Source organism: Xanthomonas hortorum (assembly GCF_040279205.1).
Classification (GTDB): domain Bacteria; phylum Pseudomonadota; class Gammaproteobacteria; order Xanthomonadales; family Xanthomonadaceae; genus Xanthomonas; species Xanthomonas hortorum_F.
Genome location: NZ_JBEOLS010000033.1, coordinates 1 through 54,427, shown reverse-complemented (window position 1 = coordinate 54,427; position 54,427 = coordinate 1). Strand labels below are relative to the sequence as shown.

Sequence of the window (54,427 nt, the reverse complement as noted above, 5' to 3'; positions counted from 1 at the left end):
GCCGCCATGCAGCCCGCCTGAGCGCATTTGACGGCCATGCGCAAACGCAAAAAAGCGTGCCGGCCAGCGGCCGGCACCTACCGATGAACGCGCCTGAAGGAAACCGCTCAAAGGTCGCGGGTTGAGGTCCTGATCAACACAGTTGCTACACGGATGTACTTGCGGCGTGTCCCGTGATGGTGGGCGGGCAAGGGCCCTGCAGCAAACCCACAGATCACCCGCTCTGCAACTGAGCAGCTTCCAACCTCATGCCCCCTGCAACAACCCCACTATCCGCCGCACACGTGCCACATCGGTACGCTGGTAATCGCCGCCCAGATCGGTGATATACACATGCCGCGCATGCACCTGCGCCGCAACCGGCCCACGTGAAGAGGCATGAAACTCGCGCGCACCGGTATTGGCACGCAGCGTAAGTACATTGGTTTCGGACACACCAGCGCCCGGCATCACGCTGATCCGATCGCCGGCCTGACGCACCAGTGCCGCAATGGTGTCCACACCTTCAAGCGCGCTCGCACGCCCACCCGACGTCAGCACTCGCTCGCAACCCAGCGTGATCGCATCTTCCAGCGCGCGCCCCGGATCGGCACTGACATCGATCGCACGATGGAAGGTCACACCCAGCGATCCCGCTGCCGCGATCAACACCCGCATTGTGGCCATATCGACCTGCCCATGCGGATCCAGCGCGCCCAACACCACGCCATCGCAGCCCAGCCGCACGCATTGCTCCACATCGCGCCGCATCACCTCGACCTCTGCCGCATCGAAGACGAAATCCCCCACACGCGGACGGATCAACACATACAGCGGAATCTGTAAACGCTCACGCACTACCGCCAGCGTGCCGAATGATGGCGTCAACCCGCCGCCATCCAGCCCCCCGCAGAGCTCGACCCGCATCGCACCGCCCTCCTGTGCAGCCAATGCCGAACCCACCGAATCGGCAGCCACTTCCAGCCCCAACGCACTCATGCCGCAGGCTCGGTGGTGTAGTGGCTTTCACCGGGCACCAGCAGATCCTGCCGTTGCGCATCGCAGACCGCGTAGCTGAAACCCTTCTGGATCGCGAATGCACCCACCTCGCCCCGCTTGTTCATTGCCAAAAACCCCACCTGCAGCGTGCGAGTGAGCTCGGGCTTGCGCCGTATCAGCCGCATGACGACCTCGCGGCAGGCATCGGCCGGCGACTTGCCTTGGCGCATCATTTCCACCACCGCGAAACTACCGACATTGCGGATCACTTCTTCGCCAACGCCGGTCGAGGTCGCACCGCCCACCTCGTTGTCCACATACAGGCCCGCACCGATGATGGGGCTGTCGCCGACCCGGCCGTGCATCTTCCACGCCATGCCGCTGGTGGTGCACGCACCGGACAGATTGCCGTGCGCATCCAGCGCCAGCATGCCGATAGTGTCGTGATTGTCCTTGCCGCCCGGCAATTTGGCATCGCGCCAGGCGCGGTTTTCGATATTGGCTTCCGGCGAATATTTCGACGTCTTCAACCACTCCTTCCACGCCGCCTCCGAGCTAGGCGTGAGCAGCTTGGTCTTCGGAAAGCCCTGCTCCAACGCGAACTGACGCGCACCATCGCCGACCAGCATCACATGCGGGGTTTTCTCCATCACCGCGCGCGCCACCGATATCGCATGCACCACATCTTCCAGTGCCGCCACCGAACCGCAATTGCCCAGGTGATCCATGATGCAGGCATCCAGCGTCACCCGCCCATCGCGATCCGGGTAACCGCCCAGCCCCACGGTGGGATTGCTCGGGTCCGCTTCGGGTACGCGCACGCCGGCTTCCACCGCATCCAGCGCGATGCCGCTGGTACTGAGAATTTTCCAGGCCTCCTGGTTGGCAGCAATGCCGAAATCCCAGGTGGAAATTACCCGCGCCTGGCCGCGCGGCAACACCGCAACGCGGCCAGGCGTGCTGGCACCGACCGCCGCCTGCGCACGCGCGCCCCACCCGGCCAGGCCGGAAGCGATCGCACCAAGCGTGGCGCTCTTGAGGAAGTGACGACGTTGGATCATCCGGGAACTCCATGAAGGAAACGGGCAGCCGCACAGCGCGGCGGCAGCCTTCCATGATGCGGTAGCGCCGCGTACGGATAAACCGTATTGCGGCGCCCAGCAATGCGGATCCGCGCATAACGCACGGTAATGGCTGCAAAGCCCCTCTTCAGCGGGGCGAGAATGCACGGCTTGCGCGCCACTGGCGCGCGTGCCTTGGAGCGCCCGCGCTGCTGGCACGGGCCGGGGCGCGGAGCGGGGGTTGGGGTGAGGGTACGGGGCGACCGACAGCGCCCTGCCCAGCCGTACCCTTATCCGGCGCTACGCGCCACCTTCTCCCGATGGGAGAAGGGAAGAATCCCCCCTCCGCTGGCACTGCACACGGCAGCACGCACCAGCGACCAAAAAATCTTCAACCCACTTAACCCCATTTGCCGCACTGGCCCGTTTACTCAACAGAGGCGCAGTGCACGGCGACCTCGGGCTGTCCGGTTGTTCACCCATCCCTCTTCGCCACGCAAAGGATTCCCATGCCACGTCATAGCCTTCTTGCGCTCGCCCTGCTGCTGAGCGCCTGCTCGCACGAACCGACCGAGCCGAACAACGACAGCTCGCGCACCGCCACGCTGCCTGCAACCGCGCAGCCGTCGCACCCCACCGCTTCGACAACGCCGCAGATCGAGGGCAATCTCGCAGAGCCTGTCCACGCATACCCCATGCAGCAGCCGCCTGTGCCGAGCCCACCACCGATATTGTCATTACCATCGGTATCGCCATCAGCGCTGCCATCGCCGATGCCGATGCCAGCGGCACCCATCGCACTTGAAGCCTCCGCTACACAACACGCACCGGCCGCCAAGTTGGTCGCGCGTCGCCCAATACTCGACAACCTCATGCCGATGCCGCCGATCCTCCCGGCACCCGCCGAGAACCGCGAAACCTACCAAACGCTGAGCGACAACCCGATCGTGCAGACCGCAGCGAATCCGGTGTCCACCTTCAGCATCGACGTGGACACCGGCAGCTACAGCAATGTGCGTCGATTCCTGAGTGCGGGCACGCTGCCGCCGGTCGACGCAGTGCGCGTGGAAGAACTGATCAACTACTTCCACTACGACGATCCCGCACCGACCGACGGCAAACCCTTCGCGGTGCGCACCGAACTGGCGCCCCCCCCCTGGAACAACGACAGCCTGCTGCTGCGCGTCGGCATCGCCGGTCGCGCTATCGCCACTGCCGATTTGCCGCCGGCCAACCTGGTGTTTCTGGTCGATGTCTCCGGCTCGATGGAATCGCCCGACAAACTGCCGCTGCTGCAGTCCTCGCTCAAGCTGCTGGTGCGCCAGTTGCGTGCGAAAGATCGCATCACCCTGGTGACCTACGCCGGTAACACCGCGGTCGTACTGCCGCCCACGCCCGGCGACCAGCAAGGCCGCATCATCGAAGCGATCGACGCCCTGCAGTCGGGCGGTTCCACTGCCGGTGCCAGCGGTATCGAACTGGCCTACAAGGCGGCGCAGCAAGGCTATCTGCGCGGCGGCATCAACCGCATCCTGCTCGCCACCGACGGCGACTTCAATGTCGGCGTCACCGACTTCGATCAGCTCAAAGGCATGGTCGCGGAGAAACGCCGCTCCGGTGTAGCGTTGTCCACGCTTGGCTTCGGCACCGGCAACTACAACGACACGCTGATGGAACAGCTGGCCGACGCGGGCGACGGTGCCTACGCCTATATCGACTCGCCACTGGAAGCGCGCAAGGTGCTGACCCACGAGCTTGGCGCGACGCTGGCCACGATCGCCCGCGACGTCAAGATCCAGGTCGAATTCAATCCCGACACGGTCAAGGAGTATCGCCTGATCGGCTACGAAAATCGTGCCTTGCAACGCGAGGATTTCAACAACGACCAGGTCGATGCAGGCGAGATCGGCGCAGGCCACACTGTCACCGCGTTGTATGAAATCACCCCGACCGACGGTCACGCATCGGTGGATCCGTTGCGCTATGCCAACACCGCCACACCTCGAAAAGTGCGTGCAATCGACAGCGAACTGGCGCACGTCAAACTGCGCTACAAACTGCCCGATGCACAACGCAGCCAGTTGCTCGACACGGTGGTCCGCAACGATCAGCGCCGCGCCTTGAACGCCACCAGCGATGCCTTCCGCTTTTCTGCCGCAGTGGCCGGGTTTGGCCAGCGCCTGCGTGGCGGCACTCAGCTGCACGGCTGGGATTATCCGCAGGTGCGTGCCCTGGCCGCGGCCAGCCTGGGTAGCGACCGCTTCGGCTACCGCGCCGATTTCCTGCAGATGGTGCAGCAGGCCGACGCACTGAGTAGCCGGCCAATTGCCGGCACCGACTGATGCGCGCGGCACCTGCCTATACTGCGCGCATGCAACCTGCCGACCTTGCGCATCTTCCCGACGAGGAGCTCATGCTCCTCGTCGCCAATGGGTTTGTCGAACAGCCGGCCACCGAGTTGTTCACGCGCCACAACCGCGCTCTGTTCAATTTTCTGGCCTGGTTGTGCGAAGGCAACCTGAGCGAAGCCGAAGACCTCGCGCAGAAGACCTGGGTCAAGCTGATGACCCGCTGCAGCGACTACCGCCCCGGGCAGGCCGCCTTCACCAGTTTTCTGTTCCAGATCGCGCGCAATGGCTGGATCGACACCCGTCGCAGCGCCTATCACAGCACCTCGGTGGCGCTGGAAGACGCCCATCTGCAGCTGCCCGATGACGACCTGTCCACCGAGCAGCTGGCCATGCTCGGCCAGCAACATCATCGCGTGCGCGCCGCGGTGATGGCATTGCCCGACGCACAACGCGAAGTGGTGGTGCTGCGCTTTTTTGCCGAGCTTGGCGTCGAAGAAATCGCCCAGGTAATCGGCGAAGGTTTCGAGACCGTCAAGAGCCGGCTGCGCTATGCGTTCGCAAAACTGCGCCTGAGCCTGGATGCGACGCAATGAGTAGCGCATTCGACCGCTTTCTCGCGGGCAGCGATGGCCTTGCCGCACTGCTGCGTGCCCTTCCGTCGCATGCACCGCCTGCGTCCATGGATGCATGGTTTGCGCAAGCCGCGCGCACTGCCGATGCCGAACGCAATGCAGCGACTCCCGCACAGGACGGATTGCAATTCGAAGCACCCTCCACGATGGCAGCCGTGTTTGCCGCCGCCGCAGCGCAAGCCGAACAAGCGCAGGCAGCACAGCGCGCTGCCGTACAGGCGCGTCTTGCACAGGGCGAACGTGCCGATCAGGCATTGGGGACGGCGTTGAGTGCATCTGCGCGTGCGTGGATCGAGCAGCAAGCGCACACAGACAAGGCAGCTATGCAGCCGAGTGTGGATGTGCCCTCCGCTGCAGATGTGTCGATGGCTGCAGAGGTATTGCTAGCTAAAGATACTTCGATGGCTGCGGATTTATCTCTAGCTAAAGATGCGTCGATAACTGCTGATATGTCGGCTTCTTCGAATGAAGCGGCAGATACCTCTGGAGCTGCATCGCGCGCTCCATCTGCGCCTGAAATTGCGTTTTCATCTGCATCTGCGCCTGCTGCTCAGGCTCAGGCTCAGGCTCAGGCTCAGGCATCAACACTGCCAGCACTCCAATCAAGCACAACCTCTACTCAAACCAGCCACGCAGCCGCCTCCCGGCGCAGCAGCCGGCGCCCCCGCTGGATGCCGACGCTCGCCTTTGCTGCATCGATCACTCTGGCCGTTGGCATTGGTCTGCAGTGGCAGGCCAGCCAACCCACGCTGGAGCTGCCGACGGCTACGACGCCTGATACGGCATTGGCAGAACCGAAAAAGACTCAACAGGCAACGCGCGACGCCCACCAGGTGGATCGCATAGCAGACAGCACATCCGACCTGCCTGCACTGCCGGCACCGGCGTATGCCGAGGCACCCAATGCGGCGGCAGCGCCACGACCATCGCAGTCGTCATTGCCGCCTGCGCTGCCATCGCCAGCCCGGGCCGTCGCTCCGGAACCGGTCAGTGCGCCATCGCCAACTCTTGCTGCCGCACCCGCACCTGCACCTCCTGCTGCGGCACCTGCTGCTGCGCCTGCACTTGCAGCCATGAGCGTCGCCGAACCCGCGCCAGATGTTGATGCGCAATCCATCAACGCGCAGGCACCAGCAGCGCCCCCGCCGCCGCCTGCTCCCATCGTCGCAAGCCCGGCCGATGCGTTCGTCAGTGGCTCGCTTGCCGCAACCGCAGATCGCAGCGCACCCGCACCAGTCTCACCAGGCCCGGCATCGGCACCTGCATCGCCGTCAGAGCAAACCTCACTGGTCGAGCGAACACAGACCAACGCGTATGCAGCAGAAAAACCGCTCATCTCCCGCGCTGCGCCTGTCGCAGGCCAGGCTGCTCCGCTGCGCGTGCGCAATGCACCCACACTGCACCTCGATGCCTATCGCGATGCATCTCCATCATCCAAACCAGCCGCTAGCGCAGCCGCGCCGGACGCAACGGTCTACCAGGCAAAAGGCAACATGGCCCGCAAGCCCGGTCCGCTACCGCTTTCCACTTCGCCACGCGACTGGCTTGCGCGTTACGCACTGTCTGCCGATCAAGTTCCTGCCCAGATCCGCCTCCGGGCCGCCACAGCGGATGCGCCTGAGGTGCAGAGCTGGGCCACTCAACTGCGCGATCAACTCAAGCAACGCGGCTGGTCGACGCAGGTGGATATCGTGCAAGACACGCATCTGGCCGCTGACCAGCTACGCCTCGAACCATTCGACACTGCGCAATAAGGGCGCCCCCTTTCAGCACAACGCTGCGATCAACGCAGATATCAACGCAAGGTAGCGTTACTGGGCAACGCGCGCAGTTGTGTAAGCCCTGACCTTTTGGTGGATCAGTCGCCTCTCAAACGTCAGGCACTGCACAGCACATCGCGAATAAACGCTCAGCAAATCGACCGCGCGCATCAGCAACTCAACGCGTACACCACAGGCACTAAGCGCCAACAGGCGGGTCATCGTCGCGCAACCTGCTGGTCAACACATGGTCGCGCCAGACGCCGTTCAATTGCAGATAACGCCGCGCATAACCTTCGATCTGGAAACCCAGCCGCTGCAGCACGCGTGCACTGCGAAGATTCTCGGGGACGTATTGCGCCATCACCCGATGCAGGCCGAGCGGGCCGAATGCGAAGGCGATGCCCTGCGTGGCCGCCCACTGGATCAATCCGCGTCCCTGCTGCTGCGCATCCAGTCCGTAGCCCAGATGGCAGCCCTGGAAGGCGCCACGCTGGATCTGGGTGAAGCCGACCGTGCCGATCACCTGTGCCTCGCGCAGCAACACCAGTTGCAACTCGCGCTCGCCGGGCACCGCAGTGCGATAGGCGATACCCAGCCGCCGCCAGCCGTCGGTGGTGTAGAACGCAGGCGGCCGCAGTGGCATCGCACCGGCGAGATGTTCGCGGTTACGGGTGTGGTATTCGGCCATCGCCGCTGGATCGACCACCGCCAGATCGCACAGCACCACACCGTCTGCATGATGCACTGGCGCGAAAACGGGAAGGCTCATGACAGTGCGCGTAGTACAGATGCCGCCGCGTCGTCGTCTTGCCAGCCGCGCTTAGGCAGCAACCGCCGCAAGCGCCTGCGCAACCTGCGCTTCGATCGCATCCAGGTTCGGCAGCAGTGCGCTCTGCTCGCCCAGCAGCACACGCATGTGCACGCCGTCGGGCAATGCGTCTTCGGAGGCATCGGCCAGCAGGCCGTCGCGCGGCACCGAGATCAGCTGCGGGAATGAAGCGGTGAGCAGCGCGAAATATGGCAGCGCCGGATCGCCACCCAGCGCCTTCAGCACGATCACCTTGTTGTTGACTGCGGCGGGCTCTTCGCCCATGCCGCTGAGGCGCGCGAACGACAGCAACGGCACTTTCCAGCCGTACCAGTCGATGCGCCCGACCACCCAGCGCGGCATGTCGGCCATCGGCTCGACCGCTACCCGCGACATCACCTCTGCCACGGTGGCATTCGGCAGCAGCACGCGCTCCTGTCCGGCCTGGATCAGGACGCCGCGGATTTCGTCATTGTTGGCGTAGCTCATCGCACTTGTTCCGATCTGAGAGGAAGCGCCCGGCTTACGCCGGCCAGCGCTGTGCCAACGCCTGCGCCAACTGCGCAGGGTCGCCGGTCAAAATGCCTTGGCGTGCCAGACGCGCTGCCGCGGCCGGGTCGTAGCAACCGTCGGCGGACTGACCCGCCAACCAACCGCCCTGTTCCGCCAGTGCCAGCGACGCATCCACCAGCGCCTCGTTGGCGCCGCTGAGCATCAGCACCGCACTGTCGGCCGGCGGCAACGCGGCCACCAGCGCGGCAGGATCGGTGTGCGCGATAAAGGCCAGGGCGCCCGCATGCTGCTGCACACCGACTTCTTCGGGCAGTACATACACCTTGCCGGCCACGATCACCTGGCCGACTTCAGCCAGCTCGACCGGCAGCGCAGACACACGCCCCATCTGCCGCACCAGGTTGCCGTACTGGCCACCATCCAGCGTCATGCGCACCAGCACGGGGCGCGGAAACTGCGGCGGCAACGCGCCCAGCAGCCGACGGATCGCATCCGGGCCACCGATACCGGCCATCACCAGCACCGCGCCGGCGGCCTCGCCCGTGTGGTCCAGCTCCACCAGCGACAAACCGCCGGTCGACAGCGCCGCCACGTCCAGCTCGGCACGCGGGCGCACCACCACGGCGACCTCATCGACCAGGCCCCAGGTGCTGGAATCGCCCAGCGACAGGCCAGGTTTGTCGTCAACAACCGCAGCGGCATCAGTGCCGCCGGCACGCGTGAAAAATCCATCGCCAGGAATGCGTTCGAAGATCTGCGCGGCCGCTTCCAGATGTTGATCGAGCTGCAGATCCGAATGCTGCCGCGGTGCCAGTTCCAGGCCCGGCTCGGGCTGCAGCGAGGGCTCGCTCTCGGTGCCAGGCGGCAAGACGTCGGCATGGCCGTGCAGCTTGGCGGCCAGATGGCGTACCCAGCGCTGCGCTTCCCAGCCCTCGCGGCGCACGGTCAGCTCGGCCTCGTCGAAGATCACCGTGACGCCAGGCATGTTGAAGGCCGGTTCCAGCGCCTCAAGCGCGTCTTCGATCGACGGCTCCAGCGAGACCAGCACCGCCACCGGCTCGGCATCGCGCAGCATCTGCACATCCACCGCTGAGGGATCGTCTTCCAGCACCACCTGCGCGCCGGCCAGACCGAGCGCTTCACGCAGGCGCTCGCGCGCCGGACCGGGCCGGCCCAGCAGGGCGACCGGCGTTCCCATTGCGCCATTATTCTCGGACACGGGCGATCCCCAGCAGGTCATACACGTTTCGCATCAGATCCAACTCTTGGTAGGGCTTGCCCAGATAACGTTGCACGCCGATCTCGAACGCACGCTGGCGATGCTTCTCGCCACTGCGCGAGGTGATCATCACGATCGGCACCGCCTTGAAGCGCGGATCGGCACGCATCGCAGTGGCCAGCTCGTAGCCGTCCATGCGCGGCATTTCGATATCCAGCAGCATCAGGTCGGGCACGCGCTCTTCGAGCAGTTCCAATGCCTCGACACCGTCGCGTGCGGTGGTCACGTCCAGATTGTGGCGTTCCAGCACGCGGCTGGTGACTTTGCGCATGGTCAGCGAATCGTCCACCACCATCACCAACGGCACCTGGCGCTGCGCTTCGGTCGGCGTTTCCAGCGCCGGACGCGCCGGCTGGCTGAGGTAACGACGTACCAGCGGCGCCACGTCCAGAATCACCACCACGCGGCCATCGCCGGTGATGGTGGCGCCGTAGATACCCGGCACCGAGGCGATCTGCAGACCCACCGGCTTGACCACGATTTCGCGGTTGCCCAGCACCTGGTCGATCGCCACTGCCGCGCGCAGTTCGCCCGCACGCACCAGCAGCAACGGCACCTGCGCCTGGCCATCGGCACGCGCAACCGGCTGGCCGACCAGCGAGCCCAGGTCGTGCAGCACGTACTCCTCGCCAGCGTAGTGGTAGCCGCCCTCGCCCGATTCGTAACGGCTACGCGAGATGCGGCCGATACCGCTGACCGAACCCACCGGCACCGCGAAGGTGGTCTCGCCGATCCGCACGAATACGGCCTGGGTGACCGCCAGCGTCTGCGGCAGGCGCAGGGTGAAGGTGACGCCCTGGCCGCGCACCGAGTGGATATCCACCGAGCCGCCGAGCTGACGTACTTCGTTGCGCACCACATCCATGCCCACGCCACGGCCGGCCAGCTGACTGACCTGCTCGGAGGTGCTGAACCCGGAGGCGAAGATCAGGCCATCCAGTTCGGCCTCGCTGAGCTCCTGGCCGGGTTCGATCAGGCCACGCTGCTCGCCGCGGCGACGGATCGCCTCGCGGTCCAGCCCGGCGCCGTCGTCGGCCACTTCCAGCACGATTTCCGAGCCTTCGCGGCGCAGACGGATCGCGATGCTGCCCTCTTCCGGCTTGCCCGCCTCGCGCCGTTGTTCCGGCGTTTCCAGACCATGCGCCACCGAGTTGCGCAGCATGTGTTCCAACGGCGCGACCATGCGATCGAGCACATTGCGATCCAGTTCGCCCTGGGTGCCTTCCAGCAGCAGATGCACCTGTTTGCCGGTGTCGATGGCCGCCTGGCGCACCACACGGCGCAGACGCGGCACAAGCCCGTCGAACGGCACCATGCGCGCACGCATCAGGCCGTCCTGCAGCTCGGAGCTGACGCGCGACTGCTGTTGCAGCAGGCCGTCGTACTGCCGCGAGAGATCTTCCAGCACGCCCTGCAAACCGCCCAAGTCGGCGGCCGATTCGTTCAGCGCGCGGCTGAGCTGCTGCAGGGTGGAGAAGCGGTCCAGTTCCAGCGGATCGAAGGTGCGATCGCCCTGGTCCTGTTCGCGCTGATAACGCGCCACGATCTGCGCTTCGGTTTCCAGGTCCAGACGCCGCAACTGGTCGCGCAAACGGGCGTTGGTGCGATCCAGTTCGCCCATGGCGCCACGGAAGGCGCCCATCTGCTGTTCCAGCCGCGAGCGGTAGATCGCCACTTCGCCGGCGTGATTGACCAAGCGGTCGAGCAGGTCGGCACGCACGCGCACCTGTTCCTGCTGCGCGCGCGGCATCAGTTCTTCCTCGACCTGGCCCTCGACCGGGATCGGCGCCGACAACGGTGCCGGTTCCACCGACGCCTTGGCGATCGCGCGGACATCGGCGTCGCTGGGCGGGGCGGCATTGCGGCCGCGGGTACGGGTTTCGAAGGCTTCCACCAGGTCGGTCGGCATCGCCACGGCGCGGTGCATGCCGGTGCGGGTCAACAACTGGTGCAACCGGTCGAAGCCGCGTTCGAACAGGCGCACGTCGTCGCGATCAATATCGGTGCGGTTGGCCGCCACCGCTTCGAGCAGCGATTCGATCGCATGACCGAGATCGCCGATGGCGTTGATGCCGGCCATGCGCGCGCCGCCCTTGAGCGTGTGCAGATCGCGCTGCAGTCCGTTGAGGACATCGCGGTCTTCCGGCACTTCGCGCATGCGGGCGATCAGACCATCGCAATGGTCCAGCAGGTCGCGGCCTTCCTCGACGAAGATGTCGACCAATTCGCCATCGAGCTGATCGAAATTGAGCTGGCCGATATCGAAGGCAGCGCCGGCATCGTTGACAGTGGCGTCGGCAGGTGCGGCCTCTTCCACCGGCGCGCTGAAGGCTGCAGCTGTGGGGTCTTCCTGCTCGCTGGCGTCTGGTTCGCTGGCCGATTCTTCGCTAGCCGGTTCGATGTGCTCGATGTGTTCGGCTTGTTGAGTGTGATCCACGTACTCAGTGGGTTCGACATGATCCGTTGCCACGGTCGTGTCGTGCGTTGCGTGTTCGTCGCTGTGTCGAGCGTCGGCATCGGTGTTGCCGTCCTTGTCGGCATCCGCATCGACATCTGCAGCCGCGTCGGCATGCAGCTCCGGTGCGATCTCGGACTGCGGATCGCCGGTCTCTTCGACCTGATCGGCCACCTGCGCCATCTCGAAGGCCTGCACCGACTCGATGGTGTGCTCGGGTAAGGCTTCGGCAGCTTGCTCGGCTTCTCCAGCATGTTCTTCGGCAGCATGCTCGTGCGCTTGTGCATCCGACAGCACTTGTTCGTTCGAGTGGGCGTGTTCTTCCGAACGCGCCTGATCGTCCGTCTGCGCGTCGGAGTGAACATGCGTTTCAGCTTCCGCATGCTCATACGAAGGCGCGGGCTCTTCCGAATGCACCTGTTCGCCATCTTGCGCGGCAGCGTCGTGCGGCAGCGCTGCATCGCTCTGCTGCACTCGCTCGTCAGCAGGCTGCTCCGCGCTGTCTTCCGTGGCCACGGCAGCGTGGTCGTGCGCTGCGGAAACCTGTTCGTCCTGATCGGTCGATACGCTGTCCAGCGCTACGGTTTCCGGCGTCCAGTCTTCGGCCGTCGATGCAGACGTCTCATCGGCCACCGGGGCCTCATCGTGTACCGCTTGCAACGCTTCGATGGTCTCGACAGGCGTTTCGTCAACAGACGGCGTGCCGTCGACCAAGTGCGCGCCGGCATCCTGCGCCCGTGCGTCGCCATCGATCTGGGCGCGCTGATCGTGCTGGTCCTGCACGGCCGCGTGCTCGGTCAGCGCCTGCTGCTCGCCGCCTGCATGTTCGGCCTCTGCATGCTCGGCATCTGCCAGCTCAGCGTCCGGCGCAACAAGCGTCTGCGCATCACCCAACGCGGCTTCTGCGTCGGCCAACTCGTCCACCGCAACGTGCTCGGTCGCTTCCGGCACGTCGCGTGTTTCGTCGTTATGCGACGTCGTGTCGGCAATCGGTGCGTGCTGCAGTTCGGTCGCATCCCAGGCGTCGGCTTCGACCACCGGCTCATCGGCCGGGGTGTCGTGCGCGTCGACAGTGTGCGATGCGCTTTCGTCTGCGCGCTCGTGCTGCGCAACATCGCCCTGCAGCGCGTCAACGACCTGCTCCGACTCGGCGGCAGATGCGAACGCATCACCGCTCGCTGCATGCGCGGTCTCGGCCACATCGCCACTCTGCTCTGCCGATGCAACACCCTGCTCTGCCGACACAACATCGGCGGTCTCGTGTGCTTCGCTTGGTGCCGGCGCTTCCAACGCGAGCGCCGAGGTGTCTTCGGCTTCCGCTTCGGCCAGCTCGTCCACCGCGATCGGTGCATCGGCATCGGCATCCGCGTCGGCATCGACGCTGGCCTGCGCATCGGCATCCTGCGTCGCCTCATCGGCAACAGGGGTCGGCGCGGCGGTATCGGCCGGATGCGACGACAATGCGCTCGCATCCAGATACTGCGACAGATCCTGCATGCCGGTCAGCTCGACCGCCGTGTCGTTGCTGATTGCCTCGTCGCTCGTCGCTTCGAGATCGTCCAACTCCTCCAGGAACACCTGCGGTGGCCACTGCGCTTCCGGCAGCGTATCCGCCAGCGCGCGCAGGCGCTCGGTCAATGGCGCAAACGATGGAATCAGCGGCGCATCGGCGCGCAACGCAGTGACGGTGGTGGCGATCGCGGCGGCGGTCGCCTTGATGGCATCGATGCCGTCGGCCGATGGCGTCACCGAGGCGGCGAGCAGACGCTTGACGTAACTTTCGGCCGGCGTGGTCACCAAGGTGATTTCCGGCACGTCGGTCATCGCGAACGCGCCACTCATCGTGTGCACGGCACGCAGCACTTCTTCGCTGACAAGCTGCGGCTCGACCTGCGTGGCCTGCAGCCAGGCGTTGACGGTTTCCAGGTGGGTGGCGACTTCTGCTTCCAGAATCTCGCGCAGCACGCTGTCTACCGACGCGGGTGTGCCGCCGGTTGCGGGCAGCACGCCTGCAATGGCCGGAATGTCTGGAATGACTGCGACATCTGCAACACCAGCCGTCGCTGGCGTCGCCGGCGCAGGCACGTAATAGAGTTCTTCGCCGGCGGCAACGCGCTCGGCAACGGCCTGGATTTCAGGCAGATCTGCACTGATGCGGCCCTGGTCGCGCAGCGCCGCATTGAATTGCGGCAACACGTCATACGCAAGTTGCACCATCGCCACGACCGCCGGGCTGGCCGGCCGCGAGTTGTCGAGCACGCGGTTGAGCATGCTCTCGATCTTCCAGCTGAATTCGCCCAGCACATGCGCGCCGACCAGCCGACCACTGCCCTTCAAGGTGTGGAAGACGCGGCGGATCGGACGCATGGTCTCGGGGCTGTTCGGGGCGGCACGCCACACCGGCAACAGTTGGCCCAGATTGACCAGTTCTTCGTCGAATTCTTCCAGGAACACGTCGCGGATATCGTCATCGATATCGCTGTCGCCGAAGCCGCCAAAGATGCCGGCGTCCGCAGTGCCCTGCACGGGTTCGCTCGGCGTCTGCACCGGCGCTGTTTGCGCAGTGTCTGGCTCTGCGTGGGTGTCTACCGCGGCAGTGTAGGAAGTGGTGTTGGTCGTCAACGGCGCCTGCGGACGATTCACGTCGAACTGCGCAGCGGCAGCGTCGAGCTGGGCCAGGAACGCGGCCGATGCGTCGTCCAGTTCGAACTCGCTGACCACCGCCTGCTGCACGCGCGGCGGGCCCGACTCTGCGGTGTCTTCCACCGGCGGAGCCTGCGGCTCTGGCTCGGCGTCGACGAACGGGTTGTTTGGCTCCTGCGGCGGCAGTGGCGGCAGTGGCGGCAGTGGCGGCAGTGGCGGCAACGGCGGCGGCGAGAACGCATCGTCGATGCTGGTCTGCGCGCGGCGGGTGTTGGCCTCGGCCTCGGCGATGAAGTCCAAAGGTACTTCGGTCTGATCCGCATCGCCCGGCAGATCGATCTGCTCGATCTGCAGCGGCCCCTGCTCGGCAACCACCGGCGTTGCGATGTCGTCCTGCTCCAGCGCGCTCAGATCCACCGTGTAACTGACCTGCGCAAGCTCGGCCGGCACCGTGCCGTCCTGCTCGGCCGATACCGGGTCGAACGCGGAGGTGGCGATGGGCGCGGTTTGCTCGGTGGTTTCCAACTGCCAGTCGCCGGGCGCCTGCGCGCCATCGTCGGACAGGTCCAGCGGCGCGACCGTAAACGGCACATGCGCCTGACCGGACACGGTTTCTTCGGCAGCGACCGGGTCGAACGAGAACACCGTATCGGTGGCGGCAGCGCCGGTGTCGTGCATCACGCTGGCCGCGAACGGCGCCTCGGTCACGGTTTCGTTGGCCCATTCCAGCGAAGGCGTAGGCGCAATATCGTTGGCGGCCGCAACATCCGGCGCAGCGGCAAGCGGTGCGAACGCGGCGGCGGCTGGCTGCGGCTCGACCACGTCGCCCGGCTGGTCGGCACCCACCGGCAATTCGGACGGCAGGCCTGACGGCAGCGGCCAATAGCGCAGCGTTTCCAGGCTGTTGCGGGTGATGTCCAGAATCTCTTCGCGGCCGGGACGGCGCTCGCGCAGGGCTTCCAGGTAGTACTCCAGGCTGGCCATCGCATCGGCCAAGGTATCGAGCTGACGCCCGCTGGGCACGCGCTGCTTGCCGATCAATTCCAGATCGACGTAACGCCGCACACCTTCCAGATAATCGGCCGCCTGCGGCAATTCGAGAATGCGCAAGGCACCGCCGACTTCGCCCAGCAGATGCGGCACATTGCTCAGACGCGCGTGGTCCCAATTGGTTTCGATGAAGGCGACGAAATGCTCGCGCGCCGCACCGAAATTGGCAATTGCTTCCTGTGCCAGCACGTCCACCGTGCGCCGCACTTCCGCGGAGGTGGCGCCGCTGCTGCCGTCTTCGTTTTCGCTGAAGTCGGCGCCCAGACTGGCGACCTGGTCGTCCAGCGAAGCATCCACATAGAGCAGCGCGCCGGCGATATCCAGCAGTACGCCTTCGTCCATCTGCACATGGCCATCGACCACGCGTGCCAGCGCATCGCGCTGCTGCACGACCACGTTGCGTGCCACGCCCAGGCCCATCATGCCCAGGGTGTCGGCAACGCTACCGAGATCCTTGACCTGGGTCTGCAGCTCGGCAATGTCGCCGCCGGTCCGCAGGTGCAGATCCAGCGCGTCCTTGACGCGCAGCAATTCTTCCTTGACTGCGTTGCCGACGGTGTCGAGCAACTCGCGATTGCGCCCGCTCAGGCTGCCGCGCGCGTGATCCAGTTCGGCTTCGGTGGCGACACCGGCCTGCGGATCGAACGCGAACAGCACGCTCTCGTTGAGGCCCGGTTGACCACGCGTGGCACGGATTTCATTGAGCAACGGCAGCAGCACGATCGGAATATCGCGATGGCCGTTCTGCAGGCGCTCCAGATAATCGGGCAGCAGCACGGTGCCGCGCATCAGCATGGCGCAGGCTTCGTCGCGGTCGGCCACCTCGCCCACCTGCACGGCCTGGGCCAGCAGCTCGAGCTCCTCGGCCACCATGGCCGGGGCGTACAACTCCACCATGCGCAGCGTGCCCTGCACCTGGTGCAGATAGCCGGCGCAGAAGCGCATCCGACTGGTGTCGGACGGTTCTTCGGCAAAATACTCGATCTCGTTGCGCGCCTGGCGCAACGTCTCGTCCAACTCCGGCTTGACCCAGCCCAGCGCGGCGTGACTCATCGCATCGCGAAGCGCACTCATTGCAGCCCCCTGCCTACGACCGAGGCACCGCTCACGCGGCTACCGGTCTGTTCCTGCATCGACGTAACGCGACTACGCGCCATCTGCTGTGATCCTTTCCGGTTGCGCGTCGTGGTCACGCCGGCAGCTTGAAGTCGGCGACCGAACGGCGCAGGTCGGCAGCGAGCTCGGCCAGGTTGCCGATCGATTTGGCTGTCTTCTCCGCACCCTGCGATGTCTGGCTGGTGATCTGACGGATCACGCCCATGGTCTGTGTGATATCCGTCGCTGCAGCCGACTGCTGGTGCGCGGCGATGGAGATGTTCTTGATCAAATTATTCAGTGCGTTGGACACGCGCTCGATTTCGGTCAGCGCGGTACCGGCGTCTTCGGCCAGGCGTGCACCGGATACCACTTCGGAGGTGGTCTGCTCCATCGAGCTGACCGCTTCGTTGGTATCGGCCTGAATGGTCTGCACCAGGCCTTCGATCCGCCGGGTCGCGCCGGAGGTGCGTTCTGCCAGGCGCTGCACTTCGTCGGCCACCACCGCGAAACCGCGACCGGCCTCGCCCGCAGAAGCCGCCTGCACCGCGGCGTTGAGCGCCAGGATGTTGGTCTGCTCGGAAATGTCGTTGATCAGTTCCACGATCGAGCCGATCTCCTGCGAGGATTCGCCCAACCGTTTGATGCGCTTGGAGGTTTCCTGGATCTGGTCGCGGATCTGGTCCATGCCCTGGATCGTCTCGCGCACCACGCCGGCACCTTCGGCGGCGATCACCACCGAGCGCTGCGCCACTTCGGCCGACTCGGTGGAGTTGCGCGAGACCTGTTCGATGCTGGCAGCGATTTCGCTGATGCGCTCGGAGGCAGTGGTGATCTGGTTGGCCTGCTGGCCGGCCGCGTCGGCCAGCTGCATCGCCGTGGCCTGGGTTTCCTGGGTCGACACGGCCACTTTCGCCGAGGTGTCGTTGATCGTGGTCACCAGGTGGCGTAGCTCGTCCACGGCGTAGTTGATGGCGTCTGCGATCGCGCCGGTCATGTCCTCGGTCACCGAGGCCTTGACGGTCAGGTCGCCCTCACCGAGCGAGCTGATTTCGTCCAGCAATCGCATGATCGCCTGCTGGTTGCGGCTGTTGAATTCCACCTGCGCCTGGTAGCGCACGTCCTGCTCGCGCGAGCGCACCCGCACCGAGCTCCAGACGAAACCGATGATCGCCAGCAACGCCACCAGGCCGGACACCACGCCCAGCCAGAAATTCGGGAACAGGCGCGTGTCGCGTACCGAACCGAACGCCGAGAACGCGTCGAACAGCTTCTTGCTGTCGTCGAGCATCTTGTTCGAACCGACGGTCAGCGCGGCAGCGGAGGACTGCGCGGCGAACAGATTGCGCGAGGTGGCCAGGATGGCGTCGATGTCCTTCTTCATCGTCGTCCACTGCGCCTGCGACTGCTCCAGCGCCGACAGCGCGGCCGGGTTGCGTACTGCGGCGATACCCAGTTCGTCGTTGCCGGTGCGCAGGCCTTCCAGCATCTGCGTGAACACCACCGAGTCGCGGGCCAGCGCATCGCCGGAGGCCGCCGCATTGGCGCCACCGGCGCGCATTTCGGTGACCCGCCGCGCCATGGTGCCGGCGACCACCACCTGCTGCAGCGTGTTGTAGATCTGCGAGGCCGGCGCGGCGCTGACCGTCATCGCGCGCACCACTTCGTTCAACTGCGCCTGCAACTGCGGCACGCTGCCGGAGAAGCGCTCGGCGTTGCCGGCCAGACCGAGCACCGCCGGTTCGCTGGCGATGATCTGATCGGCGTTCTTGCTCAGCGGCACCCAGGTCGCCTTGAGCTGCGCCATCGCACTGGCCACCGAGCCTTCCTGGCCGTAACGGCCATCCAGTTCGCTGACCGTGCTGTCGATGCGGCTCTTGGTCTCCTTGAACGTGGCAAATGCCTTCGCATCACCGGAGACCGCTTCGCGGCCCTGGTTGGCCAACTGCTGCGAGAGCACCTGCAGATCGGCCGCGCCGGTGCCGGCGCCGGCAAGGCGACTGCCCTGCCAGGTGGCCACGCCGGTGTTGGCGCCAAACACGATCATCGACAACACCAGCAAGCCAAGCCAGAAGCTGGTGCTGACGCTGCCGAGCTTGTTGGTCTTGCGGGCGTCCGGGGCGGTACTCATGGTTCGACCTCGATCTGTATGACGTGGCGGGGTCGCGGCTTAGGCCGCGGCCTGCCGGAATTCAGGAGTGCGCGACAGCAACGCCAGGGAGAACACACCCCAGTCCTGCGTCTCGTTGCGAAAGGCACGTTCAATGAAATGGGCGTAGCGGCCTTGCGCCAACTCGCCGGGTTCGACCGCCTGGACCTGCTCGAAGCTGCGCTGGCCGTACAACTCATCGATGGTCAGTGCGACGTCGCCGCCGCTCTGGCGCATGATCAGCACACGCTGGCCTTCCTGCAGCACCGTGCGCCGGCCCTCCAGGAACTGCTTCAGATCGATCACCGGAAACAGATTGCCGCGCAGGTTGCCCACGCCCAGCAGCCAGGGCTGTGCGCCCGGCACCGGGGTAACTGGCGGCATTGGCACGATTTCCGCCACTTCGCGGAAATCCGAGACCAGGCGCCGGGTACCGACGCGATAACCGACGCCGCGCCAGATATCGGCCGAGAACTGGCGTTCCGGAAGCGCCGTGGCGTGCGCAAGACTACGACGCTCGTAGTCTTCAAGAATGTCGAATGGAGAACGCATCAACGCACCAGTTGTTTGATGCGGGCGATCAGATCGTCTTCGCGCGGCGGCTTGACGATGTAGTCGCTGGCACCTTGTCGCAAACCCCAGGCCTTGTCGGTTTCCATGCCCTTGGTGCTGACCAGCAGCACGGGGATGTCCTTGGTGGCCTGGTCGCGTGCAAGTGCACGCGTTGCCTGGAAGCCGCTCATGCCGGGCAGCACCACATCCATCAACACCAGATCGGGCGCCTGGCTGCGAATCAGCTCAAGTCCCGCTTCGGCGTTGTCGGTGGCGACGACGGTATGGCCTGCTTTTTCCAGCCATTGACTGAAGACTGCCCGGTCGGTGGGCGAGTCCTCGATCAATATAATTCGAGCCATGTTGCCTTTCCCCCTGGTCAGGCGTGGACGTACGTGCGAATCGCGCTCAGTAGTTCTTCACGAGTGAATGGCTTGGTCAGATATTGCTCGGAGCCGACGATGCGGCCGCGTGCCTTGTCGAACAGGCCATCCTTGGACGACAACATGATCACCGGCGTCGACTTGAAGAGCTGGTTGCCCTTGATCAACGCGCACGTCTGGTACCCATCCAGGCGCGGCATCATGATGTCGACAAAAATGATCTGAGGTTGCTGGTCCGCAATTTTGGCCAGTGCCTCGAAACCATCCGTTGCTGTCACTACTTCACACCCTTCTCGCTTGAGCAGCGTTTCTGCGGTGCGGCGAATAGTCTTCGAATCGTCGATGACCATCACCTTCAGTCCTGCGAGTTCCCCACCCGCAGCAATGTGTTCACTCATGCAAATATCCCCGGACGTGCAACGCTTCTTCCTTTCCGTCGTCGCTACGAAACTGCATGTATATCCCAAGACCCGCATTGACTGTCAAGGGCGCATCGCCGGGCCCCCGCCAGGCGGACGTTCCGACCGCGTCTGGGTGCGTCAGGACCGGCTAGTCGCGCACTACGACCCGCCAGGCGCGCCATCGCCCACCGCTTGAAGTTACCATCGGCAGTCTGTTCGAAAGGTTTAGTCCCATGTTGCTCGACGTCGTTGTGGTGATGGATCCCATCGCCTCCATCAAAATCGCCAAAGACACCACCTTCGCCATGTTGCTGGAAGCCCAGCGCCGTGGCCACCATTTGCAGTATGTGCGCCCCGGCGGACTCAGCCTGCGCGACGGACGCGCGGTGGCGCAGGTCGCGCCCCTGAGCGTGCGCGAAGACAAGGCCAGCTGGTTCACGCTGGGCGAATTCGCCGAGCTGGCGTTCGGTCCCGGCCAGGTGGTGCTGATGCGCAAGGACCCGCCGGTGGATGCAGAGTTCATCTACGACACTCAGGTGCTGAGCGTCGCCCAGCGCGCTGGCGCGCAGGTGGTCAACGACCCGCAGGGTCTGCGCGATTACAACGAGAAGCTGGCCGCGCTGCTGTTTCCGCAATGCTGCCCGCCGACGCTGGTCAGCCGCGATGCGGCGGCGTTGAAGGCCTTCGTGCTGGAACATGGGCAAGCCGTGCTCAAGCCGCTGGACGGCATGGGTGGGCGCTCGATCTTCCGCAGCGGCACCGGCGACCCCAACCTCAACGTGATCCTGGAGACGTTGACCGACGGCAACCGCAACCTGACCCTGGCGCAGCGCTTCATCCCCGACATCACCGCTGGCGACAAGCGCATCCTGCTGGTGGATGGCGTGCCGGTGGACTACTGCCTGGCGCGGATTCCGCAAGGCGACGAATTCCGCGGCAACCTGGCCGCCGGCGGACGTGGCGAAGGCCGGCCGCTGTCCAAGCGCGACCGCTGGATCGCCGCGCAGGTCGGCCCGGAAATGCGCCGCCGCGGCATGCGCTTCGTCGGCCTGGATGTGATCGGCGATTACCTGACCGAGGTCAACGTCACCAGCCCGACCTGCGTGCGCGAGCTGGATGCGCAGTTCGGTTTGAACATCGCCGGGCTGCTGTTCGACGCGATCGAGGCCGGCGCTGCGCAATGAGCGCGGCTGCGGCACTGCCGGCCCCCATGGACGAGCGCCGGCGGCTGACCACGACGCTGGTAATCTCGTTGTTGCTGCACGGCGTGCTGATCCTGGGCGTGGGCTTTGCGGTCAGCGAAGACGCGCCGCTGGTGCCGACGCTGGATGTGATCTTCAGCCAGACCAGCACCCCGCTGACGCCCAAGCAGGCCGATTTCCTGGCCCAGGCCAATCAGCAGGGCGGCGGCAATCACGCCACCGCGCAGCGCCCACGCGACAGCCAGCCCGGCGTGGTGCCGCAGGACCGCAGCGGGCTGGCAGCGCAGGCGCAGCGCGCCACCACGGTGCAGGCGCCCGAGCCAACGCAGACCCGCGTGGTCGCCAGTCGCCGCGGCGAGCAGACCGTGCCGACCCCGCAACCAAATCCGCAGACCGACCCACTCACCCCGGCCGACGCGCAACGCGTGCAGCGCGACGCGGAAATGGCCCGGCTCGCGGCAGAGGTGCATCTGCGCTCGGAGCAATACGCCAAGCGTCCCAATCGCAAGTTCGTCTCGGCCAGTACGCGCGAGTATGCGTACGCCAACTATCTGCGTGCGTGGGTGGACCGCGCCGAGCGCGTCGGCAATCTCAATTACCCGGATGAAGCGCGCCGGCGCCGACTCGGCGGCAAGGTGGTCATCAGCGTGGGCGTACGCCGCGACGGCAGCGTGGAAAGCAGCCGCGTGCTGATCTCCAGCGGCACCCCGGCGCTGGATGCCGCGGCGCTGCGCGTGGTGCAGCTGGCGCAGCCGTTCCCGCCGCTACCCAGCACCAAGGACGATGTGGATATCCTGCAGGTCACGCGCACGTGGTTGTTTTTGCCCGGCGGCGAGCTGCACGACGATCGCTGAGGTGTGGTGGGTTTGATCGATGATGCGACCAAATATGTCGCCATCTTTTGCCAACTGCTCGCGACGGTTTTTCAGACACCTTAAGACCGTGAGATCTTGGCTGTGTTGGGAGGAGCAGAAGCAGAGCTGCCGATCTGCCACTTGGCTGAAAGGCCCTTGCCCGCCCACCATCGCGGGACACGCCGCAAGTACATCCATGTAGGCTCTTACGCGGCATCCAGGCCGCGTAAGGTCCCGCGACGGTAGGCGGGCAAGGACCAGTCGAGATGGTCGGTATGCATGGCTTTCGACAGAGCAACCAGCAACCTGTCTGGTGCGGTGTCCTCACCGATTGCGGGACCGTGTGGCGGCATGGATGCCGCCACCGAGCCTACATGGACGTACTTGCGGCGTGTCCCGCGGGCGGTGAGGGCACCGCACGCTCGACCGACTCAGCTTTTGACTCCATCTAAATGCCGCTAAGACTCGAAATCTTGATTGCCTTGGAATGGTTGGACAGTTGTTTGCAACTTCCAGATCCGCAATCTTGCCGCCATCAATACCGGGTTCGAAAAGTGTTGTTAGCCGCTCTTGGCGCCGGCGGCCTTTGCAGCGCGTGCGGCCTGCTGCTCGACCAGGGTCAGCGCAACGTTGTCGCGCAGATAGGCCGGTTCGACCCGCTCCGGTGCCACGCCTTCGCCGCGCAACAGCGCCGGCACGGCGAGTGTGAGCAGATCGGCGGCGTGCGGGAGCGCGGCTGCATCGACGCTGGTCAGCTGCGCTGCGAATCGCTGTTGCAGCAGTGCCTCGGCAGCGGCGAATCCGGTGCCCACACCGGCAAAACGTTGAAGCGTATTCGGCAGAACCAAGGCGTCCGGTGCACAGACCACTTCCGGCGCCAGTTCCAGCAGCGTGTCGCCGCGGCGCTCGAACACGCCGGCATACACCTCGCCCATGCGCGCATCGATGCAGGCCAGTACCTGCGTCGCATCGGCGGGTGCGCGCAAGGCCAATACTTGCAGCGTGGAGACGGCCAGCACCGGTACATCAAGGCCCAGGGCGATGCCTTGCGCGATGCCGATCGCCAGCCGCACGCCGGTGAAGGCGCCAGGGCCACGGCCGACCGCAATCGCATCCAGCTGGCGGCGCGCAATGCCTGCGTCGGCCAGCAGTTGCTCGGCCCACGGCAGCGCCAGCTCGGCGTGGCGGCGCGGCGCCAGTTCGAAGCGCTCGAGCACGCGGCCATCCACATGCAGCGCGACGGAACAGGCTTCGGTGGAGGTCTCGAACGCGAGGACTTTCATGACAGGACCGCAGGCAGGAAGGGGAAGCTCACGCGTCGCCTAACGGCAACGCGAGCACGCCATTGTCGCCCACCGGCTCGGCGACGCCAAAAAACGCGCGCACATCGCCGATCTCGCGGGTGCGCGCAAACGGCGGCAACGAGTTCATGAAGGTGCGGCCGTAGCCCTTGTTCAACAGCCGCGGGTCGCACAGCACCAGCACGCCGCGATCGGTCTCGCTGCGGATCAGCCGGCCCACGCCCTGCTTCAGCGCAATCACCGCCTGCGGCAATTGCTCGTCGCGGAACGGGTTGCCGCCCTCGCGGCGGATCGCATCCAGGCGCGCTTCGAACACCGGGTCGTCGGGCGCGGCAAACGGCAATTTGTCGATCACCACCACGCTCAAGGCATCGCCGACCACATCCACGCCCTCGCGGAAGCTGGCCGACCCCAGCAGCACACCATTGCCGGAAGTGCGGAAACGCTGCAGTAACGTGGCACGTGGCGCTTCGCCTTGCACGAACAAGGGCCACGGTGCGCCACGCAACGCCTCGGCGGCTTCGCGCAGCGCGCGGTGCGAAGCGAACAACAGGAATGCGCGGCCGTTGGAGGCTTCCAGCACCGGCGTCAGCGCGGCGATCAGCGCCGTGCCGAAGCCGCGCGCCGCCGGATCGGGCAGATGCGGCGGCAGATAGCACAGCGCCTGGCGCGCCCAGTCGAAGGGACTGGGTTGCAACAAGGTCACCGGATCGCTCAAGCCCAGGCGCTGCGCGATGTGGTCAAACTCGCCGCCCACCGCCAACGTGGCCGAGGTGAACACCCACGCCGCGTGCGATTTTTCGCGGTGTTCGCGCAGCGGGCCAGAGACATCCAGCGGCGTGCGTTGGCAGCGGAAACCGCGCGGACTCAGCTCGTACCACAGCACATCGTTGTCGACGGTGTCTGGTAAATCCTGCGCAAAATCCAGCACCGGCGCGTCTTCGCCCAGCCAGCGCGACAGCCGCGCGAGTGCTTCCTGCGCGCGTGCAGAGCAGCCATCGAACCCGGGCGACGCCTCGCGCAACGGCAGCAAGGACTCGCCCAACCGTGCCAGCGACGACAGCACCGCATCGAAGCCCTCGCGCACCTGCGGCTTGGCCAGCGCGCGCCATTGCGTACCGCGTGGCGGCAGGCCTTCCATGCCTGAGCGCAGGCCGCGCAACGCTTCGTCCAAGGCGAGAATCGGTTCCTGCAAGCTTGCCTGCGCGCCGGCCACCAGCCGCGCTTCGACCATGCAATCGCGGGCCAGCTCCTGCCAGGGCCGCATGCCGAAACTTTCGCCGAAGAAATTCGCCGCCAGTTCCGGCAGCTGATGCGCCTCGTCGATGACGAAGGCCTGCGCGCCGGGCAGGATCTCGCCAAAGCCTTCCTGCTTGAGCGCCAGATCGGCCAGCAGCAGATGATGATTGACCACCACCAGGTCGGCGGCCTGCGCGCGCTGACGCGCCTGCACCACAAAACACTCGCTGTAGAACGGGCATTCGGTGCCCAGGCAGTTGTCGACCGTGGAAGTCACCAGCGGCAGCAGTGGCGAGTCGTCCGGCAGGGCTTCCATCTCGGCCATGTCGCCGAACTGGGTACGCCCGCTCCAGGCAACGATGCGATGGAACTGCGAGACCTGTTCGGGCGTAGAAAAACGCGGTTCGCCGCGCGCCTGTTGGGTGCGGTACTTGCACAGATAATTCGCGCGCCCTTTCAGCAGTGCGCTGCGCAGGCCAATGCCCAACGCGGCACGTACGCGCGGCAGATCGCGATGGAACAACTGGTCCTGCAGCGCGCGGGTGCCGGTCGAGATGATGGTCTTGAGCCCTGACAGCAGCACCGGCACCAGATAGGCGTAGGTCTTGCCGGTCCCGGTGCCGGCCTCGGCCAACAGCACATCGCGCTGCTCGAACGCCTCGGCGATGGCGCCGGTCAGGCGCAACTGCGCGGCACGCGGCGCAAACGCATCGAGCTGACGCGCAAGCGCCCCGCCCTCGCTGAGCGCCTCGATGCTGGCAGTGGCAAGTTGGGACATGGGATCGAACGGATGCGGGACACAGAAGCGCGACAGCCTAGCGCGTGCGCAGTGATGCTGCCTGGATTGCGCTTTATGGAGTGCGGACTAGCGCCATTGCGCCAGCAACAGCCACCTACCGTGCCTGCATCACCTCTGACGGCCTGCATAACGCAGCGAGCAGCATTCACATCAGCAGGGGGCAGCTTTCCAACCACCGATGCGCGGCAGTGACACTAGCTGCACCAAGCGCCGACCGCGCCCCCCTGGCGGTGAGCGCAGTCGGCCTGATTACTGCAATCAGTACCGCTTCACACCAGGCACCGTGCACCCGGCAATCTGCACCTTGGCCGAGGCGGCATTTTCTTTTTCGCCACGGGCAATCCGCGACTGCTCGATGGTGGCCCAGTGACGACGGCACAGCGGGCCGGTCTTGGAACCCAGTTCGATGGCCTGTTTGGCAAAGCGCTCGGCGGCCGGCCAATCGGCTTGCAGCACGGAAACTTCTGCACGCTCCTGCAGCACCGCCGGGTCGCCGGCGACCAGACCCAACGCCTGATCCAGCGCTGCAGCGGCGCCGGCCAGATCGCCGGCCTGGCGCTTGGCCTTGGCGGTCTCGCGCAGATCGTCCACCTGCGGGTCGCGCAGCGGCTGCACCGACAGTTCGGTGTCGTCGACGCCGGCCTCGCGTTCGATCAGCAACAGCCGCTGTGTCGGGGTCGTCGGGTCCACAGGTGTCGGCGGCGGCGGCGCGGGCGGTGCACTGACGCAGGCAGACAGCGCGGCAAGCACGCCGAAAAGGGCAAGGAGGCGGTGCAGTCGGTTCATGAGGTCACTCCAATTCAATGCGCGGGCGGGGGCGAGGCAGGCGCTTGCGCGGGTTCTTCCGGCTTTTTGTCCAGACCGAAGAAGCGGCGCCAGCCACCCCCGCCGGATTGTTCGGCAGGCGCTGCAGGATCGCCGGGCGCACCTTCGATCGACGGTGCATTGCCGGCACACGGGGCGTAGGCCGGCGTGAACCCGACCACGAACGGGAACTGGCGCGCGCCCGGGCAACCGGGGTCGGTCACGCCGGTGCCGGCCGCATCCACCCACTGCCAATCCAGGCCCTTGCCGCTGACCTTCAGCGGCGCACTCGGCAGCCGCGCGAAGATGCTCGACCACACCCGCATCGCGCCGGTGGCACCGTACAGGCCGGTCTGCTCGTTCTGATCGTTGCCCATCCAGATCACCGCCAGGTGGTCGCCGGTATAGCCGGCATACCAGCTGTCGCGGCCGTCGTTGGAGGTCCCGGTCTTGCCGGCCGGCGACAGCCGGCCCAGGCCATCGCCCAGCAGTTGCCGCGCGGTACCGCCGCTCACCACTTGCTGCAAGGCGATGCTGATCAGGTTGGCAGCCACCGAATCACCTTCCTGCGCAGGAGCCGGGGTCTTGTCGTAGCGCTTGAGCAGCTTGCCCTGCGGATCAAGCACGCCGCGCACAGCATGCAGCGGCTGGATCTCGCCACCGGCCGCCAGAAACTGATACAGCTGCGCCATGCCGTACGGACTCTGATCGGTGGCACCCAGGATCAGCGACGGATTGGTGTCGGCCTTGATGCCAGCCAGCACCTGGATCAGTTGCGCGATGCGCTCCGGGCCAACCTGCATGCCCACGCGTACCGTGGCCTGGTTGTAGGAATGCGCCAGCGCATCGATCAGCCGCACCGTGCCGTGACTGCGGTTGTCGGAATTGCCCGGCGACCAGGTCTTGCCACGGCTGAGCTGCACCGTCACCGGCGCATCGTCGACCCAGCTGGACAGCGCCCAGCGATCCGGTGAGGCCAATGCCAGCAAATACACGAACGGCTTGAGCAACGAGCCGACCTGCCGCTGTGCTTCGACGGCGCGATTGAAGCCGGGCTTGGCCACATCGCGGCTGCCGACCACCGCCAGCACATCGCCGTTATGCACGTCGGTGAGCACCAGGCCGGCCTGCAGCGGCGGGCGCTTCTTGTTGTCCAGCCGCTTGATGGTGCCGGTCACCGCGCCTTCGGCATACGCCTGCGCGGACGGCGACATGCCGGTGAGCACGCTCATGCCGGCGCCTTGCAGCACGCCTTCCGGGTAATCGTGCGCCAGCTGGCGCCGCACCAGATCCACGTAGGCCGGGAAGCGGTTGGCGGCGACCAGACCGGGTTCCTTGGGCACACCCAACGGCTCGGCCAGTGCGCGCTTGTATTCGGCCGCGTCGATCAGGTTGTTTTCGTGCAGTTTGCCCAGCACGAAATTGCGTCGATCCAGCGCCCGTTCCGGGTTGCGTCGCGGGTCGTAGTAGGACGGCCCCTTGACCAGCCCGATCAGCAAGGCAATCTGCTCGGTGGTCATCGAGTTGAGTTCGCGGCCGAACCACAGCTCCGCACCGGAGGACACGCCGTGGATCGCCTGCCCGCCGCGCTGCCCCAGATACACCTGATTGAGATAGGCCTCCAGGATGGTGCGCTTGTCGTAGCGCGCCTCCATGATCACGGCATACAGAATTTCGTTGAACTTGCGGGTAACCGTCTGTTCCTTACCGATGCCGAGCAGGCCGCTGCGTGCCAGCTGCTGGGTCAAGGTGCTGGCGCCCTGCCGCACCTGGCCGCCGGAGCGCGCCATGATCCAGGCCGCGCGCACCATGCCGCTGAGATCGATGCCGTGGTGGCTGTTGAAGTCGCGGTCTTCGACCGCCTGCAGGCCGGTGACCAGCAGCTCGGGCACTTCTTCCATGCGCACCAGGCGGCGTTCTTCCTGCTTCTGCCCGTACAGCGTGGCGATACGTGCCGGGTCCAGCCGCGCGCTTTTCAGCGCCTTGCGGTCGACGGCATCGCGCAGGCTGGCCACACGCCCACCGGAGAGGCTGACTTCCACGCGCTTCGCGGGCACGCGCCCGTCCACATCGATATAGCCGCGGCTGGCGATGGTGAAGCGGCTGCCGTCCTGCTGATAGGTACCGGCCAGTTTGGCTTGACCATCGTCACGGTACGAGGCCGCATCCAGCTCGGTCTTCAAGGTGGCCGCATCCAGCGCATCGCCGGGCACCAGCACCAACGGCCGCCCGTACACGCGGGTCGGGATCTGCCAACGCAGCTCGCCGAAACGCTGGGTGACCTGCTTGTTCAGATACACCGTGTAGGGAATCAGAAAACCAAGCGCCAGCGCGAATGCCGCAAAGGCCCAGACAATCAGCCTGCGTTGCCAGCGGGAGCCTTGCTCGTTGGTGTCGTCCTCGAAATCGTCGGGAGCGTCGTGGTCGTCGTGGCGTCGGGGCACAGGGATGCGAGAATGTAGAGTCCGGCGAGTCTAGCGCAGCGCTGTGGTGGTTGTGGTCAGCCGGACCCTTTGACTTAAGCTGGAGTTTCAACGCGATGTCGATGTCCCTGGCCGATGCACGCTATCTGTTCAATCGCGTGCTTGGGCTGATCCACCGCAGCGTGGCGAGCATGCGCACACGCGGCTGGCGCGCCACCTGGCAGCGCATTCGCGTGCACACGCAGGCGCCGCCGGTCGCGCTCGGCACGCCGCTGTGGTTGCCGGACCCCGCACCGTTTGCCGCGTTTGCGGTGCCGCATAGCGCCGCGCCGCGCGTGACGTTGGTGATTCCGGTCTACAACCACATCGCACACACGCTTGCCTGTTTGCGCGCGCTGGCCGCACATCCACCGCAGCTGGATGTGGAAATTGTGGTGGTGGACGACGGCAGCAACGATGCCACCGAAGCGCAGCTGACGCAGGTACAGGGCCTGCACTACCACCGCCGCACCAGCAATGGCGGTTTCATCGCCGCCTGCAATGACGGCATCGCGCTGGCGCGTGGCGACTACGTGGTGCTGCTCAACAACGACACCATTCCGCAGCCCGGCTGGCTGGATCGGCTGATCGACACGTTCGCGCAGCATCCCACCGCCGGCCTGGTCGGCGCGCAACTGGTGTATCCGGACGGACGCCTGCAGGAGTCCGGCGGCGTGGTGTTCGCCGATGGCAGCGCCTGGAGCTACGGCCGCTTCGAATCGGCCGACGATCCGCGCTATGCGTATGTGCGTGCGATGGACTATTGCTCGGGCGCGGCGATCGCGCTGCCACGCGCGTTGCTGCAGACGCTGGGCGGGCTGGATCGCCGTTACATGCCTGCGTACTACGAAGACACCGATCTGGCGTTTGCGGTGCGTGCGGCCGGGTATCGGGTGCTGGTGCAGCCGGCCAGTGTGGTGGTGCATGACGAAGGCACCAGCAACGGCACCGACACCCGCACCGGGGTGAAGGCGTATCAGGTCCGCAATCAAGCCGTGTTCGCCGAAAAATGGCAGCAGGCGCTTGCAATGCAGTTGCCGGTCGGCACGGTGCCTGCGCCTGCGCTGCTGCATCGCGGCCAACGCCAGGTACTGATCCTGGACGAGAGCGTGCCGCAGCCGGACCGCGATTCCGGCTCGTTGCGGCAGTTCAATCTGATCCGCCTGCTGTGCGAAGAAGGGGCGCATGTGGTGTTCGTGCCCACCCGCCGCGAACACGCCGGGCGACATACGCAGGCACTGCAGCAACTGGGTGTGGAAGTCTGGTACGCGCCGTTCCTGGAGGGCATCGGCAGCTGGCTACGCACACATGGCGCGCGCTTTGCGGTGGTGCTGCTGGTACGCCATCACGTTGCGCATGCCTGCCTGCCGTTGCTCAAACAATACGCCCCTCAGGCGCGCACCCTGTTCGACACCGTCGATCTGCATTACCTGCGCGAACGCCGCGGCGCCGAGCTGGCCGGCGATGCCAACCTGTTGCGCGCGGCAGAACGCACCCGCCTGCGCGAACTGGAGATCATGGCCGCCACCGACGTCACGCTGCTGGTCTCGGCAGCCGAACAGGCGCAGCTGCAGGCGGACGCACCGCAGATCCGCACCGCCCTGCTCTCCAATCTGCATGAAGTGGCCGGTAGCGGTCATCCCTTCGCGCAACGTCGCGACCTGGTGTTCGTGGGCGGCTTCCGGCATCCGCCCAATGTGGATGCGGTGCAATGGTTCATCAGCGCGATCTTCCCGCAGGTGCGTGCGCAGTTGCCGGACGTAATCTTCCACTGCATCGGTGCGGATATGCCGGAGGCACTGAAGCTCTTGGCCGACGAGTGCCCGGGCGTGCAATTGCACGGACATGTGCCCGATCTGGTGCCGTATATGGACACTGCGCGCATCGCGGTGGCGCCGTTGCGCTTCGGCGCCGGCGTCAAGGGCAAGATCAATCTGAGCATGGCACATGGGCAGCCAGTGGTCGGCACTACCTGCGCAGTGGAAGGCATGCATCTGCGCGATGGCGAAGATGTATGCGTAGCGGATAACGCCGAGGCCTTCGCCGCTGCGATTGTGCGCCTGTATCAGGATGCAGCGCTGTGGCAGCGCCTGGCCGACAACGGCTTGCGCAACGTGGCGCAGCATTTTTCGCTGGATGCCGCGCGTAGCACGGTGCGTACGTTGTTTATCGAGGCTTGAGTTGCCTGCCACTGGCGTGCGTGCCTTGGTACACCCGCGCTGCCAGCGTGGGCCGGGCACATAGCGGGAGTTGGGGGCCAGAGCCGCCATTCCCCGCGCGCCGCTCAGGCATCGCGCTCAAGGAAGCGCCGTCAAAAGCGGCCTCCACCTCAACGCTGCTCCGCTACCGCCTTGACCCGGCGCGTGAACTCGACCAATTCCGGCAGCCCCGGATCCAGCTGACGCGCCTCGTCCTGCGCGCGCCGCGCGAACGCCGTATCCTCCTGCCCCAGGCGCTCGCTGCCCACCGCAATCCAGCGCTGGGCCAGACGTCGGCGCGCGCCGATCAGCGCCTCGCCGTTCGGCGTCAGTGCCTGCCACGCATCCAGACAACCGCGCGCGGCACGCAGACGGTTGTTGCGCAACTCGTCCTCGAAACAGCGCTGGCTCGCCGGCGCCACGCGTGCGGCGGCCTGCAGCACGCGCGGATCGCGCGGTGCCAGCGCCTGCGCTGCTCGCACCGCGTCGTAGGCACTGGCGCCGGGCGGGGTCATCCATTGCTGCTGCGTTTCGGCATCTATCACCCGTTGCAGCAGCGCGCGCAGACGGCGCTCGCGTGCCCCACGCGACAAACCGGTTTCAGGGCTGCGTTGTGCATCGCGTGCGCGCGCAATCGCCTGTTCTGCCTGCGCGATCGATGCAGCGCCCGGCACCAGGGCGCGCGCCTCCTGCAGCGATTGCAGTGCAGCGTCGAAGTGGAAATCCGCCGCCTGCCGGCTGGCCTGCGCGGCGTATTCGCTCGCGACCTGATCGAGCCCGCGACGCGCTGCGGCGTCGTCTGGCTCGGCCGCCAGCACGGCGTTGAAATCGCGTGCGGCCGGCGCCAGGCGACCACGCCGCAACAAGTCTTCTGCACGTTGACGGCGCTGCTCCAGCACGCGGTGGTAGTGGCCTTCGGTCAGCGGTACATCGGCATGCCCGGCGTCGTAGCGCTTGGCAGCGGCCAGCAACATCGCCGCATCGCCGAGCGCGTCGCGCGCCAGTGCATGGCGGGCCTGCGCCAGCAGATCGGTCAAGGCGTCTTCGCGGCCTTCCAAGGCATCGGTGCGGTCCGGCGCCAGGGTCAGGATGCGCTGGTACAACGGCAATGCACTGTCCGGTGTGCCATCCAGGCGTCCTTGTTGCTGCGCGGCCACGGCCTGCGCGAACAAGGCATCCAACCCGGCGCGACGTGCCTGCAGCGCGCGCAAGCGCAACGTGACTGGCGCGATCTGCGCTTGCGGCACTTCCAGCGCAGTTGCCAGCGCCAGTGCGCGTTGCGCTCCGGCGGCGTCACCGGCCGCGATTGCCGCACGCGCCTGCACCACTGCGGCGGCACCGGTGCGCGCCAGTCCGGCACGGGCTTCGCTGCGGTCGCTATCCAAGGCGAGCGCAGCAGCGAACAGTTCGCGCGCGCCATTGCCATCGGCGGCACTGAGTTGGCCGCGCGACAAGGCCGCCTCGCCCCGTTGCAGCAGCTGCTGGATACGCGTATCCGGCCACAGCCAATCGGCCAGCGGCTTGCGCACTACGATCGTGGTCAACAGCAGGCATGCGCACAGCCCCAATGCCACGCGCCATAGCGCACGGCTGCGCAACGGCGCCCAGAGGCGGGGCGATCTGGCCCAGCGCGGAAGCGGGAGCATGCGGTGGCGTCCATCCTTGGCGCGACCTGACGGGGACGCGTTCACCCCGCTATGGTAGCCGGCCGCTGCGAAGACGATGTGCGCTTCGGGATTCGGGATTCGGGATTCGTCAGGCAAGCACGCCTTGCTCGCTGTGTGCCGCCTGTTTCAAATCGATTGACGCTGGCGAGGTGTGCGGCGCGCTCAGCCGAGTCGCCGCACCTCGCTCACCCCGGGCAAGGCATCCAGCTTGCCAAGCAAGCCGGACAGCTGGTCATAATCGCTGACCTTCAAACGCAAACGCAGTTGCGCGCGGCCGGTGTCACGCACGTTGTCGCTGTTGATCTCCAGCACATGCGCGTCTTCCTGCGCGATCAGGTTGGTGATGTCCTTGAGCAGCCAGCGCCGGTCGACTGCGCGCACCTGCACATCCACTTCGTAGCCGCTGCCGGCCTGGCCCCACTCCACCGGCAACACGCGCTGCGGATGCGCAGCAGCCAGACGCGACAGCGCCGCGCAATCGGTGCGGTGCACGGTGATGCCGCGGCCGCGGGTCAGATAGCCGGCGATCGGCTCGCCCGCCACCGGCTGGCAGCAGCGCGCCAGCTGCACCAGCAGATTGCCCACGCCCTGCACGGTGAACTTGGATTTGCCCAGACCCTCGCGCCGCGCGGTGGGCCGTGGCGGCGCCGGCACCGCCGGTTGCGAGGCAGCGCGCTCGGCTTCCAGCAGCGCACGGCTGACCTGGTTGGGCCCGGTATCGCCCAGCGCCACCTGGATATACAGATCGTCGATGTTTTCGGCGTGGAATTTACGCGTCGCCACACTCAGATCGGAGTGCTGCAGGCCAAGGCGCTTGAGCTCGCGATCCAGCAACTCCTTGCCCGCGTGCACGTTGCGCGCGCGGTCGAGCTTGTGGAACCAGGCGCGCACCTTGTCGCGCGAGCGCCCGCTGGCCAGGAATCCGTTGGACGCCAGCAACCAGTCGCGGCGCGGGTCGGCTTCCTTGGCGGTCATGATCTCCACGCGGTCGCCGCTGCGCAGCCGGTAGGTCAGCGGCACGATGCGATCGTTGACGCGCGCGCCGCGGCAGCGATGCCCCACCATGGTGTGCACGTGATACGCAAAATCCAGCGGCGTGGCGCCTTGCGGCAGATCGATCACCTCGCCCTTGGGCGTCAGCGCATACACGCGGTCTTCGATCAGCTCGGCATCCAGCGCGCCGGCCAGTTCGCCGTGGTCGCCCTCCTGCACCTGCTCCAGCAGCTGGCGCATCCACAGGATCTTGCGGTCGAACGCCTTCTCGGCGCCCTTGCCGCCTTCTTTATACTTCCAGTGCGCCGCAACCCCGAGTTCGGCCTGCGCGTGCATCTCGTGGGTACGGATCTGGATTTCGATCGTGCGCCCTTCCGGGCCGAGCACTGCCGTGTGCAGCGAGCGATAGTCGTTGGCCTTGGGCCGGGCGATATAGTCGTCGAACTCGCTCGGCACCGGTGCCCACAGCGAGTGCACCGCACCCAGCGCGGCGTAACAGGCGGCCACGTCGTCGACCATCACCCGCACCGCGCGGATGTCGTATAGCTGGTCGAACGACAGGCGCTTTTTCTGCATCTTCCGCCAGATGCTGTAGATGTGTTTGGGCCGCCCGCTCACTTCCGCACGCAGGCCCTGCTGGGTCAGCGACGTCGACAAGGTGCGCTTGACCGTTTCTAGATAGCGCTCGCGCGCCACGCGGGTTTCGTCCACCTCGCGGGCGATGCGGCGGTAGGTGTCCGGCTCCAGATGCCGGAACGCCAGGTCTTCCAGCTCCCACTTCACCTGCCAGATGCCCAACCGGTTGGCCAGCGGGGCGTGGATGTCGCGAGTGAGCTGGGCAAGCGCGCGGCGTTGTTCTTCGCTCAGGCGGTCGGCTACGCGCATGCGCGCCAACTGCCGCGCCAGCAGGACCGGCACCACCCGCAGGTCGTGGATGATGGACAGCAGCAGCCGCCGCAAGCCTTCGCTGTTGCGCCCAGCCTCGCGACCGGCATGCAGGGCCCAGACCTGGTCGGCCGCGTCCAGCCCATCGAGCAAACCTTCGACCACCACACGCCGTTCGGCCGGTTGCCATGGCAGGCTCGCGACCACGCCGCGCAATGCGGGCAGATCGAACAGCAATGCAGCAATCAAGGTGGCCTCATCGGCCGCCAGCAGCGCCAGCGCATCCAGCGTGTCGGCAAGCAGCGCCCACGGCACGGCATCGGCTTGCGCTGGCGGCACGTTCTGCCAGGCCTGCGCCAATGCGTCGCGCAAGGCCGGCGCGATCGACGCGACAGCAGGACGCTGCAGCACGGCATGCAGGCGGTCGAATGAGGAACTGGTCACAGCGGTGGACACGGGCGTGGGCAACAACAATGGTCTGACAGCTACGGTAACGTGCGCGTCACCTTCTCCACAACGCGCAATCGCAGCGCAGACACGGAAATCCGATGCCTTCGCGCTTATGCCCGGTTCACCCGCCAACGCCTTGATTCGCAACCGCTCTGTGCGGAATCCGATGCGGTTGCGTCCATGAAATCAGCTTCATCGGCGGCTTTTTACATGCCCTTTACAATTCAGCCAAACCGGCTGCCTATGCTCCCTTGGCGTCGTCGCTGCCCAATGCTGCGGCAACGTCATTCCAACCAACTGCGAGGTAGCCGATGAAGACCTGGAAGAAGCCTGTCGTTCGTGAAGTCAATTGTGGCGCCGAGATCAACTGCTACGTCTCCGGCGAATTCTGAGCTCACCTGCCGCCCTTCCTCCCGATGCATGACCGGCAGTCGCCGGCAGATAGGTAACAGTTCTCCATGCGCATCATCGTTCTGGGATCGGCGGCCGGCGGTGGGCACCCGCAGTGGAATTGCCACACCCCCGCGAGTCAGCGGGCATGGCAACAAGCAGACGGTGCCCAACGTCGTACCCAGGCCAGCATCGCGGTCAGTACCGATGGCCAACGCTGGGTCCTGATCAACGCCTCACCCGATTTCCGTCAACAAATTCTCGCAACGCCTGCACTTTGGCCGCAGCACGGTCTGCGCCATTCGCCGATCGAAGCAGTGCTGCTGACCAGCGGCGAGATCGACCATATCGCCGGGCTGCTGTCGATGCGAGAGAGTCAGGCGTTCTCGCTGCATGCCAGCAGTCGTGTGCTCGATCTGCTCTCGCAAAACCCCATTTTCGATGCGGTCAATCCGCAGTATGTGCAGCGTCAGCCGTTTGCGCTCGACACACCGTTGTCGCTGCTGGGCCTGCAGCTCACGCCATTCTCGGTGCCCGGCAAGGTGCCACTATTTATGGAATCGCGCAGCGGCGGCGATCTGGCCGGTTCAAACGAAGAAACCCTCGGGCTCACCATCGACGATGGCCAGCACCGCGTGCATTACATTCCCGGCTGCGCGGCGATGACCGATGCGTTGCGTGCGCGCCTGCAAGGCGCCGAACTAGTGTTCTTCGACGGCACGCTGTGGCGCGACGACGAGATGGTGCAACTGGGCATCAGCCAGAAAACCGGTCAGCGCATGGGCCACATGAGCATCGATGGCGCCGACGGCACCATCGCCGCCTTCGCCCCGCTGGATGTGGCGCGCAAGATCTTCATCCATCTCAACACCACCAATTCCGTGCTCGACACCCACTCGCCGGAGTACGCCAGCGCGCGTGCCAGCGGCTGGGAAGTCGCGCACGACGGCCTGGAGATCACCCTGTGACCGCCCTGCTCACCCCCGACCAACTGGAAGCGGACCTGCGCGCCATCGGCGCCCGCCTGTACCACGACCAGCACCCGTTCCACGCGCTGCTGCACGACGGCAAGCTCGATCGCGGCCAGGTCCAGGCCTGGGCGCTGAATCGCTTCGAGTACCAGCGCTGCATTCCCTTGAAAGACGCCGCGATTCTCGCGCGTATGGAAGACCCGGCGCTGCGGCGGATCTGGCGTCAACGCATTCTCGATCACGACGGCAACAGCCCCAGCGATGGCGGCATCGCCCGTTGGCTGCACCTGACCGATGCGCTGGGCCTGGATCGCACACTGGTTGAATCCGGCCGCGCGCTACTGCCCGGTACCCGTTTCGCCGTGCAGGCCTACCTGCAGTTCGTGCGCGAAAAAAGCCTGCTCGAAGCGATCGCCTCCTCGCTGACCGAGCTGTTCGCCCCCAACATCATCGGCCGACGCGTGGCCGGCATGCTCAAGCATTACGACTTCGTCTCGCCCGAAGCGCTGGCCTATTTCAAGCATCGCCTGACCGAGGCGCCGCGCGATTCGGATTTTGCGCTGGACTACGTCAAGCAGCACGCCGATACCGTCGAAAAACAGGCCCTGGTCAAGGCCGCGCTGCACTTCAAGTGCTCGGTGCTGTGGGCGCAGCTGGATGCATTGCACGTGGCCTACGTCAGCCCGGGCATCGTCTGGCCGGATGCGTTTGTGCCCGACCGCGACGCCGGCCGGGCCGCCGCGTGAGCAGCATCACCCGCGACAGCCAGCCGGCCCTGCGCGCAGGCGTGCGCCTGCAGCACGACCGCGCGCGTGACCAGTGGGTGCTGCTGGCGCCGGAACGCGTGGTCGAGCTGGACGAGATCGCGCTGGTGGTGGCGCAGCGCTACGACGGTGTGCGTTCGCTGGCGCAGATCGCGCAGGAACTGGCTGCCGAATTCGATGCCGACGCGGCAGACATCGAGGTCGATGTGATCGAACTCACCAACACCCTGCATCAGAAGCGTCTGCTGCGGCTATGAGCCTCGCCCCGCCGCCACTGTCGGTGCTGCTGGAGCTGACCCATCGCTGCCCGTTGGCCTGCCCGTATTGCTCCAACCCGATTGCACTGGCAGCGCTGCGCGAGGAAATGGACACCGCCGGCTGGCGCTCGCTGCTGCAGCAGGCCGCCGACATGGGCGTGCTGCAGGCGCATTTTTCCGGTGGCGAGCCGATGCTGCGCAAGGACCTGCCCGAGCTGGTGGCGCATGCGCGCGCGCTCGGGCTGTACAGCAATTTGATCACCTCCGGCGTGGCCGGCGGCGAGCCAATGCTGGACCAATTGCAGGCTGCCGGACTGGAACACGTGCAACTGAGCGTGCAGGACGTCGACCCGGCCGGTGCCGACCGCATTGCCGGCTATCGCAACAGCTTGTCGAAGAAGCGCGAGTTCGCTGCCGCCGTGCGTGCGCGTGGCCTGCCGCTGACACTCAACGCCGTGCTGCACCGTCATAACGCCGAGCGCGTGCCGGGCATGATTGCGCTGGCGCTGGAATGGCAGGCAGAGCGCATCGAAGTGGCGCACACCCAGTATTACGGTTGGGGCCTGCGCAATCGCGCCGCGTTGATGCCCAGCCGCGAGCAACTGATGGCCACGATTACGGCAGTGGAAACCGCACGCCGCGAACTCGGCGACCGTCTGGCGATCGACTTCGTCACGCCCGACTATTACGCGCGCCAGCCCAAACCCTGCATGGGCGGCTGGGGCCAGCGCTTCGTCAATATTTCCCCACGCGGCGATGTACTGCCGTGCCATGCGGCCGAGACCATCGAAGGCATGCGCTTCGACAATCTGCGCGAGCGTTCGCTGGCCGACATCTGGAATAACGGCGAGGCGTTCGTGCGCTTCCGCGGCACGGCGTGGATGCCCGAGGTGTGCCAGGGCTGCCCCAAGCGCGAGATCGACTGGGGCGGCTGCCGCTGCCAGGCCCTGGCGCTCGCCGGCGATGCCGCCACGCTGGACCCTGTGTGCGAACGCTCGCCGCGGCATGCCGAGGTGCGCGCCACCGCCGAACGCGAGGCCGCCGCGCCCGCACCTGAGTTTGTCTACCGCCGTCCCGAACGTGCTGCGCGCGCGACCGTAGCGACGGTAGACGAGGAGTAATTCACAGCAGCAGCTTGGGCATGTCTGCGCATCTGCCTGCAACCTCTCCATGCGGCGCGAAAGGGCCTGTAGCTTGTGGAGGCGAACACCACCAGCGCGCGCCGTAGGCCAAGCTGCACGATGCGCTCCAGCGTCTACACTAGCGGCCTCTTCGTCTTCCGGATCGCCCCCATGTCGCTCGCGCGCCGCATTCCCCTGCTGGTCTGCCTGACCTTCGCGTTGACCGCTCTCCCGGCCCTGGCGCAGCGCGCCGTGCAGGGCGATCTGCAGTCGCAGATGAGCGCCGAGCAGTTCAAGGCAGCCGGCCTGGACAAGCTCAATGCCAGCGAGTTGGCCGCGCTCAACGACTGGCTGCAAGGCAAGGTCGCCAAGGAAGCGGCCGTGGTGGTCGAACAAGCCAAGGAAGCCGGCCGCCAGGAAGTGATCGTCAAGAACCGCGGCTTTTTCGATTTCGGCAGCAAGGAGCCGATCGAAAGCACGATTGTTGGCGAGTTCAAGGGCTTCTCCAAGGGCCGCGTGTACACGCTGGCCAATGGTCAGGACTGGGAGCAGACCGACTCCGCCAGCTTGGCCGGCGTTCGCAAGGATGCGCCCAAGGTCAAGATCAAGCCCGGCCTGGTCGGCGTGTGGTATCTGCAGATCGAGGGCTACAACACGCCTGCCAAGGTGCGTCGGGTCAAGTAAGCGGGGCTGACTGGCGACTACGCCGCCTTGTCCAAACAGGCTTGCGGCTACAAACACAGTCCACCGACAAACAGGCGCTACCCACGCTGGGAGCGCCTGTCCTGTTTGCGCATTGAAGTCCGCACAGACACGTCCAAAACCGCCTGTTTAGCGCTTGAGTGCGTCACCAAGATCGATCCAACCCGACTGATCCATTGACATCGTTGTCACCAACTCCTACACAGGCCCGTACTCGCCGACGGCATCGGACGCTCGGCGAACCTTTGAGGATTGAATGTGGCTGCGACCTCGCGTTCTGCTCGCACTGCTGTCTTGCCCGCTTGCCCCACTGCCACCGGCTTCATCGCTGCCGATGTCGGTGGCACGCATGTGCGTGTCGGCCACGTGGCGTATGCGGGCAACGCAGCGATCGAGCTGTCGCACTACCGCACTTATCGCGGCAGCGAGCACGCCAGTCTGGAGGCGATCCTCGGCGACTTTCTGCAGCAGGTGCGCGGTGTCGATGCGGTGGTGATCGCCAGTGCCGGTGTCGCACTGGACGATGGCAGCTTCATCAGCAACAACTTGCCGTGGACGATTTCGCCCAGCCAGATGCGTCACGCGCTGGCAGTGCGCAGCGTGCATCTGGTCAACGATTTCGAAGCGGTCGCCTACGCCGCGCCACAGATGCAACAACGCGCCGTGCTGCAGCTCAGCGGGCCGACGCCACGGCATACGCGCGCCGCCGGTCCGATCCTGGTGGTCGGTCCCGGCACCGGGCTTGGCGCTGCAGTGTGGATCGATGCCAAGCCTCGCCCGATCGTGCTCGCCACCGAGGCCGGCCAGGTCGCGTTGGCCAGCACCGACGACAGGGAGCTGCAACTGCTGCGGATTCTGCTGCGCGGCCAGCCCTATCTGCCCCTTGAGCATGTGTTGTCCGGCCCCGGCCTGCTCAATCTCTACAACGCCGTGTGCGAACTGCACGCGGTGCCGCCACGCCATCGCCTGCCTGCTGCGATCACGCATGCAGCCCTGCACGAAGACGATGCCGCGGCGCGCGACTGCCTGCACAGCTTTTGCGCATTGCTGGGCAGCGCGGTCGGCGATATGGCGCTGGCCTACGGCGCTGCCGGCGGCATCTATCTGGCCGGCGGGATCCTGCCGACGATCGGGCAGTTTCTGGCCAACAGCACTTTTCGCGAACGTTTTTTAGCCAAGGGAAACATGCGTGCGCTGCTCGAGCGCATCCCGGTCAAGCTGGTCGAGCACGGGCAGCTGGGCGTGCTCGGCGCGGCCAACTGGTATCTGCAACAACGTGCAGATGTGTCGTAGACGATACGTGCACTGGCGCGCACGCATCTGGCTCAACTCCGCAACGCAGCCACCCGCTGCGACAACTTCTTCGCAGAGACGCCCGACTTGGCGCCCAGCTCCTGCGCGAACACCGAGACGCGCAACTCTTCCAGATCCCAGCGCAGCGACTCCCACTCCGGGCGCTGCTGCAAGCCACGTGCGGCCGCATCGCCCAACGCATCCACAAACGGTTTGAGTTCGAGCATGCGTGTCTGATCGCGGGCCGGATCGCGTTTGGCCCGCTCGGTACGCAGGATCATCGCCTTGAGATAACGCGGATAGTTGGCCAGCGCCTCGGCCGGAGTCTCACGCAGGAAGCCGGCATGCACCAACGCGCGCAACTGCTGCTCCATATCGTCCAGATTGCCGCGCGCCCAGCCCATCAACGGCGCTTCCAGCAAGGGCTTGAGTTCGGCCACGGCGCCGAGGATGCTTTCGGCCAGTGTCAACCGCTCCATCGCCTCGCCGAACAGGCGCTTGGTCGCATCGTCACGGCGTTGCGCGAATGCGCCCGCATCGCGGATCGCCCCCAGCCCTTCTGCCAACACCGCATTGAGCGCGGCATCGACCAGATCGCCGCGCAGCCGCTCCTGCGACTCGATCGCCGCGTACAACAACCCGGTTTTGGGCGACACCGGCAATTGCTTGCGCGCCTGCTTGATCTTGTCGGCAAGCGCGATTTCCAGCAGCCGGCGCACGCCGCGCGGATGCGCCTGCGCCGCTTCGTTGCGGTCGGCAAAGATGCGCAGCGCTGCGTCTTCGCCCTGATCCACCAACGCCGGATACGCCGGCACACCTGCCTCGCCCGACACCTGTTCGGGGATCGGGGTGGCCGGGAAATCGCGCAAGCCCTCGGCAGCCAGGGCGCGGCCCGCACGTGCGGCAAACGCCTGGCCCGCCCGCTCGCCGAAGCGTGCGCGCAACCCGTCCAGATCGCGCGACTCGGCCAGCACCTTGCCGTCGTCATCGCGCAGGCGCAGGTTCATCAGCAGATGCGTGTCCAGCGCCTCTTCGTCGAAATCCAGCGCCGCCACCTGCGTGCCGGTGGCCTTGCTCAGAAAGCGCGCCAGCTCGCCACGGATATCGTCGGCCGACGCAATACTGTAGGCCTCGTAGAACGCGCGCCCGAAATCCGGCGCCGGCACATAGTTACGGCGCTGCGCCTTGGGCAGGCTACGAATCAATGCAGATGCCTTGTCGGCAACAAAGCCAGGCGCCAGCCACGACAGCCGCGTTGGATCCAGCGCATTGAGCAGATGCAACGGCACATCCAGGGTGACGCCGTCATCGATGGCGCCCGGCTCGAAGCGGTAATGCAACGGCAGCCGCGCATCGCCAAGGGGGAAATACTTCGGGAAGCGATCGGCCTCGCTGCCTTCGCCCGGCAGCAGATCGTTCAACGACCAATGCAGGCTGCGGCGTTTGTCCGGCGGCAAGGTTTTCCACCACGCATCCAGGCCACTGGCCGAATGCAGTTCGGACGGAATGCGATCCAGATACCACCGTGCCTGCCACTCTTCGTCGGCAACGATGCCGGCGCGACGCAACTTGGCTTCTTCTTCGCGCGCCTGCTCCAGCACCTTGAGGTTGTCGGCCACGAACGCCGCACGCGTATTGATTTCGCCCGTCACCAGGCCCTGACGCACGAACAGGTCGTGCGCGGCGGCCGGGTCGATCTTGCCGAAATGCACCGGCTTTTTCGGCGCCAGCACCAGCCCGAACAGGCTGATCTGCTCGGAGGCGACCACCTGCCCCTGCGCACGCGACCAGTGTGGGTCGAAGTGCTTGCGCGCCAACAGATGCGGCAGCTCGGCGATCGCCCAATCCGGCTCGATCGCGGCATTGGTCATGCCCCAGACTTTCTGTGTGTCCAGCAGCGTGGCGGCCAGAATCCACGGCGGCGGTTTGCGCGCCAACGCCGAGCCGGGGAACGGCACGAACCGGCGTTGCCGCGCGGCGAGAAAATCGCCTTTTTCGGTGCGATGGCCGATCTGCGTCGGCAGGCCGGCCAACAGCGCGCGGTGCAGTGCCTGATACGCCGCGGCGCGTTCGCGCTCGCTGGTCCGTGCCGAGACTTCAGCAGCCTCGGCCTGCTTGTTCGTAGCTGCGGAGGTGGTGCGTGCAGGTGCTGCACTTGGCTCCGGCTTGCCTTCGCGCGCCAGACGCGCGGCGCGATGCAGCTGCCCGCGCGTGGGCCGGTTGGCGTTGTGGCCGTCCTCGCGCGGCGGTGCGCTGGCACCGGCCAGCAGCGGCGCCATCATCACCGCGGCCGGCTCTTCGCTCCAACCGAGTTCTTCGCACAACAAGCGTAACTGCCGATGCAGTTCGCGCCACTCGCGCATGCGCAAAAAGCCCAGAAAATGTCGATTGCACCAATCGCGCAACTTGGACTGGGTGAGCTCTTCGTGCACCTGCCGGTACGCCTCCCACAAGCGCAGGATGCCGACGAATTCCGAGCGCGCATCGGCAAACAGCGCATGTGCGTTGTCGGCCGCCTCGCGCGCTTCGGGCGGGCGCTCGCGCGGATCCTGGATGCCCAGGAAGGAGGCGATGACGATCATCTCGCGCAGGCAGCCGTGCTGCTGCGCGGCCACCAGCATGCGCGCGAGTTTGACGTCCACCGGCAGACGCGCCATCTGGCGGCCGGTCGCGGTCAGGCGGCGCTCGCCATCGATCGCGCCCAGTTCAAGCAACTGCTGCCAGCCATCGGCCACCGCACGCTCGTCTGGCGCTTCCAGAAACGGGAAATCCTCGATCCGTCCCAGACCCAGCTGCAGCATGCGCAGGATCACGCCCGACAACGACGCGCGCCGGATTTCCGGATCGGTGAACGCTGGCCGCGCGGCAAAGTCGGCTTCGGCATACAGGCGGTAGCAGATGCCCTCGGCGATGCGCCCGCACCGGCCCATGCGCTGGTTGGCGCTGGCCTGCGAGATCGGCTCGATATGCAAGCGGTCCAGCTTCTGCCGCGGGCTATAGCGCTTGATGCGCGCAAACCCGGGGTCCACCACATAGCGGATGCGCGGCACCGTCAGCGAGGTCTCGGCCACATTGGTCGCCAGCACCAGGCGCCGACGCGGGCCCGGATTGAACACCCGGTCCTGATCCTGCGCAGACAGCCGCGCGTACAACGGCACCACTTCGGTCTCGCGGTATTTGCGCCGTTCCAGCGATTGATGCGCATCGCGGATTTCGCGCTCGCCGGGCAGGAACATCAGCACGTCGCCGCGCGGGTCGATGCGGGTGATTTCGTCGATTGCCGCCACGATCGCATCGTTGACGGTGCGCTCGCCATCGCGGCCATTGCCTTGCTCGCCGTCGCTGTCAGTACCGGCGTCGCCTTCGAGCGGGCGATAGCGCACCTCGACCGGAAACGTGCGTCCTTCCACACTGATCACTGGCGCATCGTTGAAATGCTGCGCGAAACGCTCGGTGTCGATGGTGGCCGAAGTCACGATCAACTTCAGATCGGGGCGCTTGACCAGCAACTGCTTGAGATAGCCAAGCAAAAAATCGATGTTGAGGCTGCGCTCGTGCGCCTCGTCCACGATAATGGTGTCGTAGGCCGACAACCAACGGTCGCTGGCGATCTCGGCCAGCAGGATGCCGTCGGTCATGAACTTGATCCGCGAGTCTTCACCAACCCGGTCGGTGAAGCGCACCTGGAAGCCCACCGTGGTGCCCAACGGCGTCTTCAACTCCTCGGCCACGCGTGCAGCCACCGCACGTGCGGCGATCCGGCGCGGCTGGGTGCAGCCGATCATGCCTGCCGCCCCGCGCCCCGCCGCCAGACACAGCTTGGGCAGCTGGGTGGTCTTGCCCGAGCCGGTTTCGCCGGCAATGACCACCACTTGATGATCGCGGATCAACGCGATGATGCGCTCGGCCTCGCGTGCGATCGGCAGTTGCGTGTCCAGCGTGATGGCGGGCTGCTGCTCGGCGCGCGCCTTGCGCTGCGCCTGCGACGCCGCCAGCGCCTGCTCGAAGGCCTGGCGCAGCTGCACGTTGCCGGGCTTGCCTTGCCAGCGCGACCATAGGCCGAGCAAGCGGCCCCGGTCGCGGCTCATGCCGCCATCGACAGCGCTACGGCGCTCGCGCAAGGTGGTGGCCAGGTCGGTATCGATAGCGCTCATTGATGAAAAAGTGTGAAAGATTGAATGACGAGTGATCCTTTAGAGTGACTATTGTGACCCGATATCTGTTCCCTCAGGAGGACCATTCCCATGTCCAAGAAAAAGAACGCCAACAAGCCCGTCGTCATCATTGACGGACCAGACGCCTTACCGGTTGCCGCCGCATCGGCCCCGCACATCGATATCGGGATCAAGGACGGCGATCGCAAGAAGATCTCCGACGGTCTGGCCCGCTACATGGCTGACGCCTTCACCTTGTATCTGAAGACCCACAACTTCCATTGGAACGTCACCGGGTCGATGTTCAACTCGCTGCACACCATGTTCGAAACCCAGTACACCGAGCAGTGGGCCGCACTGGACGAAGTGGCCGAGCGCATCCGCGCCCTGGGCTACAACGCGCCGGGCTCCTATAGCGAGTTCGTCGCTTTGACTTCGATCCCGGAAGAACAGGGCCTGAGCGATAGCGCCGACTGGCGCGAGATGGTGCGCCAGCTGGTCAGCGGCAACGAAGCGGTCTGCCGCACCGCACGCAAGGTACTGGGCACCGCCGACGACGCCGGCGACGACCCGACCGTGGACCTGCTGACCCAGCGCCTGCAGACCCACGAAAAGTACGCGTGGATGCTGCGTTCCTTGCTGCAGTAAGCGCCTCCCTCCACGCGCCGGCATTGTCAGGCGCGGGACACAAAGCCCCTCTCCCCTCGGGAGAGGGGTTGGGGTGAGGGTACGGAGCGAAGCTCAAGTGCCCCACCCAACGCGCGGCCACCGCCCATTTCCTGCGCCGTGCGCCCGCCCCCAGCACATGCTTACATGTGCGCATTTTCCCGGCGCGCCCCATCGCGTCGCGGCAATCCCCGACCCGTCATCGCGCAACGCCGCCGGCATGACACCGGCCAAGACGTGACCCGCGCGGTATCCTAGACGGATGTCTTCCCCCGCCCACGAACTGCTCAGCCGCGTCTTCGGTTACGACGACTTCCGCGGTCCTCAACAGGCTATCGTCGAACACGTCGCCGCGGGTAACGATGCCCTGGTGCTGATGCCCACCGGTGGCGGCAAGTCGCTGTGCTATCAGGTGCCGGCGCTGTTGCGCGATGGCATCGGCATTGTGGTCTCGCCGCTGATCGCATTGATGCAGGATCAGGTCGACGCCTTGCGCCAGCTCGGCGTGCGCGCCGAATTCCTCAATTCCACGCTGGATGCGGAAAACACCCAGCGGGTCGAGCGCGCCTTGCTCTCGGGCGATCTGGATCTGCTCTACGTCGCGCCAGAGCGCTTGCTGACGCCACGCTTCCTGTCCTTACTGGAACGCAGCCGCATCGCGCTATTTGCCATCGACGAGGCGCATTGCGTCTCGCAATGGGGCCACGACTTCCGTCCCGAATACCGCCAGCTCACCGTGCTGCACGAGCGCTGGCCGCACATCCCGCGCATGGCCTTGACCGCCACCGCCGATCCGCCGACCCAGCGCGAGATCGCCGAGCGTCTGGATCTGGTCGACGCGCGCCACTTCGTCAGTTCCTTCGACCGCCCCAATATCCGCTACACCGTGGTGCAGAAGGACAACGCGCGCAAGCAGCTGCAGGAATTCCTGGGCCGCCATCGCGGCTCGGCCGGCATCGTCTACGCCATGTCGCGGCGCAAGGTCGAAGAAACCGCGCAGCAGCTGTGTGCGCAAGGCTTCAACGCCCTGCCCTACCACGCCGGTTTGCCGGCCGAGGTGCGGGCGGAAAACCAGCGCCGCTTCCTGCGCGAAGACGGCATCATCATGACCGCCACCATCGCCTTCGGCATGGGCATCGACAAGCCCGACGTGCGCTTCGTGGCGCATGTGGATCTGCCCAAATCGCTGGAGGGCTATTACCAGGAAACCGGCCGCGCCGGCCGCGATGGCGACCCGGCCGAGGCCTGGCTCTGCTACGGCCTGGGCGATATGGTGCTGCTCAAGCAGATGATCGAACAGGGCGAAGCGGCCGAAGAGCGCAAGCGCCTGGAGCGCGCCAAGCTCGATCACCTGCTGGGCTATTGCGAATCGATGCAATGCCGCCGCCAGGTGCTACTGGCCGGCTTCGGCGAGACCTATCCCAAGCCCTGCGGCAATTGCGACAACTGCCTCACCCCGGCGGCCGCCTGGGATGCCACGGTGGCGTCGCAAAAAGCGCTCAGTTGCGTGTACCGCAGCGGGCAGCGTTTCGGTGTGGGCCACCTGCTCGACATCCTGCGCGGCAGCGAGAACGAGCGCATCAAGCAGCTCGGCCACGACCAGTTGAGCACCTACGGCATCGGCCGCGACCTGGACGAGCGCACCTGGCGCGGCGTGTTCCGTCAGTTGGTGGCCGCCAGCCTGCTGGAGGTCGACAGCGAAGGCCATGGCGGTCTGCGGCTTACAGATGCCAGCCGCCAGGTACTCAAGGGCGAGCGACAGGTGATGATGCGCCGCGAGAACCCGGCTGCCGGACGCGAGCGTGAGCGCGGCACGCAACGCACCGGCCTGCCGGTGCAGCCGCAGGATCTGGTGTTGTTCAACGCCTTGCGCGGCTTGCGCGCAGAGCTGGCCAAGGAACAGAACGTGCCGGCGTTTGTGATCTTCCACGACAGCACGCTGCGCAACATCGCCGAACAACGGCCAACCAGCATCGATGCGCTATCGCATATCGGCGGCATCGGTGGCGGCAAACTGGCCCGCTACGGGGCGCAGCTGATCGAGATCGTGCGCGAACAAGGCTGATGCAACGGCGTGTGTCATCGGCATACCAACGCTGGCACAAAAATCCGCAAGATCGACAGCGCGCATTCAATCAGCCGTTGCTAGTTTCACAAGGCGATCTGGCACGCGCTGTCAGTCCCTCATGTAGAGTCCAATCGATGAAACGCAGCCTGCTTCTCCTGGCCACTCTGTTTGCCGCTGGCGGCGCGCTCGCCCAGGCCGGCGACGGCAGTGCCGAGCCGGTCACGGCGCGCTCGCTCGATCTGAGCATTCCGCAGGCACCGGTGCAGTATCGCTCCGATCCCGAGGTCCCCACCGATCCGCCAGGTACCTTTTACGGCGACAAAAGCGGTCCCCAGCCTGCGTTGAGCCGGCCCAGTGCCGCTGCCATCGCCGCCGAACGCGCCGAGCAATGCCAGGGCAAGCTGCATGGCGCAGTCGAAACCGGCATGGGCTATGCCAGCCGCGGCGGTAACAGCAACTGGCAGGCGGTCAATCTGAATTCCTGCAAGACCTATTACGACGACGACGGCAAGGCGCACCAGATTGGCGTCAGCATCAGTGTCGGGCGTGGCGAAGGCCCGATTTTCGGCCCGCGTTATGGGCCTGGCGGCTACGGTCCCGGCCCGTTCGGCTGGTAACCATACGGCCCCGTCTGCGTTGACGGAGGGTTCACCCCTGCATCGCTGAGAATGCGGCTTGCCTTACGAGACGCGCTCATGTCACAGAACAAGGAACGGCCAGTTGTCTTCGTCGTCGAAGATGGCGATGGCACCCGACAACTCAGCTGCCTTGTGCTGGAGAGCTATGGGTTCACCTGCCGCAGTGCAGGCTCGGTCGAGGAAGCGCTGACCCTGATCGAAAGTGACCCGCGCATCGACGTGCTGTTTTCCGATATCCACTTCCCGGGCGGCCTGACCGGCGTGGATCTGGCGGTCAAGACCGCGCAGGCGCCGTACAAGCTTCCGGTATTGCTCACCTCCGGCCTGGCGGTGGAGTACGTGGAAGAGATCCTGCCGGACGGTGTGGCCTTCCTGGAAAAGCCTTACACCCCCGAGCAACTGCTGACCGCCATCCGCAGCGTGATGGCCAAACACCGGGTGCTTCCCACCCCGGTGGCCTGACGGCGGCGGCCGCCACTGTACGGCGACCCACAATCCCGGTATGAAATGCCAGCCGTCGCGCCATGCGCCGGCCACGGGGATTGATCAATACACGCGTGTGCCTAAGGATGCGGCGCCATCGCCCGCCTGCAAAAGCCGCTCAGTCAGCCAAACGCTGCAGGGTCTGCTTGCACGATCTGCGCCAGACATTGCACTTCGACACCAATACACCGAACGTCCATCGCATGACGCCTCACGAATGCAACGTGCAAAAGAACATTTGAACCACGCATACGTCGTATTTCACGCGATCAAGCACGCCGCTCGCTAGGCTGGTTCGAATGCAGCGCTTTGCTGCCAAAGAACTCAGGAGATCCCCATGGGCGACAACTCGTTTCTGTCACCGGCTTTCATCATCTTGGTCGTTGCGATCATCGGCGTGGTTTTCTGGCTGGTGACGCGTGCCAAGAAAAAGCGCAACAAGAAGTAAGCGACCCGGGCATCGGTTCGAAGGCTGCGAGTCGTCGCATTGCCTGCAGGTTGCCGCCAGCGTTGAACGCCAGCGGCACACTCAAAAACGCTCGCCCGCCGGCAGATAGCGCCATTCGCCGATCGCCAGTTTACCCAGCGAGATGCGGCCCACGCGCAAGCGCCGGATGCTCACCACGTCCAGCCCGACTTCCTTGCACATGAAGCGCAGTTGCCCGGGCTGCACATGTTTGATCGCAAAGCGCAGCCGCTCTTCGTTCTGCCAACTCACCTTGCACGGCGACAGGCTGCGCTGCTGATAGACCAGGCCATGCGCAAGCCGTGCCATGCCGTAGGGGCGCAGCTCGCCGCTGACTTCCACCAGGAATTCCTGCTCGATGGAGGTCGCATCGGCGCTGAGCCTGCGTAGCACGCGGCCATCCTGGCTCAGGACCAGCAAACCGCTGGCCTCATCCTCCAGCGGCAACGGCGCGCTCAGACGCAGGAAATGCCGTTTCAGCACGCGTACGTTGGCCTGATCCAGACTGCTGCGCGCGGCCGGCACGGCCAACCCCAACGCGGCCTCGGCCGTCAATCCGGCAGGCTTGTGCAGCAGCAATGTGGCTGGCTCGGCAGGCTCCAGCACCGCATCGGCTGCCAACGTCACCTGCTGCGCGGTGGCCAATGTCTGTGGCTCCTCGACCACCACACCGTCCACGCTGACCCAGCCGCCTTCGATGTACTGCTGGGCCTCGCCACGCGAGCAGCCGAACAGCGCGGCAACGCATTTGTCGAGACGGATCGGTTCGGACATCGGACGAGCTCAGCATCAGGGCACGGCAGTGTACGTGCTGGGTCCGTGGATGCGCGAGGTTGGCCTCACTGGCGCGGCGTTGAGGCTCTGCCAACACCTGGCGGTCCGTCGGCATGCATGTGAACGCCAACGAATCAGCGCCATCGTTGGGGTACCCATGCAGGCTTCGCCCGGCACTTTGCTGCCATCGCGCTTCTGCCGCACCCGACAAAATGGGAAACTGAGCGCTCACACAGGAGATTGCAGATGTTCATCAAATTCGGCACAACCCGGATCCGCCTTGCCCATATCTCCGTCGTCAACGACCCGTTCAACGCCGGCGAGAGCTTCGGTTCTTATTGCCACTCGGTGCGGGTCGGCCTGATCTCCGGCGACGAGGTCTTCGCACGCTTCAACAACGAGGCCGATGCCGAACAGCTTTACGCCAACGTCCTTGCCGCGCTGGAGAGTTGAGCGCAAGACAACACCCATCGCGCCATGCTTGCTGCGCGCGACGGCGCGATGGATCAGTGGCTCGCTAAAAAGTAGCCGGCACAGGCCGGCTCGCGATGTACACGGGCAGGCTGCTCCGCTGCCCAACATCAACCGAATCGCTCGCGGCATTGATGCATTCGCAGCAATCTTGCGGTTCTCATCCGCCCATACCACACACGTCAGCGAACTCGACCATTGGTCAGTTCCAATCGTTGGCTGTGCGCGCTGCGTTATCCACTTCAGTGCGTCGGTAAAACGTCGGAAAATCGTCCTGCCATTGGCACGCTTCGATCCAGCAATGACGCATTAAACAAGGCGTTTTTTGGCGGGATGTCAGGTAGCGGCGGACAGCTGTCGGGAAATTTCTTCCACGTCATGAATCCGTCATAAGTATTTCCGAATACAAGCCTTTAGCTCCTCACTCTCCGGCCGCTAGCTGGGCAAGACGCTTGAGTGGATGCACCCCGCATTCACTGAGCCCTTCAGCTGCACAACCTGGATGCGGTGATGAACCAATATCTGCAACACCTCAATGTCGGCCGCCGCTTGGGCGTGGCCTTCGGCATCTTGATCTTATTGTCCGGCCTGCTTGTGGCAACCGGCCTGGTCACCATGTCTACCGCCCGTCTCGAGTTGGACACCATCGTCAACAACAACATGGAGCGGATCAGACTCTCCACCGACATGCTGGACGCCAACACCAATGTGGCGATCGGCCTGCGCGATATCGTCATGGTGTCTGGCGATGCTGCCAACCGCAGCGCAATGGAGATGATCGAAAGCAACCGCGCCCGTTATAAAGCGGCGCACGATGCGCTGGCAGCCATGCCGAGCACCGACGGCGAAAAGAACGCGCTCAAGCTGGTGCAGGAAAAACGCGACATCTCGGTCAAGTACAACAACCAGATTCTCGAATACGGCATTCATGATCAGAACCAGGAGGCGCAGGCGCTGTTGCAAGGCGCCGCCGCTGTGGCGATGAATGAACAACAAGCCGCCATTCGCGCCAACGCAGCACTGGAAAGCCGCCTCAGCAAACAGGCCTATGCCGCAGCGGTGGCATCGATGCATCGCGGCAAGGTCACGCTCGCCAGTGGCGGCATTGCCGCGTTGGCCATCAGCGCCCTACTTGCGTGGATGATCACGCGAAGCCTGACCATGCCGCTCAGCCAGGCCACCCGCACTGCCGAGGCCATTGCAGCCGGCAATCTGCACAACGACGTGCACACCACCGCCACCGATGAAACCGGCCGCCTGTTGCAGGCAATGGACAAGATGCAGTTGCAGCTGCGCAACCTGATCGCAGCGCAGACCGACATGGCCAAGCATCACGACAATGGCCAGATCAGTTTCCGCATCGACGCCTCGGCATTCCCCGGCGATTACGGGCGCATGGCCAACGACACCAATTTACTGGTCGCCTCGCATGTGGCGGTGCAAAACGATCTGGCCCGCATCATGGGGCGTTACGCCATCGGCGAACTCTCCGAAGACATGCAGCCGCTACCAGGCGAAAAGGCCGTTTTCAGCGACACCATGGCGCAGGTCAAGCTCAACCTGTCGGCGATGAATCACGAGATCAAGCACCTTGCCCAGTCGGCCGCCAATGGCGACTTCACAGCGCGTGGCGATGTCGAGCGTTTCCAGTTCGATTTCCGCATCATGGTGGAAAGCCTCAATCATCTGATGTCCACCGCCGATGGCAATCTGCAGTCGCTATCGTCGTTGCTGCAGTCGATCGCCGCCGGCGATCTCACCGCACGCATGAGTGGCGAGTTCCGCGGCGTGTTTGCACAGATGCGCGACGATGCCAACGCCACCGCCAGCCAGTTGGCGCAGATCGTCGGCAACATCCAGCAATCGGCGGCCTCGATCAACTCGGCTGCCAGTGAAATCGCTGCCGGCAATCAGGATCTGTCGCAGCGCACCGAGCAGCAAGCGGCCAACCTGGAAGAGACTGCTGCCTCGATGGAAGAGCTGACGTCCACCGTCAAACAGAATGCAGAGAGCGCACGCGAGGCCAATCAGCTCGCGATCGGCGCCGCACGCGTGGCCTCGCAAGGCGGCGAGGTGGTCGGCAAGGTCGTCCAGACAATGACCGGTATCGAAGCCTCGTCCAAAAAGATTGCCGACATCATCAGCGTCATCGACGGCATCGCGTTCCAGACCAACATCCTTGCCTTGAACGCCGCGGTGGAAGCCGCGCGTGCCGGCGAACAGGGACGCGGCTTTGCAGTAGTGGCGTCGGAGGTGCGCACGCTCGCACAGCGTTCGTCTGGCGCGGCCAAGGAAATCAAGAGCCTTATCGACGATTCGGTGCAGCGTGTGGCCGAAGGCTCGGCGTTGGTGCACAGCGCTGGCAAGACCATGGGCGATGTGGTGGCCAGCGTGCAACGCGTGACCGACATCATGAGCGAGATCTCTGCGGCCTCGCAGGAGCAGTCGGCCGGCATCGAGCAGGTCAACCAGACCATCACGCATATGGACGAGGCCACCCAGCAAAACGCCGCGCTGGTGGAAGAAGCCACGGCCGCCGCACGCTCGATGGAAGAACAGGCTGTGCAGCTCACCGACGCGGTGGCGATCTTCAAGATCGATGCACGGCAGGCAAGCCAGGCACAGACGCGCGCGGCAGCACCGGTCGCGCATCTGTTGAACAAGGTCCGTAGCGCCTGAGAAATTGGGCGGTGAAACCAGCGCCGCCCTCAACAACGTCGTCGGCGTGGTTACGTTGATGGCACTGGCTGGGGCTTGCATAGATCCGCCCTCGGAATGTCGTCTACGAAGAGCGTCTGGTAAGGCGCTTTTCGTTGTTTCCGACCGTTTACACCGCGGCCACGCAGATCACGTCGACGACTGCAGGCCTGATCAGTTGCTAGGCGCGGTCGCGGGTATATATCCCGGGGATGTAACGCTCCATCAGCGACTGTGGATACAACGGTGACGTAAACCCGTAGCGCGCGTATAACCCGTGCGCATCGCTGGTGGCCAGGCTGAAACGGCGCAATCCCTGCAGCTCGGGGTGCGCCATGACCGCATCCATCAGCAGCTTGCTATAGCCCTTGCCTTGATGCTCGGGCAGCACGAAGACATCGCCCAGATATGCAACGGTTGCATAATCGGAAACCACCCGCGCGAACGCCACCTGCGTGCGCTCCACAAACCCGCCAAAGCACAGCGAATTGGCGATGGAGCGCTGCAGCAGCGACAACGGGATGTCCCTGGCCCATGTGGTGTGCTGCGACAGATAGCGGTGGATCATCGGCACATCGAGCTCGGACGTGTCGGTGGTAATGCGCAACGGCGGCATGACGGTGACTCCAGTCATAGGGGGGCGTCAGAGTAGCGCAGCATGCGATGGCAGCAGCAACAAGGCGCACAGCACCAGCATGAACACCGCAATCAATGCGTCCAGTACGCGCCATGCGCGCGGATCACGAAAGGCCGGCTGCAGCAAACGCGCGCCATATCCCAGGCTGGAGAACCAGGTAACACTGGCAAGGCACGCACCCGACGCAAACGCCCAGCGCAGCTGGCCTGGATAGCGCGCAGACACGCTGCCCAGCAGCACCATCGTGTCGAGATAGACGTGTGGATTGAGAAACGTGAACGCCAGACAGGTCAGCATGGCGCGCTGCCAAAATTGCGCGTCGCTTGCTGCCGGTGCCAATGCTCCCTTGCCATGCCAGGCCCTGCGTGCAGCCAGGATTCCGTACGCCGCCAGGAACGCAGCACCGGCATAGCGAAGAACTTGCAGCACGCCCGGCCATTGCTTCACCAACGCACCGATCCCGGCGACGCCCAGCACGATCAGCGCGATATCGCCGGCTGCGCAGATCAGCACGATCAGGCCCACATGCTGACGCTTGAGCCCCTGCCGTAACACAAACGCATTTTGTGCCCCGATCGCAATGATGAGACCTGCGCCAGCGATCAAGCCGGCCGCTGCTGCCTGAACGAACATATGTATCTCCCGAGAACCAGGCCTGCATCGTGATGGCAGCGAGCGATTCAGAAAAACTAAATATTCTGTAGGCTAGGGCCTGTTAACACTAATGGCCCGAGCGATTAAACTATCGTGCATGGAGATCACGCCAGCACAATTTTCTCTAATCGAACACTGCCTGCCGGCGCAGCGCGGCAATGTCAGCATGACCAACCTGCAAGTGGTCAACGCCATCCTTTACGTTGCCGAGCATGGCTGCAAATGGCGCGGCCTACCCAAGCGCTTTGGCAACT

The 54,427-nt window shown here is 65.3% G+C and carries 40 protein-coding genes; 20 read left to right on the top strand and 20 right to left on the bottom strand.

What is annotated here, in order from left to right:
• Nucleotides 1-246 precede the first annotated feature (246 nt).
• Together ABS769_RS13790 and ABS769_RS13785 are read right to left on the bottom strand one after the other, a co-directional pair.
• Nucleotides 247-978, bottom strand: coding sequence for a copper homeostasis protein CutC (locus tag ABS769_RS13790; RefSeq protein ID WP_317062113.1), 732 nt, complete (start codon nucleotides 976-978; stop codon nucleotides 247-249).
• Nucleotides 975-2,039 (bottom strand): N(4)-(beta-N-acetylglucosaminyl)-L-asparaginase, encoded by a 1,065-nt coding sequence (locus ABS769_RS13785; RefSeq protein WP_317062114.1) that lies wholly within the window; start codon nucleotides 2,037-2,039, stop codon nucleotides 975-977. The genes ABS769_RS13790 and ABS769_RS13785 overlap by 4 nt, the downstream gene beginning before the upstream one ends.
• Nucleotides 2,040-2,818: 779 nt before the next feature.
• On the opposite strand from ABS769_RS13785, the gene ABS769_RS13780 reads away from it, so the two are divergent.
• The 3 genes from ABS769_RS13780 (at nucleotide 2,819) to ABS769_RS13770 (ending at nucleotide 6,776) form a co-directional block, all read left to right on the top strand.
• A complete protein-coding gene (locus tag ABS769_RS13780) occupies nucleotides 2,819-4,381 on the top strand; it encodes a vWA domain-containing protein (protein ID WP_430544166.1) in 1,563 nt (520 codons plus the stop codon).
• 29 nt (nucleotides 4,382-4,410) lie between these two features.
• Nucleotides 4,411-4,983, top strand: a complete 573-nt coding sequence (locus tag ABS769_RS13775; protein ID WP_350498180.1) for a sigma-70 family RNA polymerase sigma factor — start codon at nucleotides 4,411-4,413, stop codon at nucleotides 4,981-4,983.
• A gap of 305 nt (nucleotides 4,984-5,288) precedes the next feature.
• On the top strand, nucleotides 5,289-6,776 hold the full coding sequence (locus ABS769_RS13770; RefSeq protein ID WP_350498179.1) for a hypothetical protein: 1,488 nt from the start codon (nucleotides 5,289-5,291) through the stop codon (nucleotides 6,774-6,776).
• Between the two features lie 205 nt (nucleotides 6,777-6,981).
• Here ABS769_RS13770 and ABS769_RS13765 read toward each other — a convergent pair whose 3' ends face one another.
• The 8 genes from ABS769_RS13765 to pilG all read right to left on the bottom strand — a co-directional run bounded on the left by ABS769_RS13765 (nucleotide 6,982) and on the right by pilG (nucleotide 20,110).
• Nucleotides 6,982-7,554, bottom strand: a complete 573-nt coding sequence (locus ABS769_RS13765; protein ID WP_350498178.1) for a GNAT family N-acetyltransferase — start codon at nucleotides 7,552-7,554, stop codon at nucleotides 6,982-6,984.
• A 51-nt stretch (nucleotides 7,555-7,605) separates the two neighbouring features.
• Nucleotides 7,606-8,082, bottom strand: coding sequence for a chemotaxis protein CheW (locus tag ABS769_RS13760; RefSeq protein ID WP_006450740.1), 477 nt, complete (start codon nucleotides 8,080-8,082; stop codon nucleotides 7,606-7,608).
• A 34-nt stretch (nucleotides 8,083-8,116) separates the two neighbouring features.
• A complete protein-coding gene (locus ABS769_RS13755; RefSeq protein ID WP_350498182.1) occupies nucleotides 8,117-9,304 on the bottom strand; it encodes a chemotaxis protein CheB in 1,188 nt (395 codons plus the stop codon).
• Between the two features lie 7 nt (nucleotides 9,305-9,311).
• A complete protein-coding gene (locus tag ABS769_RS13750) occupies nucleotides 9,312-16,607 on the bottom strand; it encodes an Hpt domain-containing protein (RefSeq protein ID WP_350498177.1) in 7,296 nt (2,431 codons plus the stop codon).
• Between the two features lie 115 nt (nucleotides 16,608-16,722).
• On the bottom strand, nucleotides 16,723-18,759 hold the full coding sequence (locus ABS769_RS13745; protein WP_317062121.1) for a methyl-accepting chemotaxis protein: 2,037 nt from the start codon (nucleotides 18,757-18,759) through the stop codon (nucleotides 16,723-16,725).
• A gap of 39 nt (nucleotides 18,760-18,798) precedes the next feature.
• On the bottom strand, nucleotides 18,799-19,329 hold the full coding sequence (locus tag ABS769_RS13740) for a chemotaxis protein CheW (protein WP_006450736.1): 531 nt from the start codon (nucleotides 19,327-19,329) through the stop codon (nucleotides 18,799-18,801).
• Nucleotides 19,329-19,691 (bottom strand): response regulator, encoded by a 363-nt coding sequence (locus ABS769_RS13735; RefSeq protein WP_006450735.1) that lies wholly within the window; start codon nucleotides 19,689-19,691, stop codon nucleotides 19,329-19,331. Before ABS769_RS13735 ends, ABS769_RS13740 begins: the two co-directional genes overlap by 1 nt.
• 17 nt (nucleotides 19,692-19,708) lie before the next feature.
• The gene (gene pilG, locus ABS769_RS13730; protein ID WP_023904776.1) at nucleotides 19,709-20,110 is read right to left on the bottom strand and encodes a twitching motility response regulator PilG; all 402 of its coding nucleotides are present in this window, start codon (nucleotides 20,108-20,110) and stop codon (nucleotides 19,709-19,711) included.
• A 236-nt stretch (nucleotides 20,111-20,346) separates the two neighbouring features.
• Between pilG and gshB the strand changes: the two genes are divergently transcribed.
• On the top strand, nucleotides 20,347-21,297 hold the full coding sequence (gene gshB, locus ABS769_RS13725; RefSeq protein WP_317062122.1) for a glutathione synthase: 951 nt from the start codon (nucleotides 20,347-20,349) through the stop codon (nucleotides 21,295-21,297).
• Nucleotides 21,294-22,169: an energy transducer TonB gene (locus tag ABS769_RS13720; protein WP_023904778.1), complete on the top strand. Its 876-nt coding sequence runs from the start codon at nucleotides 21,294-21,296 to the stop codon at nucleotides 22,167-22,169. The genes gshB and ABS769_RS13720 overlap by 4 nt, the downstream gene beginning before the upstream one ends.
• 560 nt (nucleotides 22,170-22,729) lie before the next feature.
• Here ABS769_RS13720 and tsaB read toward each other — a convergent pair.
• The 4 genes from tsaB to mrcB form a co-directional block, all read right to left on the bottom strand.
• Nucleotides 22,730-23,452 carry a tRNA (adenosine(37)-N6)-threonylcarbamoyltransferase complex dimerization subunit type 1 TsaB gene (gene tsaB, locus ABS769_RS13710; RefSeq protein ID WP_317062123.1) on the bottom strand — a complete coding sequence of 241 codons (723 nt, stop codon included), beginning with the start codon at nucleotides 23,450-23,452 and terminating at the stop codon, nucleotides 22,730-22,732.
• 28 nt (nucleotides 23,453-23,480) lie between these two features.
• Entirely contained in the window at nucleotides 23,481-25,487 is a 2,007-nt protein-coding gene (locus ABS769_RS13705) for an ATP-dependent DNA helicase (protein WP_317062124.1), read from the bottom strand.
• Between the two features lie 279 nt (nucleotides 25,488-25,766).
• Nucleotides 25,767-26,294: a hypothetical protein gene (locus ABS769_RS13700; RefSeq protein ID WP_317062125.1), complete on the bottom strand. Its 528-nt coding sequence runs from the start codon at nucleotides 26,292-26,294 to the stop codon at nucleotides 25,767-25,769.
• 14 nt (nucleotides 26,295-26,308) lie between these two features.
• Nucleotides 26,309-28,756, bottom strand: a complete 2,448-nt coding sequence (mrcB, locus tag ABS769_RS13695; protein ID WP_317062126.1) for a penicillin-binding protein 1B — start codon at nucleotides 28,754-28,756, stop codon at nucleotides 26,309-26,311.
• 95 nt (nucleotides 28,757-28,851) lie between these two features.
• Between mrcB and ABS769_RS13690 the strand changes: the two genes are divergently transcribed.
• Nucleotides 28,852-30,954 carry a glycosyltransferase gene (locus tag ABS769_RS13690; protein WP_317062127.1) on the top strand — a complete coding sequence of 701 codons (2,103 nt, stop codon included), beginning with the start codon at nucleotides 28,852-28,854 and terminating at the stop codon, nucleotides 30,952-30,954.
• Between the two features lie 149 nt (nucleotides 30,955-31,103).
• On the opposite strand, the gene ABS769_RS13685 is transcribed toward ABS769_RS13690, so the two are convergent.
• Together ABS769_RS13685 and ABS769_RS13680 are read right to left on the bottom strand one after the other, a co-directional pair.
• Nucleotides 31,104-32,618, bottom strand: a complete 1,515-nt coding sequence (locus ABS769_RS13685) for a hypothetical protein (protein WP_317062128.1) — start codon at nucleotides 32,616-32,618, stop codon at nucleotides 31,104-31,106.
• Between the two features lie 183 nt (nucleotides 32,619-32,801).
• Entirely contained in the window at nucleotides 32,802-34,988 is a 2,187-nt protein-coding gene (locus tag ABS769_RS13680) for a RelA/SpoT family protein (protein ID WP_317062129.1), read from the bottom strand.
• Nucleotides 34,989-35,278: 290 nt separating this feature from the next.
• Here ABS769_RS13680 and pqqA point away from each other — a divergent pair, with 290 nt between their 5' ends.
• From pqqA to ABS769_RS13645, 7 genes are all read left to right on the top strand, one after another.
• Nucleotides 35,279-35,359, top strand: a complete 81-nt coding sequence (gene pqqA / locus ABS769_RS13675) for a pyrroloquinoline quinone precursor peptide PqqA (protein ID WP_002812057.1) — start codon at nucleotides 35,279-35,281, stop codon at nucleotides 35,357-35,359.
• Between the two features lie 66 nt (nucleotides 35,360-35,425).
• Complete coding sequence (gene pqqB / locus ABS769_RS13670; RefSeq protein WP_317062130.1) at nucleotides 35,426-36,325, top strand: pyrroloquinoline quinone biosynthesis protein PqqB; 900 nt, start codon at nucleotides 35,426-35,428, stop codon at nucleotides 36,323-36,325.
• Nucleotides 36,322-37,074 carry a pyrroloquinoline-quinone synthase PqqC gene (gene pqqC, locus ABS769_RS13665; protein WP_317062131.1) on the top strand — a complete coding sequence of 251 codons (753 nt, stop codon included), beginning with the start codon at nucleotides 36,322-36,324 and terminating at the stop codon, nucleotides 37,072-37,074. Before pqqB ends, pqqC begins: the two co-directional genes overlap by 4 nt.
• A complete protein-coding gene (gene pqqD / locus ABS769_RS13660; protein ID WP_104550425.1) occupies nucleotides 37,071-37,349 on the top strand; it encodes a pyrroloquinoline quinone biosynthesis peptide chaperone PqqD in 279 nt (92 codons plus the stop codon). Before pqqC ends, pqqD begins: the two co-directional genes overlap by 4 nt.
• Nucleotides 37,346-38,470: a pyrroloquinoline quinone biosynthesis protein PqqE gene (pqqE, locus tag ABS769_RS13655; RefSeq protein WP_317062132.1), complete on the top strand. Its 1,125-nt coding sequence runs from the start codon at nucleotides 37,346-37,348 to the stop codon at nucleotides 38,468-38,470. The genes pqqD and pqqE overlap by 4 nt, the downstream gene beginning before the upstream one ends.
• Nucleotides 38,471-38,641: 171 nt before the next feature.
• Nucleotides 38,642-39,154 (top strand): hypothetical protein, encoded by a 513-nt coding sequence (locus ABS769_RS13650; protein WP_317062134.1) that lies wholly within the window; start codon nucleotides 38,642-38,644, stop codon nucleotides 39,152-39,154.
• Nucleotides 39,155-39,430: 276 nt separating this feature from the next.
• Nucleotides 39,431-40,465: a glucokinase family protein gene (locus ABS769_RS13645; protein ID WP_317062135.1), complete on the top strand. Its 1,035-nt coding sequence runs from the start codon at nucleotides 39,431-39,433 to the stop codon at nucleotides 40,463-40,465.
• 32 nt (nucleotides 40,466-40,497) lie between these two features.
• Here ABS769_RS13645 and hrpA read toward each other — a convergent pair whose 3' ends face one another.
• Nucleotides 40,498-44,619: an ATP-dependent RNA helicase HrpA gene (gene hrpA / locus ABS769_RS13640; RefSeq protein ID WP_317062136.1), complete on the bottom strand. Its 4,122-nt coding sequence runs from the start codon at nucleotides 44,617-44,619 to the stop codon at nucleotides 40,498-40,500.
• Nucleotides 44,620-44,709: 90 nt separating this feature from the next.
• Here hrpA and ABS769_RS13635 point away from each other — a divergent pair, with 90 nt between their 5' ends.
• From ABS769_RS13635 to ABS769_RS13620, 4 genes are all read left to right on the top strand, one after another.
• Nucleotides 44,710-45,267, top strand: a complete 558-nt coding sequence (locus ABS769_RS13635) for a Dps family protein (RefSeq protein ID WP_006452768.1) — start codon at nucleotides 44,710-44,712, stop codon at nucleotides 45,265-45,267.
• Nucleotides 45,268-45,547: 280 nt separating this feature from the next.
• Nucleotides 45,548-47,350: a DNA helicase RecQ gene (gene recQ / locus ABS769_RS13630; RefSeq protein WP_023904795.1), complete on the top strand. Its 1,803-nt coding sequence runs from the start codon at nucleotides 45,548-45,550 to the stop codon at nucleotides 47,348-47,350.
• A 137-nt stretch (nucleotides 47,351-47,487) separates the two neighbouring features.
• Nucleotides 47,488-47,970: a hypothetical protein gene (locus tag ABS769_RS13625; RefSeq protein WP_023904796.1), complete on the top strand. Its 483-nt coding sequence runs from the start codon at nucleotides 47,488-47,490 to the stop codon at nucleotides 47,968-47,970.
• Nucleotides 47,971-48,048: 78 nt separating this feature from the next.
• A complete protein-coding gene (locus ABS769_RS13620; protein WP_043910889.1) occupies nucleotides 48,049-48,453 on the top strand; it encodes a response regulator in 405 nt (134 codons plus the stop codon).
• Between the two features lie 550 nt (nucleotides 48,454-49,003).
• On the opposite strand, the gene ABS769_RS13615 is transcribed toward ABS769_RS13620, so the two are convergent.
• A complete protein-coding gene (locus tag ABS769_RS13615) occupies nucleotides 49,004-49,714 on the bottom strand; it encodes an rRNA pseudouridine synthase (protein WP_317062137.1) in 711 nt (236 codons plus the stop codon).
• A gap of 246 nt (nucleotides 49,715-49,960) precedes the next feature.
• On the opposite strand from ABS769_RS13615, the gene ABS769_RS13610 reads away from it, so the two are divergent.
• Complete coding sequence (locus ABS769_RS13610) at nucleotides 49,961-50,167, top strand: hypothetical protein (protein ID WP_006448620.1); 207 nt, start codon at nucleotides 49,961-49,963, stop codon at nucleotides 50,165-50,167.
• A gap of 528 nt (nucleotides 50,168-50,695) precedes the next feature.
• On the top strand, nucleotides 50,696-52,864 hold the full coding sequence (locus ABS769_RS13605; RefSeq protein ID WP_317062138.1) for a methyl-accepting chemotaxis protein: 2,169 nt from the start codon (nucleotides 50,696-50,698) through the stop codon (nucleotides 52,862-52,864).
• A 199-nt stretch (nucleotides 52,865-53,063) separates the two neighbouring features.
• On the opposite strand, the gene ABS769_RS13600 is transcribed toward ABS769_RS13605, so the two are convergent.
• The gene (locus ABS769_RS13600; RefSeq protein WP_317062139.1) at nucleotides 53,064-53,498 is read right to left on the bottom strand and encodes a GNAT family N-acetyltransferase; all 435 of its coding nucleotides are present in this window, start codon (nucleotides 53,496-53,498) and stop codon (nucleotides 53,064-53,066) included.
• 27 nt (nucleotides 53,499-53,525) lie between these two features.
• A complete protein-coding gene (locus ABS769_RS13595; RefSeq protein WP_317062140.1) occupies nucleotides 53,526-54,152 on the bottom strand; it encodes a LysE/ArgO family amino acid transporter in 627 nt (208 codons plus the stop codon).
• A 118-nt stretch (nucleotides 54,153-54,270) separates the two neighbouring features.
• Here ABS769_RS13595 and ABS769_RS13590 point away from each other — a divergent pair.
• Nucleotides 54,271-54,427 (top strand): transposase (locus tag ABS769_RS13590; RefSeq protein WP_233368074.1); only part of this gene is annotated, 157 nt, incomplete at its 3' end.

Excerpts from the sequence above, each read along its gene's own strand:
- ABS769_RS13790 (WP_317062113.1), bottom strand. The coding sequence starts at position 978 with ATGAGTGCGTTGGGGCTGGAAGTGGCTGCCGATTCGGTGGGTTCGGCA.
- ABS769_RS13785 (WP_317062114.1), bottom strand. The coding sequence starts at position 2,039 with ATGATCCAACGTCGTCACTTCCTCAAGAGCGCCACGCTTGGTGCGATC.
- ABS769_RS13780 (WP_430544166.1), top strand. The coding sequence starts at position 2,819 with ATGCCAGCGGCACCCATCGCACTTGAAGCCTCCGCTACACAACACGCA.
- ABS769_RS13775 (WP_350498180.1), top strand. The coding sequence starts at position 4,411 with ATGCAACCTGCCGACCTTGCGCATCTTCCCGACGAGGAGCTCATGCTC.
- ABS769_RS13765 (WP_350498178.1), bottom strand. The coding sequence starts at position 7,554 with ATGAGCCTTCCCGTTTTCGCGCCAGTGCATCATGCAGACGGTGTGGTG.
- ABS769_RS13760 (WP_006450740.1), bottom strand. The coding sequence starts at position 8,082 with ATGAGCTACGCCAACAATGACGAAATCCGCGGCGTCCTGATCCAGGCC.
- ABS769_RS13755 (WP_350498182.1), bottom strand. The coding sequence starts at position 9,304 with ATGGGAACGCCGGTCGCCCTGCTGGGCCGGCCCGGTCCGGCGCGCGAG.
- ABS769_RS13750 (WP_350498177.1), bottom strand. The coding sequence starts at position 16,607 with ATGAGTGCGCTTCGCGATGCGATGAGTCACGCCGCGCTGGGCTGGGTC.
- ABS769_RS13745 (WP_317062121.1), bottom strand. The coding sequence starts at position 18,759 with ATGAGTACCGCCCCGGACGCCCGCAAGACCAACAAGCTCGGCAGCGTC.
- ABS769_RS13740 (WP_006450736.1), bottom strand. The coding sequence starts at position 19,329 with ATGCGTTCTCCATTCGACATTCTTGAAGACTACGAGCGTCGTAGTCTT.
- ABS769_RS13735 (WP_006450735.1), bottom strand. The coding sequence starts at position 19,691 with ATGGCTCGAATTATATTGATCGAGGACTCGCCCACCGACCGGGCAGTC.
- pilG (WP_023904776.1), bottom strand. The coding sequence starts at position 20,110 with ATGAGTGAACACATTGCTGCGGGTGGGGAACTCGCAGGACTGAAGGTG.
- gshB (WP_317062122.1), top strand. The coding sequence starts at position 20,347 with ATGTTGCTCGACGTCGTTGTGGTGATGGATCCCATCGCCTCCATCAAA.
- ABS769_RS13720 (WP_023904778.1), top strand. The coding sequence starts at position 21,294 with ATGAGCGCGGCTGCGGCACTGCCGGCCCCCATGGACGAGCGCCGGCGG.
- tsaB (WP_317062123.1), bottom strand. The coding sequence starts at position 23,452 with ATGAAAGTCCTCGCGTTCGAGACCTCCACCGAAGCCTGTTCCGTCGCG.
- ABS769_RS13705 (WP_317062124.1), bottom strand. The coding sequence starts at position 25,487 with ATGTCCCAACTTGCCACTGCCAGCATCGAGGCGCTCAGCGAGGGCGGG.
- ABS769_RS13700 (WP_317062125.1), bottom strand. The coding sequence starts at position 26,294 with ATGAACCGACTGCACCGCCTCCTTGCCCTTTTCGGCGTGCTTGCCGCG.
- ABS769_RS13690 (WP_317062127.1), top strand. The coding sequence starts at position 28,852 with ATGTCGATGTCCCTGGCCGATGCACGCTATCTGTTCAATCGCGTGCTT.
- ABS769_RS13685 (WP_317062128.1), bottom strand. The coding sequence starts at position 32,618 with ATGCTCCCGCTTCCGCGCTGGGCCAGATCGCCCCGCCTCTGGGCGCCG.
- pqqA (WP_002812057.1), top strand. The coding sequence starts at position 35,279 with ATGAAGACCTGGAAGAAGCCTGTCGTTCGTGAAGTCAATTGTGGCGCC.
- pqqB (WP_317062130.1), top strand. The coding sequence starts at position 35,426 with ATGCGCATCATCGTTCTGGGATCGGCGGCCGGCGGTGGGCACCCGCAG.
- pqqE (WP_317062132.1), top strand. The coding sequence starts at position 37,346 with ATGAGCCTCGCCCCGCCGCCACTGTCGGTGCTGCTGGAGCTGACCCAT.
- ABS769_RS13650 (WP_317062134.1), top strand. The coding sequence starts at position 38,642 with ATGTCGCTCGCGCGCCGCATTCCCCTGCTGGTCTGCCTGACCTTCGCG.
- hrpA (WP_317062136.1), bottom strand. The coding sequence starts at position 44,619 with ATGAGCGCTATCGATACCGACCTGGCCACCACCTTGCGCGAGCGCCGT.
- ABS769_RS13635 (WP_006452768.1), top strand. The coding sequence starts at position 44,710 with ATGTCCAAGAAAAAGAACGCCAACAAGCCCGTCGTCATCATTGACGGA.
- recQ (WP_023904795.1), top strand. The coding sequence starts at position 45,548 with ATGTCTTCCCCCGCCCACGAACTGCTCAGCCGCGTCTTCGGTTACGAC.
- ABS769_RS13625 (WP_023904796.1), top strand. The coding sequence starts at position 47,488 with ATGAAACGCAGCCTGCTTCTCCTGGCCACTCTGTTTGCCGCTGGCGGC.
- ABS769_RS13620 (WP_043910889.1), top strand. The coding sequence starts at position 48,049 with ATGTCACAGAACAAGGAACGGCCAGTTGTCTTCGTCGTCGAAGATGGC.
- ABS769_RS13615 (WP_317062137.1), bottom strand. The coding sequence starts at position 49,714 with ATGTCCGAACCGATCCGTCTCGACAAATGCGTTGCCGCGCTGTTCGGC.
- ABS769_RS13610 (WP_006448620.1), top strand. The coding sequence starts at position 49,961 with ATGTTCATCAAATTCGGCACAACCCGGATCCGCCTTGCCCATATCTCC.
- ABS769_RS13605 (WP_317062138.1), top strand. The coding sequence starts at position 50,696 with ATGAACCAATATCTGCAACACCTCAATGTCGGCCGCCGCTTGGGCGTG.
- ABS769_RS13600 (WP_317062139.1), bottom strand. The coding sequence starts at position 53,498 with ATGCCGCCGTTGCGCATTACCACCGACACGTCCGAGCTCGATGTGCCG.
- ABS769_RS13595 (WP_317062140.1), bottom strand. The coding sequence starts at position 54,152 with ATGTTCGTTCAGGCAGCAGCGGCCGGCTTGATCGCTGGCGCAGGTCTC.